The following is a 57,474-nucleotide window of genomic DNA, read 5'->3' as shown; positions in this document are numbered from 1 at the left end:
CGTAGGTCATCCGGGTGTCATCCAGGATGATCACGGGACGGTCCGGATATCGGTCGGCGGAATCGGTGAGCAGGGTTGCCACATTGGACATGAGTCATCTCCCAGGAATCTGTAGTGATCTGTGACACATGAGACTGCCAGTATCGGATATCGGAGTCAACGCGACGCTCCGTGATGCCCGCTGCCAAACCACCCTGCGTCCGACTCGTTTTCGTGAGGTGTGTCGGGAGTGCACTACTGTCGGCATGATCATGTCGGAGTGCCGTGGGAAACTGTCCTGGTGGTTCCCCGACTCGGGTGAAACCGCGCCTTGCCAGCTCTTACAGGAGGAACCGTCCGTGTCCGCACCGGAGAACAATGCCCAGCAGCCGCAGTTGACCGACGAAGAAATCGCCTACGTCAACTCACTCTTCGACGCCGCACGTGAGGGTAGGTACGATTTCTTGCGGGAAGCTCTCCAGGCCGGGGTTCCGGCCAACCTGACGAACGGCAAAGGCGACACCCTGCTGAACCTGGCGGCCTACCAGGAGCAGGAAGAGACCGTGTTCATGCTGCTCGAATTTGGTGCGGACACCGAGCGGGTGAGTGACGTGGGGTTCACCGCACTGATCTGCGCGGTGTTCCGGGGCAATGAACCCATCACTCGCAGGCTCTTGGAAGCGGGCGCGGGTCAGGCCACGGGCAATCAGCACGCACAGGACGTGGCCAAGGTCTTCGGACAGGAGCACTTGCTGCCCGTTCTGCAGGAGTTCGAACCCCGCGGGTCCTGACTGCCCCGCGACGCAACGCGCCGCCGAACGAGCCGGTCAGCGAACGTGGATGGCTCAGCCAACGAGACAAGATCGCCAAAGGGCAGTGAACCCTTATTGGTGGGCCCATCAGCGGGCCGGAGACCCGTGGGCCAGGGGTCAGTGAGCCAGGTCCAAGAACTTCTGGGCCACCGCGTCCCCACCCTGCGGGTCGCGGCACACCACCATGATGGTGTCATCGCCGGCAATCGTTCCCAAGATGTCCGAAAGCACGGAATGGTCGATCGCCGAGGCGAAATACTGGGCGGCTCCGGGAGGGGTCCGCAGAATCACGAGGTTCGCGCTCGCCTCCGCAGTGACGAGCAAGTCTTTACACAGACCGGCCAACCGTGCGTCCAAGGTCTCGCGCGTGATTCCGCTCGCCGGTGAGCGATCCGCTCCGGCTTGCGGCACCGCGTACACGAGCCCACCTTCCGGCGAGCGCACGCGCACGGCTTCGAGCTCGACCAGGTCCCGGGACAGCGTGGCCTGGGTGACCTGCACGCCGTCTGCGGCGAGCAGTTCGGCCAGCTCGGCCTGCGAATGAATGTCTCCGCCGGTCACCAACTCCATGATGCGAGCCTGCCGGGCGGTCTTGGTGGTGGGAATGCTCACTGCTGTCCCCCGGCACGGCGCAGGGCATCCGGCCGATCCGAGGACAGCCCGGAAGAATCCAGCAGCCACGTGAGCAGCGCTTTCTGAGCGTGCACGCGGTTCTCGGCCTCGTCCCAGACCAGCGATGCCGGTCCGTCGATGACCTCGGCCGTGACCTCGTTGCCCCGGTAGGCGGGGAGGCAATGCAGGAAGACGGCGTTCTCGGCTGCCTGCGCCATGGCCTCGGATGTCACCGAATACGGCCGGAAGATCTCGGCGCGATCACCCTTCTGATCCTCCTGGCCCATAGAAACCCAGGTATCAGTGACCACCGCGTGGGCACCCGCAAGGGCCTCAGCCATGTCGGTCGTGACCAGCACGGAACCGCCGGTTTCGGCGGCGCGTTCCCGAGCGGCGTCGATCACCTCCTGGCCGGGCAGGTGCGAGGCGGGACCGGCAATCCGCACGTGCATACCGGCAGTGACACAGCCGAGCATGTACGAGTTGGCCATGTTGTTGGCGGCGTCTCCCACGTAGGTCAGGGTGAGGCCCTTGACGTCGCCGAAGCGTTCCCGGAGCGTAAGAAGGTCCGCGAGGATCTGGCACGGGTGATAGTCGTCGGAGAGCGCGTTGATCACGGGCACGGAACTGTACTCGGCCATTTCCTCCAGGCCCGACTGCTCGAACGTGCGCCATACGACCGCGGCGAGCATGCGGGAGAACACGCGCGAGCTGTCCGCGATGCTTTCCTTGTGACCCAGCTGCGACTCGCCCGGGTTGATGATGAGCGGGTTGCCGCCCAAATCGGCCACGCCGGTCGCGAAGGAAACACGGGTGCGGGTGGAGGTCTTGTCGAAAATAACGCCCACGGTTTGTGGGCCGGCCAGGGGACGGCGGCTGAACCGATCGGCCTTGAGCGCGGCGGCCAGATCCAGGACTTGCTCCTGTTCCTCGGGGCTCAGATCGGTATCGACCAGAAAATGACGCAACACGGGGATTCCTCCTGCGGGTGAATGAAGTCTGTTAAGAGCCGGCGAGCGCGGTGCGGGCGTCGCTGATGATGCCCGGTAGTGCGGCAACGAAACTGTCCGTTTCCTGCGCGGTGATGATCAGTGGCGGGGCCAGGCGCACGGTACCGGGACCGGTGGCGTTGATGATGAATCCGGCTTCGCGGGCGGCGGTCACGACGGCGGGTGCCAGGGCCTGCTCGGGTGAGTCCTGGACCAGATCGATGCCGATCAGCAGGCCGTGCTGACGCACCTCGCGGACCTCTGTCAGGTCTTTCAATGCCGCGGCCAGGTGCGCGCCGACAACGTCCGCGTTGCCGAGCAGGCCCTCGTTCTTGATGACGTCCAGCGTGGCCGACGCCGCCGCGGTCGCCAACGGGTTGCCTCCGAACGTGGTGCCGTGTTGTCCCGCGGTCAACAGCGAGGACACGTCGGAGCCAACGGTGATCATGGCGCCAATGGGGAAACCGCCACCCAGGCCCTTGGCCAAAGTGATGGCATCCGGGAATTCACCCTCGGGCAGCTGCGCGGTGGTCGCGAGCCACTGTCCGGTGCGTCCGATGCCGGACTGCACCTCGTCCACGATCAACAGTGCACCGTGTTCGCGGGTGAGTTCGCGGGCGAGAGCCAGGAACCCCTCGGGGAGTGCATGCACACCGGATTCACCCTGCACCGGTTCCACGATGAGCGCCGAGACTGTACCGTCCAGCTCCTTCTCAAGCGCCTCAATCGTTGCGGGGATGTGGGTCACTCCCCCGGGCAACGGCTCGAAGGGTGCCCGGTAGGCGTCCTTGGCGGTGAGGGCGAGCGAGCCCATGGTGCGACCGTGGAACGCGTTCTCCAGGGCGAGCACCCGGGTGCGCGGAGCGCCGTCGGGACCGGGGTGGGCCGCGCCGTGACGGCGCGCCAGCTTGAAGGCGGCCTCGTTGGCTTCCGAACCCGAGTTGGCGAAGAACACGTGTGAGCCCTCGGGCGCGTCGGTCAGCTCGAGCAACTGGTGCGCGAGCGAAATGCCCTGCGGTGAGGTGAACAGGTTGGAGATGTGCGCGAGCTTGCCCGCCTGCTCACTGACCGCCGCAACCCAATCCGGGTGCGCGTAGCCGATCGAGTTCACCGCGATACCGCCGAGCAGGTCCAGGTACTTCTTGCCGTTGGCGTCCGTGACGTACACACCTTGGCCCTCGGTCAGGACGAGGGCGGGGTCACCGAACACCCCCAGCAGGTTGTCCTTGTAGTCCTGCAGCAGCTCGTTCTGCGATTCGCTCATGGGGTGTCTCCGTCCGGGGTGACCTCGGTGCCGATACCGGTGTCGGTGAAAATTTCCAACAGGGATGAATGCGCGGACCGGCCGTCCACAATGGACGCCCGCGGCACACCGTTGTCCACGGCGCGCAGGGCAGCCTGCATTTTGGGGATCATCCCGGATTCCAGGGAGGGCAGCATCTCGCGCAGCTCCGTGATGGTCAGCGACGAGATGAGGGAGGACTTGTCCGGCCAGTTGGCGTACAGGCCTTCCACGTCCGTGAGGGCCACGAACTTCTCCGCACCCAGCGCAACGGCAACCTCGGCCGCCGCGGTGTCCGCATTGACGTTGAGCACCTCACCGGTCAGGTCACCGGAGCCGTCCGACGCGGAAGGATCGTCCGCGAGTTCGGGTGCGATCGAGGCGATCACCGGGATCTTGCCGATCTCGATGAGCTGTTCCACGGCCGCGGTGTTGACCTTCTCCACGGTCCCCACCAAGCCCAGGTCCAGCGGTTGTCCGTCCGAACCCGTGCGAATCCTGCGCGCCTGCAATAGACCGGCGTCCTCACCGGACATGCCCACCGCGTACGGGCCGTGCGCGTTGATCAGACCCACGAGCTCCCGCCCCACCTGGCCGGTGAGCACCATACGGATCACACCCATGGCCTCGCGGGAGGTCACACGGAGCCCGTCCCTGAACTCGGACGGAATGTTCAACGTGGACAACATGGCGCTGATCTGCGGGCCGCCACCGTGGACGACCACGGGTTTAATGCCCATGTGACTCAGGAAGACCATGTCCTCCGCGAAGGCGCGGCGCAGGTCGTCGTTGATCATGGCGTTACCGCCGTACTTGAAGACCATGACGGAACCGGCGTAGCGCTGGATCCAGGGCAGGGCCTCCATGAGGGTTTCCGCCTTGGATTGGGCGGTCTCGTACCTGGTGTTATCGCTCAAACGTGACATGACGGGCGCGCGTCAGCTGGAGTACGCGCTGTTCTCCTCAACGTAATCGTGGGTGAGGTCGTTGCTCCACACCGTGGCCTGGTGATTGCCGGCCTTCAGGTCGATGACGATATCCACGGCGCGAGCTGCGGCCATGTCCACGTTGTCGCGGGAATCGCCGATGGCGCCGTTCCGGCACACCATGACGCCGTTGATGGTCACGTCAATCTGGTCCGGGTCGAACTGAGCGGACGTGGTGCCCACGGCCGAGAGCACACGGCCCCAGTTGGGATCGTTGCCGAACACTGCGGCCTTGAGCAGGTTGGACCGGGATACCGTGCGGGAGACGTCCTCGGCCTCGGTTTCGGTCGCGGCTCCCACGGTGGTGATCGCGATGTCGTGGGAGGCACCCTCCGCGTCCGTGATGAGCTGCTGCGCCAGGCTGTGGCACACAGCGGTAAGTGCGCGGGTGAATTCCAGCTCGTCTGCGGTGTTCCCGGAGGCACCGGAGGCCATGAGGGCCACGGTGTCATTCGTGGACATGCAGCCGTCCGAATCCGTGCGATTGAACGTCACCCGACAGGCCTCGCGCAGCGCGCGGTCCAGGGCGTCGGCCGGCAGCTTGGCGTCGGTCGTGATGACCACGAGCATCGTGGCCAGTCCGGGCGCCAGCATCCCCGCGCCCTTAGCGATACCGCCCACGGTCCATCCGTCCCGCGCGGCACACGCCTGCTTGGAGACGGAGTCGGTGGTCATGATGGCCTCGGCCGCCGCCTTACCCGCCTCGGGGCCAGCTTCGAGGGCCTCGGTCAACGGCGGGATTCCGGCCCGCATCACGTCCATCGGCAGTTGCTCGCCAATCAGTCCGGTCGAACAAACGACGACGTCGCCGGCGCCCACTCCCAGCTTCTCGGCCACGAGTTCTGCCGTTTCGTGGGTGTTCTGGAACCCCTGGGCACCGGTGCAGGCGTTGGCGCCGCCTGAGTTGAGGATCACCGCGCGGGAACTTCCTTGTCGGATCACCTCGCGCGACCAGTGCACCGGTGCTGCGGCTACACGGTTGGAGGTGAAGACGGCCGCCGCATTGAACTCCGGGCCGTCGTTGACCACCAGGGCGAGGTCCTTGCCACCGGAGGCCTTGAAGCCTGCTTCCACACCGGCGGCGCGAAAACCGGCTGCCGCGCACACGCCGTAGGTTGTGTCCACGGTGATATCGGGAACGGGGTTGTGGGATGCCATGAGAACTCCTGGTGCGTGAATCGTGAGCGGCGTGAGCGAAGGTGAGCGAGCGGCGTCGTACGTGCCGGTGTCAGTAATTAATCAGGGAGCAAGACCCTGGTGCTGGAGACCCGCTGTCTCGGGCAAGCCAAGGGCAATGTTGACGGACTGCACGGCGCCGCCCGCGGTCCCCTTGGTGAGATTGTCCAGCACCAGGCTGACGATCAGACGGTTGGCGTGCGGGTCGACCGCGAGCTGGAGCGCCACGTGATTGGACCCGACCACGGACTTGGTGGTCGGCCACTGCCCCTGGGGCAGAACGTGAATGAACAGCTCGTCCGCATAGGCATCCTGGTAGGCCTTCAGCGCAGTTTCGAGGGTGGTGCCCTCGGTCAGCGGCGCGGTGGCCGTGGTCAGGATGCCGCGGGGCATGGGGGCGAGCGTGGGTGTGAACGAGATGCTGACGTCCTGGCCGGAGGCCCAGCCGAGACCCTGCTCGATTTCGGGAGTGTGCCGATGGCCGCCGCCCACTCCGTACGGGGACATGCTGCCCATGACCTCGGCGCCGAGCAGGTGCGGCTTGGACGCCTTGCCCGCTCCAGAGGTGCCGGAAGCAGAAACGATCACGATGTCGCGGGTTGAGACGAGACCCGCCGCAACGGCCGGAGCCAGGGCCAGCAGGGACCCCGTGGGATAGCACCCGGGGACGGCAATGCGCGTGGCACTGCCGAGCTTCTCCCGCTGCTTGGCCCCGCTGGGATCGATGATCAGTTCGGGCAGACCGTAGGGCCAGTGTCCGGCGTGGTCGCCGCCGTAGAACGCGTCCCACGCTTCGGAGGATTCCAGCCGATGGTCCGCACCGGCATCCACGACCACAGTGTTCTCGGGCAGCTGTGCGGCGATCTCCGCAGACTGGCCGTGCGGTAGCGCCAGGAACACGATGTCGTGACCGGACAGGTTCTCGGGAGTGGTCTCCACCACCTCCATGTCCGCGAGCGCGTGCAGGTGCGGTTGCAGGCTGCCCAGTCGCTGGCCCGCGGTCGAGTGACCGGTCACGGTGGACACGGTGATCTCCGGGTGTCCGGCGAGCAGGCGCAAGACCTCTCCGCCCGCGTAGCCGGTGGCTCCTGAAACAGCTGCGGTGTACGTCATACTCGTCAGCATACCGCATGGATATACATAACTATCAATATTTATACATCCATGGCGTTGGACCATTACGCGCGTAGGCGAGTGAGCGCGACGAACCTTGAACCGATCGGTGTGGCGCGCAAGACTGACCATGACCGTTGACGACCGGCGCGCCCGCGCCCAGAGGAGGCATCGTGACCGACACCATGAAAGCCATAGCCACGCAGGAAAGCGGTGGCCCGGACGTCCTACAGCTGGCGAATGTGGGCATCCCCCAGCCCGGACCGGATCAGGTGCTGGTGCGCACCGCCGCGACCGGTGTGAACTTCATTGAGACCTACCAGCGCGAGGGTGTGTACCCCGTGGACCACCCGTTCACGCCCGGTTCCGAAGCCGCAGGCGTGGTCACCGCCGTCGGTGAAAACGTCACCTCGGTGTCCGTGGGTCAGCGCGTGGCCACCTCCGAGGCCACCCGCACCTACGCCGAATACTTCGTGGTTGACGCGGCCAAGGCCATGCCGGTTCCTGACGAGATGTCCGATCACGACGCCGCCGCCCTCCCCCTACAGGGACTCACCGCCCATTACCTGGTGCGGTCCACATTCGAACTCAGGCCCGAGCACACCGCGGTCATCACCGCGGCCTCCGGCGGCGTGGGCGGACTGGCCATCCAGCTCATGAAGCGTATCGGTGCCACGGTCATCGCGTTGACCTCCACCGAGGAAAAGGCCGCCACCGCACGTCAGCTGGGTGCCGATCATGTCCTGGGATACGAGAACTTCTCGGACAAGGTCCGTGAACTCACGGGCGGCCGCGGCGCGGATGTCGTGTACGACTCCGTGGGCAAGACAACGTTCGACGAATCGCTGAAGGCCACGCGCGTGCGCGGCACCGTGGTGCTCTTCGGAGGATCGTCAGGTCAGGTCCCGCCGTTCGACATCCAGCGCCTCAACGGCTCCGGTGCGCTGTTCCTGACCCGTCCCTCCCTGGTCTACTACCTCCGAGATGCTGAGGAGCGTGCGTGGCGGTGGAACGAATTGACCGAGGCCGTAGTCGCAGGTGATCTCACGGTCCGCGTGGGTGGTACCTATCCCCTGGCCGATGCGGCACAGGCCCACACCGATCTGGAATCCCGTAAGACGCAGGGCAAACTGCTGCTGCTGCCATAAGTCGTCCAGCACGCGGACTCTTGCATCATGTGAGTCCGCGCATGACGAAGGGCCCGGTGAGAACCGGGCCCTTCGTCATGTTCTTTGTCGCGCATCTGCACTCCATGCGCTCACGAGCGGTGGTCAGTGTGCGTGGCGGTTGACCGCGCGTACTCCCCAGACCGTCCCCGCCAGGGACAACAGTGTCAGACCGGCCAGCCCAATGGCCTTCACGCGTTGACCCGTCACGGTGGATTCGGTGATGCCCTCGCCGTAGCTACCGGGCTCACCAGTTTCCATGACGCGCAGTCGGCCGTCTTCAACGGCCAGCAGCGCATCCACGGCCTCCGGGAAGTCCGAGTCCTGCTGCCCGGTCTCGGACCCGCGGAACGTGATCTGATCCCCTACCGCGGCCTTGACCGGGTCGTTCAACCCGTTGTCGAACGGGTGGTCCTTCAGCAGCTCGTTGTCGGGCATGATACCCGCGTAAATGCCGTTGAAATCCTTGGTGACCAGATCGTGGGTCATGGTCTGATAGGAACCGGACACCACCATGGAGTTCCCGGCCCAGTCCGCCAGTCGGCCGGCCTTGTCGAAGGCCAGCAGCGACGCGACGGCGAAAATCAGTGACACCACGACGCCCACGAGCACGACCAGGACGATCCGCCAACCACCGGCTCTGCTGCGCTGAGGAGGCTCCTGCTCGTCAAAATCAAAGAACTCCTGGGCGTCGTGTGACAACGATTCTCCTTCTGGTGTGTCAGCCGCGCAGTTGCGCGCCGTGAGCGGCTTCAGCAGCGGCCACGGCCGCGGTGCGGGCCTCTGATGCTTCGTCGGCGGTCAGGGTACGGTCCGAAGCTCGGAATCGCATGGCAATGGCCACGGACTTCTTCCCGTCCTCCACACCGGTACCCGAGTACACGTCGAACACGTTGGCCGATTCCAGCAGCTCCCCGGCACCGCTTTCCACGGTCGCCAAGAGTTCGGCCGCCGGGAGATCCTGATCGACGACGAGCGCCACGTCCTGCGTTGCTGCGGGGTATCCCGAGATCGACTCGGCCACCACGGACGGGATCTCACGTTCGATCAACGCCGAAAGGTCCAGTTCCATGACGCACGTGCGTTCCGGCAGGTTCTGTGCCGCCACGAGCTTGGGGTGCAGTTCGCCGGCTACCCCAATTACCGCACCGTCGGAGGTGCTCAGGGTGGCGGTGCGACCCGGGTGGAAGGCCTGGTGCTGGCCCTGCGTGACCGTGAGTTCCACACCCAGCACATCCGCGGCGAGCATGGCGGAGTCCAAGGCGTCCTGCCAATCCAGGCGACGCGGCGCGACCCAGGGTCCCGCGGCGGCGTCGTTGCCCGTGAACACCGCGGCGAGCTTGCGTGGCTGATCGGGAATGGCCGCGTTGAGGCGCGCCAGGTCCTCTTCCGAGGGGCGTTCGCCCAATGGCGGGATGGGCTGGGGGTCCGGGGTGTAGCCCTCGGGCAGGAACACGTGACCGGATTCGAACAACGCGAGGTCACGGAAACCGCGGGAGTGGTTGCGCTTGAGCACCTCGAGCAGGCCCGGCAGGATGCTGACCCGCAGCAACGGCTTGGCCTCGCTGATCGGGTTGGCGAGCTTGACCGACTCGACGGTCGTGCCTTCCGACGCCGAGCCCCACAGGTCGTTCTCGTCCTGGGAGACGAACGGGTAGCTGAGCACCTCGGTCAGGCCGGCTGCGGCCAGAGAGTTGGCCACGCGGCGTCGTGCGGCCTGCCAGCGGGTGAACCCGCGACCGGGAGGCGCAACCGGAAGCCGATCGGGGATCTTGTCGTACCCGTCCAGGCGGGCGATCTCCTCGACCAGGTCTTCCTTGTCGCTCAGGTCCGGGCGCCATGTGGGCGGGGTGACCGTCCAGCCGTCCGCGGTCTCGAGGACCTCGGCACCGATCTCGCCCAGCGAGTGCTCGATGGTTTCGGGCGAGTAGTCCACGCCCACGCGGGCCTCGGCGTATCCCGCGGGCAGGTCGATGGACTCGGGAGCCACGGTCTGATCGACGTCGGTCACCGCACCGGTGTCGGTGCCGCCGGCAAGTTCGACCAATAGATCGACCACGCGCTGAGCGGCCACCGGGGCGACCTGCGGGTCCACACCGCGTTCGAAGCGCTTGGACGCCTCCGACGGCAGCTTGTGGCGACGCGCGGTACGGGCGATCGAGATCTCATCGAAGCGCGCGGCCTCCACAAGAATGCGCGTGGTGGAGTCCGAGACCTCGGTCGTGGCACCACCCATGACACCGGCGATGCCGACGGGACCGGACTCGTCCGTGATGAGCAGATCCTCGGAGTCGAGTTTGCGGGTCTTGTCATCCAGCGTGGTGAGTTTCTCGCCCTGCTGGGCCCGACGCACGGTGATGCCGCCCTGGAGTTTGTCCAGGTCGTAGTTGTGGATCGGGTTGCCGTATTCGAGCATCACGTAGTTGGAGATATCCACGGGAAGGCTCAGGGAACGAATCCCGGCCAAGCGCAAGCGGGACGACATCCACGGCGGGGTGGGCGCGGTCGCATCCACGCCCTCGACCACGCGGGTCACGAACCGGGTGCAGCCCTCGCGTCCGTTGATCGGGGCGTCGTCGGCCAGTGTGACCGAGAAGCCCGAGTCGTTCGCGGCGGGCACTTTTGCGGCCAGCTCGGCCACGGGGTCTGTGAACGGTGAGCGCGTGGCGTGGCAGTACTCGCGGGCCACACCGCGCAGCGAGAAGCCGTACCCGCGATCCGGGGTCACGTTGATCTCGGCGGCGGAGTCGTAGAGGCCCAACAGTTCCATGGCGTCCGAACCCAGTTCCGGGTCCAGGCCCAGGGTGGAGAGCACCAGGATGCCGTCGTGATCATCACCGATGCCCAGTTCACGCACCGAGGCGATCATGCCGGCGGAGGTGTGACCGTAGGTCTTGCGCGCGGAGATCTTGAAGTCGCCGGGCAGCACGGCACCGGGCAGGGTCACCACGACCTTGTCGCCCACGGTGAAGTTATGGGCACCGCAAATCACGCCCTGCACACCGGACGGGTCGATGCCCTTGCCGGTCAGCGTCTGCTCCTGGCCTTCCGGAACCACGCGCACAGTGCACCAGTTCACGGTCTTGCCGTTGGAGTGGGTTTCCGGCTCCATAGTGAGCACCTGGCCCACCACGATGGGCCCGGAGAGCTCGTCAGTGGGGCGGTGAATGTCTTCTTCTTCGAGGCCCACCTTGACCAGCGTGGCCAGGACGTCCTCGGCGGTTGCGTTCTCGGGTACGGGCGCGTACTCGCGCAGCCATGACAAAGGAACTCGCATGATTAGATCTCCATCCCGAAGTGCTCGCTGAAACGGATGTCGCCCTCGACCATGTCGTGCATGTCCGGGACGTTGTTGCGGAACATCAGGGTCCGCTCGATACCCATGCCGAACGCGAAGCCCGAGTACCGCTCGGGGTCGATACCGGCCGCACGCAACACGTTGGGGTGCACCATGCCGCAGCCGCCCCACTCGATCCAACGGGGGCCACCCTTGGCGGTGGGGTGCCACACGTCCAGCTCGGCGGAGGGTTCGGTGAACGGGAAGTAATTGGGGCGCAATCGGATCTGGGCTTCTTCACCGAACATCACTCGCGCGAAGTGCGTGAGCGTGCCCTTGAGGTCGGCCATGGACAGACCCTCGTCCACGGCGAGGCCCTCCACCTGGTGGAACACCGGGGTGTGGGTCGCGTCCAGCTCGTCCGTGCGGTAGGTCTTGCCCGGGCACACCACGTACACCGGCAGCTCGCGCTCCAGCAGCGAGCGCATTTGCACGGGTGAGGTGTGGGTGCGCATGACCAGGTGCGAGGACGGCGGGTCCACAAAGAACGTGTCCTGCAGTTGGCGTGCCGGGTGGTCCGGCTTGAAGTTCAGGGAGTCGAAGTTGAACCATTCATGTTCGAGCTCGGGGCCGTCCGCGATCTCCCAGCCCATGCCCACAAAGACGTCGCCAATGCGGTCCATCAGGTTGGTGAGCGGGTGGCGCCCGCCCAGCCGACGACGCCGCGTGGCCGCGGTGACATCCACGGCCTCGTCCACAAGGATGCGGGCGTCGCGCTCTTCCTCGAGCACGGAGGTGCGCGCGGCCACAGCCTTGTTCACGCGGCCGCGGGCCTGGCCGACGAGCTTGCCTGCAACAGCCTTCTGGGCCTTGTCCAGGCCACCGATCTTGCGGTTGGCCAACGCGAGTGGTGACTTCTCACCGGTGTGGGCCAGTCGCACGACCTTCAGCTCGTCGAGGTCGGAAGCTGTCTCGATCTCGGCGAGCGCGCGTTCTACGGCTGAGGTGACCCCGGCTTCGTCAGTGGGGTCCACCTCGATGGACGATGTGGGTTCGGACATGGTTTCTCGCGTTCCTGCTCGCGGACGGGTTCAGCGGGAGGCCCGGCGTCAGCGACGGCGCCGCGGTCCCCGTGTAAATGCCCGCAGCGATCACGGTGCGGGCAGATCCAGTCTAGTGGATCGACTAGCGGCTCTCCGTCTCGGGCTCGCCCCACCAGCGCGGCGGGGTGAAGAACGCGGCGGCGATCGCGCCCAGCAGCAGAACGGCGGCCGGGAGCAGCAGGGTCTGGGTCACCGCGGCGGCAAAGCCTTCCTGGAGCGCCTCGGGTAGCCCACCCGCGCTCGACGACGCCGCGAGCGACGTCGTCCCCGCACCTTCCGGCAGATTCGCGGCCAGTCGCGCTTGCAGCAGGACGGCGACCATGGCTGCGCCGAGGACGGCGGCTACCTGGCGCGTGGTGTTGAACACCCCGGAGCCGGCGCCCACGCGGTCGGGACGGAGATTGGAGGTGGCCGCGATCGAAACCGGGGACCAGACCATGGCGCTGCCCAGTCCGATACCCAGGGTCATGACGGCCAACAACCAAATGGGCGTATCCACGCGCAGTGCAAAAGCGTAGGCCGCCAGCGAGAGCGACATGATGATGAGTCCCGGGAGCGCAAGGGATCGCGGAGTGCGCTTGGTCAGCGACCGTCCCACGAGCGGAGCCAGGATCGCGGACAGCAGCGACATGGGGGCATAACTGAGCGCCGCCACCGTGGGATCGAGATTCCGGACGAGCTGCAAGTAGAGCATCGCGGGAATGATCATGGAGTTCACGGTGAAGCTGACCGCGCCGATCGCCACGTTGGCCAGCGAGAAATTACGGTCGCGGAACAGCGCGAGCGGGACCAACGGCTCACCTCGGTTCTTCGCCTGCCACGCGACGAACGCGATCATCACGGCCACACCGGTTCCGATGACCACGGGGATCGTAATGGGACCGACCACGGTGGACCACCCGTAGTTCTGACCCTCCTGCACGCCGAACACGATGAGGAACAGGCCCACACCGGAGAGCACAACACCGGGGATGTCGAGGGAATGGCTGCGACGTTCGAAACGCGGGAGGTACTTGGCCGCGCGCCACAGAGCGTAGATTCCGACCGGAACGTTGACCCAGAAGATCCACTGCCAACCGGCCAGGTCCACGAGTACGCCCCCCAGGAGCGGTCCTACCAGCGTGGCGATACCGGCCGTGGCGCCCCAGATGCCCATGGCGGTGCCGCGGGTTTCGCTCGGGAACATCCGGGTGATCACGGACATGGTCTGCGGCGTGAGGATGGCCGCGCCGAGCCCTTGGACCACGCGGGCGGCCACGAGACTTTCGAGACTCCCGGCGAACCCGCACCACAGGGACGCCAGGGTGAAGATCGACAGCCCCAGCAGGTACATGGTGCGCGGACCGAAACGATCGCCCAGTCGCCCGGTAATCAACAGCGGTACCGCATAGGCCAGGAGGTAGGCGCTGGTCACCCACAATACTCCCCCAATGGGAGCGTTGAGCCCCGCCATGATGGCTGGGACCGCGGTAGAGACGATGGTGGCGTCCACCAGGATCATGAAGAACCCCAGGACCATGGCCCACAGGGCGCTCCACGCGGCGGGGTCGCGGCGCGTCTCGGTGTGCTGCGCCATGATCAGCGTCCGCTGTGGGAGGTTCTGGAGCGGGGGACGCCGGTGTCTGCGGTGCCGGTGACTGGGGCACCGGTGTGGGCGGCGTCGGCGATCAATGGGCCCGACAGCGCTGTGCCCACACCTGAGTTCTCGGGTCCGGCGGTGGTCGTTCCGACCACCGCGAGTTGCTCGAGCAGTGCCCGGACTATGGGCAGGTCCGCGGGGATCCAGTCGAGATCGAGAATCGCTGCGGGGTTATCCAGGGCTACCCAGCGCAGTTGCAGATGGTCCTCCCCCGCGGCGGGCTCACGGTCATCGGTGACCACCGCGGTGAAGACACGCATCACGGCGGTTCCCTTGAGGGGCCAGCCCTCCGGGTTCGGAGCGGGGACTTCGTCCAACAGGCGGACGGTCACGCCGAGTTCCTCGCCGCATTCCCGAACGAGCGCTTCCTCAGCGCCTTCGCCGGGGTCTTGTTTCCCGCCCGGGAACTCCCACAGACCACGCAACTTCTCTGGGTAGGCGCGTTGGGCCACCAGCAATCGCGTGGGCGCTGCAGAGCTGTCGAGGATGGCCGCGCCGGTGACCCGCGTGAGCGGATCCTGCGCGGACGCGGTGGTCATGAGTGGGCGCGGCGCTGCGCACGCGCCGACGAATACAGGCACACCGTTGCTGCGGTGCCTACGTTGAGTGATTCTGCGGCCCCGTAGAGCGGGACGGCCACGGCCAGATCGGCGTGGTCTTTTTCGTCCTCGGTCAGGCCTTGCGCCTCATTGCCGAACAGCCATGCGGTGGGCCGGGACAGGTCGTAAGCGGCATCGTCGGAAGGTGAGACGCCCGCGGAACGCAACAGAGCGGCGTCGGCAAGATCATCGACCGACACGGACGCGTAACCGTCCGCGGCAAGAATCCCCAGGCCGGCCAACTGGGCGGTGTCGGCAATCTCGGCCATCTCTGCGCCCGTGACAACCGGGACGTGGAACAGCGAACCGGCCGAGGATCGCACGGCCTTGGGGTTGAACGGATCAACATTGCCGGAGGTGAACACGGCAGCCTGGGCGCCGGCGGCATCCGCGGCGCGCACGACCGTTCCGGCATTACCGGGGTCCTGGACGCGCACGAGCACGCAGGCCAGCTCGGCCCGCGCCAGCGCGGCATCAAGTGTGAGGGAGGGGAGGGAGCACACGGCCAGCATTCCCTGCGGCGTGACGGCGTCGGTCATGGCCGCGAGCACCTCGGGGCTGACCGCGCGGATGAACACTCCCCCGCGTTCGGACACCGCTTCCAGATCAGCGGCGATGTCCAGGTGTCGCTCCAGCTCCGCCTCGGTGACATAGACAGCCTCAAGTCCCGGCAATCCGGGCGGTGGCATGTCAGAGAGGGCCAGCCGCAGTGCTTCGCGCACGTTCTGGGGGCCTTCGGCGCGGAACACTCCGCGCTTGGAACGAACCGAGCGCCTGGTCAACGCGGCTACGTCACGAACCCGATCAGAACGGGTGTTGGACAGCAGCCGGTCTCCCAGGCGCTCGGTGAAGTTCACGAACCTGATCAGGCAGCGTTGCGCGGTGCGGAGGTGTCCTCCGGCAGTGCGTCCTTGGCAACCTTGACCAGAGCGGCGAAAGCGTTGGCGTCGTTGACAGCCAGCTCAGCCAGCATGCGACGGTCCACCTCAACCTCAGCGGCCTTCAGGCCCTGGATGAAACGGTTGTAGGTCAGGCCGTTGGCGCGGGAAGCAGCGTTGATGCGCTGGATCCACAGGCGACGGAAATCGCCCTTCTTCTTGCGACGGTCGTTGTAGGAGTAGGTGTACGAGTGCAGCACCTGTTCCTTGGCCTTGCGGTACAGGCGCGAACGCTGTCCGCGGTAACCGGAGGCCATCTCCAAAATTTCACGACGCTTCTTGTGGGCGTTGACCGCCCGCTTCACACGTGCCACGTGTGTACTCCTTACGGTTCGGTTCCGATCGCGATCGGAACAATCTCAAACTTCACAGTGCCGTTCTCACGGCACAAAACTTGGTTAGCGCTGGCTTACTTGCCCAGCATCCGCTTGATGGCCTTGGCCTCGCCCGGGGTGCTCACGATCTGATCGCTCGCGAGGCGGCGGGTCAGTCGCGAAGACTTGTGCTCCAAGTAGTGGCGGCGGTTGGCCTGCTGACGCTTGACCTTGCCCGAACCGGTGAGCTTGAAACGCTTCTTAGCTCCACTGTGGGTCTTCATCTTCGGCATGGTGGCCGTCTCCTTTGGTTCAACCGGTGACGCACACCGGTGGGCCGCCGCTCGCAAGCGACGGCCACGCTTGTGTTGAGCGTGTTGCACGCCCAACGATGTCAATTCACTGTGTGCTGCGCGCCTCAGCGCTTAGCGGGACCCGGCTTGGGAGCTCCGGGCTTGGGGGCACCGGGCTTCGGGGCCGCGACGGGCTTGGGAGCAGCCTTGGGCTTCTCCTTGGCCGCCTTGGGCTTGGTCGACGACGCCGCCGCCTTGGGCTTCTCGGTGGAAGCCTCCTCGGTGCGCTTCTCCGCCTGTTCCTCCGTCTCGGTCACTGCCGGAGCAGCCTGACCGATCTTGGGATCAACGGCCGGAGCATCCACAACCTTGGGTTCAGCCTTGGGTGCCTCGACCTCGGTGGACTCGGGCTTGGTATCAGCCTGGTCCGAAACTTTGGCCTGCTCGGTGTTCTGAGCCGGTGCTTCTTCCGTGGTCTCCGGAGCGGTTGCCTTGCTCCGCAGTTCCTCCGGGAACGCATCCCCGATGGACTGGGTCACGGGGGCAGCCTTGGAGGTGTCCACCCGCTGCTTCCGCTCGTTGTCCGCCTTGGACTCGTCGCGCTGCTTCTGACGACGGGCCTCGGCGCGAGCCTCAGCCTTGTTCTTCAGCGGACCGATGACCATGACCATGTTGCGACCGTCGACGCGGGGGTTGGTTTCCACCACACCCACCTCGGCGACATCTTCCGCGAGACGCTCGAGCAAACGGACGCCCATTTCGGGGCGCTGCTGCTCACGGCCACGGAACTGGATCATGGCCTTGACCTTGTCGCCAGCACCCAAGAAGCGCTTGGCGTGACCGACCTTGGTCTCGTAGTCGTGAGTGTCGATCTTCAGGCGGAACCGAACTTCCTTGAGCACGGTATTCGCCTGGTTCTTGCGAGCCTCACGAGCCTTGACCGCGGCCTCGTACTTGTACTTGCCGAAGTCCATGAGCTTGGCCACCGGAGGCTTGGCGTTGGGTGCGACCTCGACCAGATCGAGATCCGATTCGCGTGCTAGCCGCAGTGCGTCCTGGACGCGTACGATGCCAACCTGCTCGCCGCCGGGTCCGACAAGGCGGACCTCCGGGACACGGATTCTGTCATTGATACGTGGATCGCTAATGCCAATCTCCTGATGTTCGTGGGTTTCCCCGTTGCTATGAACTACCGCAACAAAAAACCTCCGCTGCGATAGGCGCGAGCGGAGGTTGAAACCACACTGTCATCAGAAATACGAATGGATCACACACCTCACGGCGTGGATCTCGGATTTCCGGTCACTGACCCGGAGTCCTACAACCCGGTTTGACGCGGGCGGACACGGGTGGGAGTTACCTCCACTTGCACACTGCCAAATAGTTTAGCGCATGGGCGGCCGTGAGCGCGAACCGTGGAGGTGATGATCGCCTCACCACCCGCACATATTGCTCGGCGCCGCCGCGTTGCCAGACTGATTTAGAGTAGATCCATGACCGATGCACCGCGCAACGAGCGCTTCGAATTCGACGACAACACCCAGGGCCACGGCGCACACGGCGCCCCCGACGAGACCGTCGAGGCGGTCAACGAGCAGATGCGCGACATCGCGGAAGTTCCCGCCGTCGAGGTCATTACTACGGCCGCCGTTCACCTCATGAGTGCCGCGGCCGTGAAGTGCGGCCTGGCCGCTGGTGACGACGCCGAGGAACTCAAGGACCTCGATGAGGCCCGCAAACTCATTACCGCACTGGCGGGTTATGTCACCGCCGCCGCCCCGGAGATCGGCTCGCAGCACGCGGCTCCCCTGCGTGACGGTTTGAAGTCCCTGCAGTTAGCTTTCCGTGAGGCATCCCCGTTCCCGGACGCCCCCGGCGCCGGCCCCGGTGAAAAGTTCACCGGCCCGGTGTTCGGCTAAGCGGTCAGGCGAAGCCCCAAGGAATCCACGTTCTCGGCCATGATCGGCTCGGTGACCAGCTTCTGCTGGTACTGGCCGATCGTGGCCTGAACCATTTCTTGGGTCAGTCCTGGAGTCAGTTGCAACACGATCACGAGTTCGGGACCCGTGGCGCCGCCGTTCAGCAGTGCCCCGTCCGATCGCTTCCCATTGATTCCGGGGCCCGGCTCGGTGCGTGCGGAGACAATGTGCTCCATGTCCAGGGCGGCACGCAGAACGGCGTCGTCCACGGAGAAATCCAGGTACGACGGCGTCCAGGCCGTAGCTTTCGCCACGCACCACATCGCCGGACGACGCACCACGAAGGCCGGGTCAGAACCCGGATTCACGACCAGTAGATCTGATCCGTCCTGAACCGCGGACAGCGCTGCCTTGCGGATATCCACCGCAACGGGTCGCGCCTCGGAGTTCCACGCGGACAGCTCATTCACAGCGGTGAACACCGGCAGGGCCTTGCGGCCGTCGGCGGTGCGCAGACTCACCAGGGCCATGTCAGCTTCCTTATCGGACACCAAACCGTGTTCAGTGATCTCAGAATGGGTGACCTCGGCCACGATCGGCACGAAGACCCTGATACCGGGCAGTGCCGCAACGACATCCGTTTCGGAGGCGCGCCCTTCTCGCCACGCCGCCAAGGCGGCGGAAATCCCGGGTGCCGCGGCGCCGTCGTCGTCGGGGAAGAGGTGCGTGTGACTGGTGCCCTCCCCCAGGTTGCGACCCTCCCACGCCTGGCCGCCGGTGTCCTCGCTACCGCCGGCCGAGCGTAGTTGCGCCGCGATGTGCGCGGGCAACGATCGAGAGTCGGAGCTATCAGGCATTCGGGCGACCGGCCACGTCGAGGGCCTCGGGCAGCGTGAACTTACCCGCGTAGAGGGCCTTTCCCACGATGGCGCCCTCGACGCCCACGGGCACGAGTTCGCGCAGCGCAGCGATGTCCTCAAGAGAGGACACGCCGCCGGAGGCCACCACGGGCTTGTCGGTGCGACGGGCCACCTCGGCCAGCAAGTCCACGTTGGGGCCCTTGAGCGTGCCGTCCTTGGTCACGTCCGTGACCACGTAACGGGAGCAGCCGTCGGCCTCGAGGCGATCCAGGACCTCCCAGAGATCGCCGCCTTCCTTGGTCCAGCCGCGCGCGGCCAGGGTGGTGCCGCGAACGTCCAGGCCCACGGCGATCACGTCACCGTGCTCGGCAATCACGCGCTGGGTCCACTCGGGATTCTCGAGGGCTGCGGTGCCCAAGTTGATGCGAGCGGGGTTGAGGGACAGAACCCGCTCGAGGGATTCGTTGTCACGGATACCGCCGGACATCTCGATCTTCATCTCGATCCGCTCGGCCACGCGACGCAGCACGTCGATGTTGTCACCGCGACCGAACGCCGCGTCCAGGTCCACCAGGTGCAGCCATTCCGCCCCGGCCTCCTGCCACATGAGTGCGGCGTCCACGGGATCGCCGTACCCGGTTTCGGAACCGGCCTCACCCTGAACGAGACGCACGGCCTGGCCGTCTTGCACGTCCACGGCGGGCAACAATTCCAAACGGGGGGTGGTGTCTTGAGACATGGTTCTCCTTACCGGCGGTGGATACCGCTCAATGACTGCACGAAAGATGCCGCGACCCACGCCGCGGCGGGAACTACACGGACGTGAACCAGGAATACGCGCCGTAAATGATCAGCGCCAAGGCAATGGCCGCCAAGAGCAACACCGACCACAGCGGTTTCTTCTGTTGCTTGAACGAAATGGCACCACCGGCGAAGAACGCCCCCAGCACCATGGTCAGCATGGAGAAGGTCACTTTTCGACCTCCGCGCCCCGCGCCGGCATACGGTCCGCCATGCGGCCGGTGCGCGGCAGCGTGCTGAGCCAATTGCGCAACAGGGCAATGCCTGCGGCCGAGGACTTCTCCGGGTGGAACTGCGTCGCACTCAGCGCGCCGTTCTCCACCGCCGCAACGAACGGGCCACCGTGCTCGGACCACGTGACGCCCGGTGCCTTCATGCGCTCAATGGTCTGATCGAAATTCCAGTCCTGCACACCGTAGGAGTGCACGAAGTAGAAGCGCTCGTTCTCAATGCCCTTGAAGAGGATCGAATCCTGCGGCGGTTCCACAGTGTTCCAACCCATGTGGGGTACCACGGGTGCGTTCAGGCGCTCCACGGTTCCGGGCCACTGGGCCAAGCCTTCCGAACGTTCACCGTGTTCGACACCCTCATCGAACATGACCTGCAGGCCCACGCAGATGCCCAGAACGGGTCGGCCGCCGCTGAGGCGACGGTCGATGAGTCGGGGAGCCTGAACGGAGCGCAGTCCATCCATGACCGCTGCGAAGGCACCCACGCCGGGGACGACGAGCCCGTCGGCATCCATCACGTCCTGCGGATCGGCGCTGAGCTTCACGCGTGCTCCTGCGGCCTCCAGTGCGCGCACGGCCGAGTGCACATTGCCTGCGCCGTAATCGAGAACGACGACGCACGGGGCCTGTTCGGTCTCGGACACCTGTTCGTTACCGGGGTTCACAAAGCTCCCTTGGTGGACGGGATGGCGTCAGCCATGCGGGCATCGCGTTCCACGGCCTCGCGCAGTGCGCGGGCCAGTGCCTTGAACTGCGCTTCCACGATGTGGTGCGGGTCCCGACCGCGAATGACATCGATGTGCAGGCACAGCTGGGCGTGGTAGGCGAAGGACTCGAACACGTGGCGAGTCATCGAGCCGGTGAAGTGACCGCCGATCAAGTGGTACTGCTGGCCTTCGGGTTCGCCTGTGTGCACCACGTACGGTCGGCCGGACACGTCCACGACCGCCGAGGCCAACGCCTCGTCCAACGGGACGGTGGCCTGACCGAAGCGACGGATGCCTCGCTTGTCACCGAGCGCCTTCAGGAACGCGTCACCGAGCACGATGGCGGTGTCCTCGACCGTGTGGTGCACGTCGATGTCGGTGTCCCCGTGGGCCTGAACGTTGAGGTCGATCAGGGAGTGCTTGGACAGCGCCGTCAACATGTGGTTGTAGAAGGGCACGGTGGTCTCGATGTTGGACTGACCGGTGCCGTCCAGGTTCAGTTCCACGCGGACAGTGGATTCACTGGTTACGCGTTCCACCACGGCCGTACGAGGTGAGTTGGTTGGGGACATCACGGGGTGTAACTCCTCGAATTCTGCGTGCGCCTGCCGGAAACAGCGGCGCTCTTCAGTCTAATGCGCGGGCCTGCCGGGCCCGCTGGATGACGGGTGGATGACTCCACCCGCGGATTACTTCTGCTGCAGGTAGTTCTCCACTGCGGCCAGGAATGCGGTGGTTTCGTCCTCGGTGCCTGCGGTCACGCGCAGGTGGCCGGCGATTCCGACGTCGCGCACCAGAACGCCCTGATCCAACAGGTTCTGCCACATCTGCTGGGCGTTCTCCATGCCCCCGTAGAACACGAAGTTGGAATCAGATTCGGCCGGTTCCAGACCCAGGCGCTTGAGGTCGTCGACAATTCGGTCGCGCTGCATCTTGATGTCTTCTACGGTGCTCAACAGGACATCGCTGTGTTCGAGCGCCGCAAGGGCGGTCGCCTGGCTGACGGCGGAGAGGTGATAGGGCAACCGGACCAAACGGATGGCATCCGTGACCTCGGGGGCCGCGGCGAAATAGCCCAAACGGGCACCGGCCAGCGCAAAGGCCTTGCTCATGGTGCGGGTGACGATCAAGCGAGGGCGACCCTCGAGCAGTGTGAGCGCTGAAGGAGTGCCGAATCGGGCGAACTCCGCGTAGGCCTCATCCACGATGACCATGGAGTTGGATTCTTCCGCGGCCTCGTACACGGCTTCGACCACGTCCAGGCCAAGCGCAGTGCCGGTTGGATTATTCGGCGAGCACAGAATGACCACATCGGGCTTGTGCTCACGTACTTGCTTCGCGGCGGACTCAGCCGTCAAAGTGAAATCTTCCGCGCGCTGACCCGCGATGAACTTGGTTCCCGTCCCGGAGGCCAGCAAGGGGTACATCGAATAGGTCGGCACGAAGCTGAGGACCGAACGTCCGGGGCCACCAAATGTCTGCAGAATCTGCTGCAGGATCTCGTTGGAACCGTTGGCTGCCCAGAGGTTGTCGGCGGTCAGTCCGTGGTCCAGGTATGCGGCCAATGCCGTGCGAAGTTCCGTGAATTCCCGATCCGGATAGCGATTGAGCTGACCCGCGGCCCGCGAAACACGCTCGGTGATGGCGTCCACCACGGGCTGGGGAACGGGGTGTGTGTTCTCGTTCGTGTTCAAGGCAACCGCAACATCTAGTTGGGGTGCGCCGTACGGGGACATGCCCCGCAGGTTCTCACGGAGGGGCAGGGCTTCTAGGCGATCGAGATTTTGGCTCACTCCCCTAGCTTAAGCGCCGAGCAGGCCTTCACACGATTCAGCGTGCGGGGATCTCCAGCAGCTGACCGGCGGACAGTTCCGAGGATGCCAGTCCGTTGAGCTCCACAATGTCGTCCATGACCTCACGGGTGTCGCGCTGCGGGTCCGCCGCGTAAGCGATCTCCCACAGGGACTGATCGGACTGGACGGTCACGGAGTGGGTTACCGGTTCACCCACGGGATCGGTATTGGCCTGAACGGTGGAGGGAAGCAGGAAGATGACCGCAACCACCAGCAGTGCGGCGGCACCCGTAATGAGCGGCAGCCCGATGAAGACGAACCGTCCGCGACGGGTCAGGTTGAGCTTGGGCGCGCGAGTGAAGCTCTGGGCGCTGGTGGGCAAGATATGTGTGGTCATGGCAACCTCCTGGTGAACTTTCCGGTGACCGCGGGATGAAGCGGCAGGGTGTTCGAACCCTTTCCCCGGCGTTAGAACACGTTTTCGAATATCTGCGTTAAGTTCTAGCACGGGTGTACGAACCTTGTCGAGAGAAAAATCGAACATGTGTTTGAGTCCTCACTCTTGGCGCACTAGTCTTGAAGCAACGTCCGTACTAGTTGACCGAACGTCACTGACACGCATAAGCGGCAGGATTGAACTCGACGGGTACGGAGTACGTCGCGGTTGACCCCGCGGTCGGAAAACGGTGAAAGGACCCCAACTCGTGAGCACACCTTCCCCCTCCGGTTCGGAGTCCCCGCGACCCCAGCGGCCATTGACCGCGCGTCAGCGAACCATCCTGGGGGCGGTGCAGCAAGCCATCGGTGAGCGCGGTTATCCCCCGTCGATGCGTGAAATCGGCGATATTGTGGGCCTCGCCTCGCTATCGAGCGTGACCCACCAATTGGGCCAGCTCGAGAAGCTTGGCTATATCCGCCGAGACCCTCGGCGCCCTCGGGCCATGGAAGTTCTGCGCCCGCTCTCGGAGGCCGAACTGGCTCGGGAACTGGGCGAGCCAGAACCGGCCGAGCAGTCTCCGAAGGCTTCGGACGGCACACTGCACAACGTCACGCAGTTGCCCACCACCAGCCCGGATGACTCCATGGCTTCGGTGCCCCTGGTCGGACGAATCGCGGCCGGTGGCCCCATTACGGCAGAGCAGTCGGTCGAAGACGTGTTCTCACTTCCGCGCGAGTTCGTCGGTCACGGTGACCTGTTCATGCTCAAGGTGTCCGGTGATTCGATGATCGACGCCGCTATCTGTGACGGTGACTGGGTCGTGGTGCGCCAGCAGAACACCGCGCTCAACGGTGACATCGTGGCGGCCCTGCTCGATGACGAGGCTACGGTCAAGACCTTCCGCCAGCGTGACGGTCACACCTGGCTACTGCCGCAGAACACCCAGTACGAGCCCATCCTGGGCGATCACGCCACGGTGATGGGCAAGGTTGTATCGGTTTTCCGGTCCCTCTGACGGATCCTCCATTAGCCACTCACCATGAAAGAACCGGCCCGTAGGTGAATTCACCTACCGGGCCGGTTTCCGTTCGGGGGTTCACCAAAAGGAAACGGCTCCCAGCGACTGCAGGATCACGTTCCGCCCGTGTCTGAACGTCATCTCCCCATGCTGCTGCGGAACTACTGCGAGCTGCTGAGCCGTTTCAGTGCGCCCAGCACCTTGGACTTGTCCGCGGTGGGCCACAACGGCGGCAGTGACTTGGTCAGGAAGGTTCCGTATCGCGCCGTCGCCAATCGCGAATCGAGCACGGCAACCACACCGCGGTCGTTGCTGGAACGGATCAGGCGTCCCGCACCCTGGGCAAGCTTCACCGCGGCGTGAGTCGCGGACACGGCCATGAAGCCGTTACCACCGGCACGTTCGATGGCCCTGGTCCGGGCGGTCCCCAGTGGATCATCAGGCCGCGGGAACGGAATGCGGTCGATGACCACCAAGCGACACGAATTCCCGGGCACGTCCACGCCCTGCCACAGGCTCATGGTCCCGAAAAGACTGGCGGTGGGGTCGTCCGTGAAGTCCTTCACCAGCGACGGCAGGGACGCCTCCCCCTGGCAGAGGATCTCAGTGTCGATCAGTTCGCGCAGTTTCTCGGTTGCCTCTTCCGCTGCGCGGCGGGACGAGAACAGCCCCAGGGCACCACCGTTGGAGGCCTTGAGCAGTTCGGCCAATTCAGCCAACTGCTCCGAGGACACGCCCCGGCCCGGCTTGGGTAGGTGCCTGGCCACGTACAGGATTCCCTGCTTGGGGTAGTTGAACGGGCTTCCCACGTCCACGCCGCGCCACGGCGGAGCGCCCGCACCCTGCAGACCGAGGGCACCGGCCACGGACGAGAACGATGACCCCACGGCCAACGTGGCAGAAGTCAGCACCACCGTGCGGCCGTCGAAGAGTCCTTCTCGCAGCGCGCCCGCCACGCTGAGCGGAGCGATATTGAGGGTTGCCGGTTCACCGGCATCCGGTGACACGTAGCCGGAGGACTGCCCCCAACGCCCCACACGGGAGATCCACAGGACATCGTGATCCGTGTTGGCCGTGAGCAGGCGATCAGCGGTGTCGAGAATCTCGGACAACCGTGACCGCGCCGCATGACGGCCCGCGTCCTCCGCGTTGGAGTCACCCTTGGTCGCGCTCAATCCGGCACGTGCGGCGTCCTGCACTCCCCGCACGGCGTAGACCTGCTCTTCGGTGAATCCTCGCGGCAGCAGTCCGTTCGGATCGCCGTTGAAAGCTCGGTCGAAGGCATCCGCAGCCTTGTCCAGGTCCTCGTGCGGGGCCGCGGTGTGTTTACGCACGCCGCTCGCCGCCGCGCGTACCGCGGCACCGGACAACGCACCGGTGACGGCCCCCGTGACCCGGTCCTGCAGTTCGTGAGCCTCGTCCACGACCACCACGTCGTGTTCGGGCAGCACGGCCAACCCCTCGAAGGCGTTGATGGCCAGCAGCGCGTGGTTGGTGATCACCACGTCCGCTTCGCCCGCGGCCAACCGTGCTTTCTCGGCAAAGCATTCCTCGATCAGCGGGCATTTGCGCCCGATGCACTCACGAGCGGTCACGGAGACCTGACGCCAGGCTGCATCGGAAACGCCGGGCTGCACGTCGTCCCGGTCCCCGGTCTCTGTGGACTCGACCCATTCGCGCAACCGCTTGACCTGCTGGCCCAACTTACCCACGGCCGTCTCCCCGCCACGAGCGGAACCGGCCGGTTCAGCGAGATTGAACAGAGCGGCGTCGTCATCGGTGGGGTACCCACCGCCGATCTTGTGCAGGCACGCGTAATTGGAGCGGCCCTTGAGCAGGGCCACGTTGGGCCGGTGCTCCAGGTGCTCCTCGACCGCATCCAATACCCGCGGCACGTCGCGACCGGTCACCTGCGACTGCAACGCCAAAGTCGCGGTCGAAATGATCACGGGTTTATCTGCGGTTTGGGCGTGCTCGAACACCGGAACCAGGTAGGCCAGGGATTTACCCGTGCCCGTACCCGCCTGAACCAAGAGGTGTTTGCGGGTGTCCAGGGCCTCGGCTACCTTGGCCGCCATGAACCGCTGCCCGTCGCGCCTCTGCCCGCCCATGGCGGTCACGGCGGCGTCGAGGAGCTCGAGCGAATCCTTGGCTCCGGGCAGGGTTTCGGGCCGAAGGTCCGAAATGTCGCGCCCGGTCTCGTCAATGAACGGGTCTGCCATACCTATGCGGTGTCCGCGCCGTTTTCGTCCGGCTGCGCATCTTCCGCCGACGCCGCTCCAAGCCGGTACTCCTCGAGTTCCGCCACGAGGCTTCCCCGGACGCGCACGCGCAAGCGCGTGCCGTCCTCGGTGTGCTCCGTGCTCAGAATCTCGGCGTCCTGGGCATGCAATCGCGAGACGACTTCACCGTGGACATAGGGAATCAGCAGGTCCAGCTCGTGATCCGGGCGCGGGATCGCCCGAGAGATCAGCTGCTTGAGTTCTTCGATGCCCTCACCCGTGCGAGCCGAGACGGCAACCGAAGGGCTCTCGTGGTTGAGTAGGCGGCCGAGCACCACGGGATCCGCGACGTCCGACTTGTTGAGCGCCACGATCTCCGGAATGTCGGTTGCGCCCACGTCCGTGAGGACATCGCGGACGGCCTTGAGCTGGCCCTCGGGATCCGGGTGCGAGGCATCGACCACGTGCACGATGACATCGGCATCGGCAACTTCTTCGAGCGTCGAGCGGAAGGCCTCGACGAGCTGGGTGGGCAGCGAACGCACGAAACCCACGGTGTCCGAGAGCGTGTAGCCGATCCCGTCCGGGGTTTCCGCCTTGCGCACTGTGGGGTCCAACGTGGCGAACAGCGCGTTCTCCACGAGCACGCCCGCGTCGGTGAGCCGGTTGAGCAGTGAGGACTTACCGGCGTTGGTGTATCCGGCAATGGCCACCGACGGCACCGAGAACCGCTTGCGGTTGAGCCGCTTGGTTTCGCGGGCGGGCTTCATTGCTTCGATCTCGCGGCGCAGTTTAGCCATGCGCTGGCGGATCCTGCGTCGGTCGAGTTCGATCTTGGTTTCACCGGGGCCACGCGAGCCAATGCCTTCACCGGCAGCGGCACGGCCACCGGCCTGGCGGGACAGCGACTCACCCCAACCACGGAGGCGAGGGAGCATGTATTCCAGCTGTGCCAGTTCGACCTGCGCCTTGCCCTCTTTGGACTTGGCGTGTTGGGCGAAGATATCCAGGATCAGACCGGTGCGGTCGATGACCTTGACCTTGACCACGTCTTCCAGGGCACGACGCTGGGACGGCGCGAGTTCGGCATCGACGACCACGGTGTCCGCCCCGGTTGCCGCGACCACGTCCCGGAGTTCCATGGCCTTGCCCGAGCCCAGGTAGGTTCCAGGATCCGGGTTCACACGGCGCTGGAGCATTCCGTCCATGACCTCGGAACCGGCGGTCTCTGCGAGCGCGGCGAGTTCCCGGAGTGAATTCTCCGCGTCAGCCAGGGTTCCGGCGGACCACAGGCCGGCGAGCACCACGCGTTCCAGGCGGAGCTGACGGTATTCGACCTCGGTGACGTCTTCGAGTTCGGTGGAGAGACCGGCGACACGGCGCAGTGCATGACGTTCGGCAAGGTCTTGTTGCTCGCCGTCGGCGTCGGAGAACTGCGGATCCTCGTCGAGAAGTTCGCGCGCGCGGCCCAGGGGGTCGCGGCGCTGTTCGGTGGCATCCTGAGCGCCGTCGCGGAAAATGGTGGGTTCCTTCTGCGCGTGGGCGCGAGCCAGAACCCTGGCGACGACGTCTTCGAGATCGGCGCCCGAGGGTTCCCCCGGTGTCACCGACGCGCGGTGCTGGGAGTCTTCGGGGCGGTGAGATTCAGTCATAATTCCTTGATCTGCAAGCTGCTGGTAATTCGTTCAGTCTATCGCTGCACCCCGACACGGAGCGCTGAGCGATAGCATGTGGAGCCATGGCCCCAGAACCGCACAGTGCGCATTACTTTGTGACCGATCCGTCCCTGCCGGAGAAGCCCCGGCAGATTTCAGTGGACCTGCGTGGTCGCGAAGTGCGAGTTCAGACCGCCGCCGGAGTGTTCTCCCCCGGTGATCTGGACAAGGGAACCGCCGCACTCTTGCGCAACGTTCCCGATCCGACCGGCCGTCATTTCTTGGATATTGGTTGTGGCTGGGGTCCGTTGACCCTGGCCATGGGATTGGCCGATCCGGAGGCCACGGTAACGGCGGTCGATGTCAATGACCGCAGTCTTGACCTCACCCGCCGAAACGCCGAGGCTCACGGACTGTCCCACGTGGAGACCTTCCGCCCCGAGGACGTTCCCCAGGATCGCCAGTTCGACACCGTGTGGTCCAACCCGCCCATTCGCGTGGGCAAGGAAGCACTGCACGAGATTCTGCTGACGTGGCTGCCCCGACTGGCACCGGGCGGCACCGCCTGGTTGGTGGTTCAGAAGAACCTGGGCGGAGATTCACTGCAGCGCTGGCTCGGCACGGTCCTGGACGCCGAGGAGTTCACGATCGAACGCGCTGCCACGGACAAGGGCTTCCGGATCCTCACGGTAGAACGCGCGCGATAGCGCGGGCATTCCCGGCCATAGTCCCGCAGCTCGGGACCGGCCTCGAGAGCCGGCACAGATCTTTGCGACCTAGGACCGACGCGGTGAGCCGGGCCCAGTCCGACATCCCGGGGCCTCCGGATGGTGGAGCCCGTTATGCAAGGACGGCTCGGGCCACCACGCGAGTCGGTCCAGCCAGCACCACGTGCTCGGTGCCGTCGGTTGCGGGCACGAAGGTCACGGACAGCACTCCGCCCGGGACTTCCACCAACCAGCGGTCCGGTGCATCCGCGCCGCCCCAGAAGCGGGTTGCCGCCGCGGCCGCGCACGCGCCGGTGCCGCACGAATAGGTCTCCCCCACACCGCGCTCGAACACGCGCATGTGAATGCGGCCGACCTCGGTGTCGTCGTGATCAACGGGCACCACGAACTCGACGTTCGTGCCGTCCTCGGGTTCCGGCGAGACCGATGGCGCTCGGCGAAGGTCCAACTGATCCAGCTTGTCTTCCTCGGACAGGGCCACCACGGTGTGCGGGTTGCCCATGCTGATGGATAACCCCGGGCGGGGGACGCTCAAACCGTCGGTCGTGACCACGGCATCCGAGCCCTTTTCACGGGCGTCCTCACCGGCGATGAAGCTCCACGGCCCCATGTCCACGGCGTAACCGCCTTCGGTGCGGGCCACGGATCGCACACCCGCGCGGGTGCCGATGCGCAGCTGCGATCCCTGGGGAAGCTCCACGAGACCTTCCCGAACCATGTGGTCCACGAAAACGCGCACACCGTTGCCGCACATTTGCGCGATGGAACCATCAGCGTTGCGGTAATCCATGAACCACTCGACCGAGGGATCCTGCTCCGTGAGTTTCCGGCCCTCGGGCAGCTCACTCGCACGAACCACGCGAATCACGCCGTCCGCGCCAAGACCCATATGACGATCGCACACGGCCACCACGGTGTCCGCGGACAGCGGGATCTCACCGTGTTCATCCGTGAACACCACAAAGTCGTTGCCGGTTCCGTGGGCCTTTACCACTTCATGGTTCACCAATTCACGCCAGTCCACGGTCTTCACTCCCCGATCCACAGTTTCAGTCACGGCCGCCAGTTTACGCGGCCTCAATCATCCTCACGGCATCACATGCAAGTGCGTCCACGCCGCCGGGATGTCCCGCGTCGAGCCAGTGCACCCGCGGGTCCGCGTGGAACCACGTGCGTTGCCTCTTGGTGAAGCGACGGGTGGCCACCACGGTGTCCTCCCGGGCATCTTCCAAGGTCCGCTCCCCGGCCAGCACATCCAGGAGTTGGGGATAGCCCAGGGCCTTACCCGCCGTGGGGCTCTCGCGCAGACCCCGCTTCTCGAGCGAGCGCACCTCATCCAGCCATCCCGCGTCCAACATCCCGTCGATGCGTTGAGCGAGGCGTTCGTTGAGAACTTCACGGTCCATGTCCAGACCGAATTGCACCGTGGGGCGCACGTACTCGCGCTGCGGCATGAACGAGGTGAACGGTCGCCCGGTGACTTCGTAGACCTCCAGCGCCCGTACCAGCCGCCGGTCATCTTTGACGCGCGCTGCGGATTGGGGGTCGACGTCGCTCAGTCGCCTTAGGAGCGCGCCGCGCCCTTGTTCAGCCAATTCGTTCTCCAGGCGGGCCCGAACTGCGGGGTCCGTTCCGGGGAACTCGATGGCGTCCACGGCGGCGCGGACGTAGAGCCCCGAACCGCCGGCGAGGATCGGCACTTTGCCGCGCGCGGCGACGTCGTCGATTGCGGTCCGAGCGTCCGTCTGGAACCGGGCGACCGAGGCTTCCTCGGAAATATCCATGATGTCGAGCAGGTGGTGCGGGATACCGCGCTGCTCGGCGACTGACATCTTGGCGGTACCGATGTCCATGCCCCGATAGAACTGGAGGGCATCACCGTTGATGACCTCGCCATCGAGAGCTTCGGCGAGGGCCAGCGCGAGATCCGATTTACCGCTTCCGGTGGGACCAACCACGGCGATCAGTGGTGGGCCTTCGGGCGGCCATGAGATGGCAGCCACCTAATTGGTGCGCAGGGCAGGCATACCGAGCCCGACGGTGCCGGGCTTACCAGAACCGTCGGTGCCACAGGATTCCGCCTGGGCAGCTTCCCACGCGTCCCCGCCGCGGGAACGGCGCAGTGAATATTCGGTGGAGTCCTTGGGGTCGGCCAGCAAGTGGTAGGCCGCGGCCGCGGTGACCGGAACTGTCACGAAGTCACCCGGGCGCGGGGACTCAGCGCCCTCAGGCACGGAGAAGTGCACGAGCCGCTGGTCCTGCGACCGACCACTCAGGCGGTGGGTGCTCTCCGATTTACGGCCCTGGTGCGCGCTGACCAGGACCTCCACGGTGGAGCCGACCAACTGCTGGTTCAACCGCGCACTGATTCGGTCCTGCAGAGCTGTTAGCCGTTCGAAACGCTCTTGGACGATGTGGTGCGGAACCTGATTCGCCATCTCGCCAGCAGGGGTGCCGGGGCGAATCGAGTACTGGAACGTGAAGGCGGAGGAGAACTCGGAGGCCTCGACCACGTCCATCGTGGCCTGGAAGTCTTCTTCGGTCTCACCGGGGAATCCCACGATGATGTCGGTGGTGATCGCCGCGTTGGGAATCTGTTCACGGACCCGTTCGAGAATCCCCAGAAACTTCTTGGAGCGGTATGAGCGACGCATGTCCTTGAGGATCTGGTCAGAGCCCGACTGCAGCGGCATGTGCAACTGCGGCATCACGTTGGGGGTCTCGGCCATCGCGTCGATCACGTCGTCTGTAAAAGCCGCCGGGTGCGGACTGGTGAAGCGGACACGCTCCAGCCCTTCGATCTCGCCGCAGGCGCGCAGGAGCTTGGCGAACGCACCGCGGTCACCGAACTCCACACCGTAAGAGTTGACGTTCTGACCCAGCAGGGTGACTTCCACAGCGCCGGAATCCACGAGCGCCTGCACCTCGGCCAGGATGTCCCCGGGGCGGCGGTCTTTCTCCTTACCGCGCAGCTGCGGGACGATGCAGAACGTACAGGTGTTGTTGCAGCCCACCGAAATGGAGACCCATCCGGCGTACGCCTGCTCGCGTTTGGTGGGCAGAGTCGAGGGGAAAGTTTCGAGCGACTCGAGGATCTCGACCTCGGCCTGGTGATTATGACGGGCGCGCTCCAGCAACACTGGAAGGGAACCAATGTTGTGGGTACCGAACACGACATCCACCCAGGGGGCCTTTTCCACGATGGTGGAACGGTCTTTCTGAGCAAGGCAGCCGCCCACGGCGATCTGCATGCGCTCATTGCGCTTCTTGGCCGGTGCCAACTGACCGAGCTGGCCGTACAACTTGTTGTCCGCGTTTTCGCGCACCGCGCAGGTATTGAACACCACGAGATCAGGGTCTCGATCCACGGCGGGCACGTAGCCCGCTTCTTCGAGCAGACCGGTGATGCGCTCCGAATCGTGGGCGTTCATCTGGCAGCCCAGAGTGCGCACCTCATAAGCGGGCGCGGGCAGATCAGAGGCGGCGGGGGCGGCATTCACCAGTGTGTCGGTCAGTTGAGTCACCCCACTATGTTAAGGACCAGGTCAAATTAACCGAGTCATGCGCTACACGCTGGGCCAGGGATCCGGTTCCGAGAAGTCATTCTCGGTGCCGAACGCCGATAGCTCCTCTTTCACCACCCCGAACGCGAGTCCGGGCGGGTACCCCTTGCGACCGAGCATGCTGACGAGACGCCGGGTGACCTTGTCGACTTCTTTTCGATCCGAGAAATCGATGCTCTTGGGCATCTTCTTGCGTACGAGCTCGTGGGCATCCTCGGTCTCGTCCTCGTCGGTGCGTTGCTCAAGGGCTTCCTCCGCAAGTTCCCCCGTAATGCCCCGTTGTTGCAGTTCGCGGCGCAGCGCGTTGCGGGAAAGCTTGCGCGTTTCGGCTCGGGACCGCACGAACATCGCGGCGAAGGAGCGGTCGTCCACCAGGTTGACCTCTTCGAAGCGGTCCAGAACTTCCTGGGCGACTTCTTCGGGAACATCGCGGTCCGCGAGCTTGTCTTCGAGCTGCTTACGAGACTTGGCGGAGGCAGTGAGCTGGCGCAGCACGATGGCCCGAGCAACTTCACGCTGATCGGGCTCGACGTCCTGGCCAGCTGAGCCTTCCGCGGGTGGCTCCGCAGGACCTCGGTACCGTTCCGAGGCCCTGCGTCGCCGGGAGTTGTAGCTGGAGGACTGGCTCATCGCTCAGTCACCTCGATCAGAACGCGGGAAGTTCCGGCTTGGTCGAATCCGGAGCCTCAAGGATGTCGTCCTCGGGGGCTTCCACCACGGTGTCCTCCTCGGGCTCCTCGGTGCCCTCAGTGATGCCGAGCTTGACGAGGATCTTCCGCTCGATTTCCGCGGCCAACTCTGGGTTGTCCTTGAGGAACCGGCGGGAGTTCTCCTTACCCTGACCGAGCTGGTCACCTTCATAGGTGAACCAGGCACCGGACTTCTTGACGATTCCGTGCTCCACACCCATGTCGATCAGGCCACCCTCGATGGAGATGCCCTGGCCGTAGAGGATGTCGAACTCGGCCTGCTTGAAGGGCGGCGCCATCTTGTTCTTGACGATCTTGGCGCGGGTGCGGTTACCCACGGGGTTGGCGCCGTCCTTGAGAGTTTCAATACGACGGACGTCCACACGCACCGAGGCGTAGAACTTCAGAGCCTTACCACCGGTAGTGGTTTCCGGCGAGCCGAAGAACACACCGATCTTCTCGCGCAGCTGGTTGATGAAGATGGCGGTGGTGTTCGTGTGCGACAGACGACCGGTGATCTTACGCAGCGCCTGAGACATCAAACGCGCCTGCAGACCCACGTGGCTGTCGCCCATTTCGCCTTCGATTTCCGCCTTGGGGACCAGCGCTGCCACGGAGTCGATCACGACAATGTCGATGGAGCCGGAGCCCACCAGCATGTCCATGATCTCCAGTGCCTGCTCACCGGTGTCCGGCTGGGACACGAGTAGGTTGTCCGTGTCCACGCCCAACTTCTCGGCGTACACGGGATCCAGGGCGTGCTCTGCGTCGATGAACGCGGCGATACCGCCGGCGCGCTGAACGCTCGCCACTGCGTGGAGTGCCACGGTGGTCTTACCGGAAGATTCCGGACCGTAGATCTCGACCACGCGACCGCGCGGGAATCCTCCGATACCCAGGGCCACGTCCAAAGCGATGGAGCCAGTGGGAATGGTCTCGATGCGAGTGGCCGGGCGGTCACCCAGTCGCATGACCGAACCCTTGCCGTAGTTCTTGTCGATCTGTGCCAGGACAGTATCCAGAGCCTTCTCGCGATCGGAGCCGACCACCTGAGAGGGAACGGAAGTGGTTCCCTTTGACTTGGCTGCCATGATTCACCTCGGTTCTTAGGGGCCTGTGTTCCGGGCCCTGTTGTTTGGTTCGTGTCTCAACCTACTGAGGGGGTCCGACACGCATAAGGGCTCACGAAGGATGTGGAGCCCGGATGATCTGATTCGAATATACATTCGATTGGCGTTCGACGCCATTGCGCAGACTAGGACTTGGGTTCCCTGTCCGGGCCCCACCAACGCTCCTGCGGGATCTCCTGCGCTTTACAGATCGCGAACCACACGTGCTTGGGGTCGATGCCTGCGTCGAGGGCTTCGACGGCGGTCCGGTCCCCCACTTCTGCCATGACGAGATCTCGAGCGAGAACCTTGGAGTATCCGGACCCGAACTCGTGGGCCATGAACTCCCAGAACGTACTGATGCGCATGCGGCCTTTCCTAGCGGACTACAACGGTGGGGTGACATAACAAGGGCCCGCCGACAATGCCGACGGGCCCTGGAAACTCTAACGCTGGTGAGCGGATGGGATTAGTGCGCCGAAGTGGCTGCGCCCCCGCGCAACTGGCGGACCTCACGAGTGAACTCTTCGGTCATCTCGGAAGGCACGGTATCCGGAATGTAGTTGCCCTCGGCGTATGCGAGGCGATCTGCAACTTCACGCAGCATCTGTGACAGGGGAATTTCGAGAGCGGTGCAGATGGATGCCAGCAGCTCGGAGGATGCTTCCTTCTGGCCTCGCTCCACCTCGCTCAGGTAGCCCAGCGACACACGAGCACTGTGCGAAACTTCTCGCAGAGTGCGTCCCTGACGCTGGCGGACGCTACGGAGCACTTCGCCAATTTCTTGTCGCAAAACGCCCACTTTGACGTCCTTCGTCTCGGCATGTTCTTCGTCGGACAGTCCCACGTCCTTCCAACGGACGACACCATTGACGGACACGGGTTGCTTCGTCATGTGAATTGCCTACTCCTCGTACGAACGGTCAAACCGTTTAACCAGGTGCTTTCAGTCGGGCGGTAGCCACAACCTTGACCCTGGGCGACTCAAGTTGAGCCTCTGGTAGTAGTAACCTGCTTGCCCGTTCAATTGTTCCTTGTTGGCGAAAGAATTTCACTGGAAGTTGTCTGTGAGCTCGATTTGTGACGCAAGAAAGTCAATGGCCCGGGAAACCGACTCCCGACGGATAGCGGCGCGTCCGCCATCCAGGCGCAGCTCGAGGTGGTCCTCTCCCCTGGGTCCGCTGACACCGAGGTACACGGTGCCGACCTCCTGACCATCGTGCGGTTCGGGGCCGGCCACGCCGGTCGTGGCCACGGCCCAGTCGACACCCAGAGCGGCACGGGCGCCGCGTGCCATGGCCTCCGCCACCTCGGGATCGACGGCACCCTGACGCTCCAATAACTCATGGGAGACGCCCAGAGTCTTTTCCTTCACGGCATGCGAGTAACTCACCACACCGCCCTCCAGAGAGTCGGAGGCGCCCGGAACATCGACAATGGCCGCTGCCACCGCTCCACCGGTCAACGATTCCGCGGTTCCGATGGTCACCCCGTGCGTTACGGCCAACTGAATCAGATCCACGGCGGTATGAAGTTGAGAATCTGCCACTATTCGTCCTCGTTCTCAGCGGCCTTGTTCACGGCAGCGTTACGCAGTTGCACGGCCTTGATCACGTAGTCAATACCGGTGACGACCGTGACGATCAACGCCAGCGCGGTCAACACCCATGCGAACCACAGCCACCAAGCACCCACGAATGGTGCCAGCGGCAGCAGCAGAGCGATCAGAGCCGCCGTCTGCAGCACGGTCTTGGTCTTGCCTCCCTTGGAAGCTGCCATGACGCCGTAGCGGATCACCACGAAACGCATGATCGTGATGCCCCACTCACGCACCAGAATCACGATGGTCACCCACCACCACAGCTCGCCCAACATGGAGAGCACCACGAACGCAGCACCGGTCAGCAATTTGTCCGCGATGGGATCGGCGATCTTGCCGAAACTGGTGATCAGGTTACGTGCGCGGGCGATGTCGCCGTCGAGTTTGTCCGTGTACATGGCCACGCCGAAGACCACCACGGCAGCCCAGCGCATGGGCATGGAATCCTCACCGTGCGTTCCACCGGCCCACAGGAACCACACGAAGAACGGCACCATGACAATGCGCAGTGCCGTCAGCGCATTGGGCAGATTCCAGTTGGATGAGTTGGGCGGCGGGTCTGCGACCGCCCGGGGTGCGGGGGTTCCGCCTTTTCGAGCCATCATCGTCCGGTCAACTCCCAAGCATCGTTCGAATCATCGTCGTCGTTTCCGTCGTGGTAGTCCTTGGCCACGTCGGACAGGCTTGCTTCCACGGGGTCGTCACCGTAGTCGACGGAACCACCGGTCCCCGCCGACGCCGCTGCGGAACCTGCCCCGGCGGCGTCGTCGCCGGGGGTCGAAGGCGGTTCCTCGCCGCGAATGAGCGCCAGGGTGGCCGCGAGATCGTCGGGCTTGACCAGAACATCACGGGCCTTGGAACCCTCCGAGGCGCCCACCACGCCGCGGGACTCGAGCAGGTCCATGAGGCGACCTGCCTTGGCGAAGCCCACGCGGAGCTTGCGCTGCAGCATGGACGTGGAACCGAACTGGGTGGTGATGATGAGTTCGGCTGCCTGCAGCAGCACGTCCAGATCGTCCCCGATGTCCTCGTCGATCTGCTTCTTGGGCGCTTCCTGGATCACGTCTTCGCGGTAGTTGGTCTGCATCTGGGTCTTGACGTGTTCCACGACCTTGTGGATCTCGGACTCCGAGACCCACGCGCCCTGCACACGCATGGGCTTGGAAGCGCCCATGGGCAGGAACAGCGCGTCACCCTGGCCGATGAGCTTCTCGGCACCGGGCTGATCCAGGACCACTCGGGAGTCGGTCACGGATGACGTGGCGAACGCCATGCGCGAGGGCACGTTGGCCTTGATCAGGCCCGTAACCACGTCAACGGACGGGCGCTGGGTGGCCAGCACCAGGTGGATACCGGCGGCGCGGGCGAGCTGGGTGATGCGCACGATCGCGTCCTCGACGTCGCGCGGGGCGACCATCATGAGGTCCGCGAGCTCGTCCACGATGACGAGCAAATACGGGTACGGGCGGATGACGCGCTTGGAACCGGGCTCCGGCTGCACCTTGCCATTGCGCACGGCCTTGTTGAAGTCGTCGATGTGCTTGTACCCGTAGTGCGACAGATCGTCGTAGCGGGCGTCCATTTCGCGCACCACCCACTGCAGGGCCTCGGCGGCCTTCTTGGGGTTGGTGATGATGGGCGTGATCAGGTGGGGAACGCCCTCGTACGCGGTGAGTTCCACGCGCTTGGGGTCCACCATGACCAGGCGCACCTCGTCCGGGGTGGAGCGCATCAGGATCGACACGATCATCGAGTTCACGAACGAAGACTTACCGGCACCGGTCGCACCGGCCACCAGCATGTGCGGCATCTTGGCCAGGTTGGCCACCACGAAGCCTCCCTCGACGTCCTTGCCCACGCCCATGACCATGGGGTGTTCGGACTTCCGAGCCCGTTGTGAGCGCAGCACATCACCCAGGGCCACGGTCTCTCGGTCCGTGTTCGGGATCTCGATGCCAATCGCGGACTTGCCCGGGATGGGTGAGAGGATGCGGACATCGGCGGAGGCCACCGCATAGGCAATGTTCTTGGACAGCGCTGTCACGCGCTCCACCTTGGTGCCCGAGCCGAGTTCGATCTCGTAGCGGGTCACGGTGGGGCCGCGGGAGAAACCGGTGACCTCGGCATCCACGTTGAACTGCTGCAACACGTTGGTCAGTGAACCCACCACGCGGTCGTTGGCCTCGGAGCGTTCCTTGGCCGGCGGGCCCTGCACCAGGCTCCCGGGGTCCGGCAAGTTGTACGCCATGTCACCGGCAAGCTGCAGCTGCTCGGAGCGGGCCGGGATCGGCGCCGACGGCGTGTGGGTCCGTGAACTCTCGGGGGCATCCACCTCTGCGAGCGCCGGTGCGTCCGAGGCTTCTGCCGTGTCTGCGGCCGGTTCCAGACCCTGTTCGCGCCGCAACTTGTCCGCGGCGATCTGGGACTTGGTCGGGCGCTTCACACCCGGTCGCACGCTCGGGATGTCCTCGGTGTCCTGGACCTGGGCGCTCGCGGCACCCGCGGCGGTCGAGGACGTGGAACCGGACGGAGCGCCGTCGTTGGAAAGATCGAACACGCGGGTACTCGAGGAGCCGTCCGCGGCCTCGCGGCGCTTGGCCTCGTCCACGACGGCACGTTCGAAGGCCTCGTCCCCGTTGTAGGCGTCCAACTGGGCCTTTTCACGACGCCGCTCGGCGCGGGTCTGGCGCTTGCCCCGCTTCTTCTGCGGGCTGGCCGGGTCCAGGTACGAGCGGTCGTGTTCAGGGTCCGACACGTCGGTGGTCCGGTGCTCGCCCTGTCCCATGAGTTTGTCGTAACCGTCCCGCAGTCGCGGCCCGATCTGGCCGACAGGGGTCGCGGTCATGACGAGTACGGCGAGGAAAGCTAGAACGGCAAGTACCACCAGGGCACCCCAGTGGGTCACGAGCGCCGAGAGCGGATCGGCGGCCAGGAAACCGACGAACCCGCCGGCGCGCCAGATCGCTTCGAACCCCTGGTTGAGTTGGGGCTGTCCACCGGCGATGTGCGCGATACCGGATCCAGCCACGGTCAGTGCCATGAGCCCGATGGCGATGCGGTTGTTGGCTTGTGTCTCGGTGGGGTGCCGGAATGCCCGCCATGCGAAGAACAGGCAGAACACGGGCAACACGAGCGCCATGAAGCCGAACGTGCCGCCGACCACGGCGTGCACCCAGGAGGCGGGCATGGAAATGAAGGTGGCATCCACTCCGCGAAGGTTCCACCACTCAACCGCCGCGATCAGGACGGCCAGCACGAGCCATACGAGTGCGCCGCCGTCGCGGCGCTCCTCCGGAGCCATGTCCGTGCGCACGGTGCCGATCCGCCGCACACCGGCACCCACCACGTGGCCGAGACCGGCCCACGCGTTGACCACGGCATGAAGGAGACGACTACCAGCAGACGGTCCCTGTGGTGTGGACTTGGCCGGGGCCTTGGACGTGCTCTTGGTAGTGCCCTTGGAGAAGCGGGATGCGGTCGAGGTTCGAGATGTTGACTTCGACGATCGCGGAGGGGAAGTTCGTGACGCCATATGTTCCAGAATACCCGCCGAGCGCAAAGCCCGCCCCGACATCGCGTCGGGGCGGGCTCGGCTCGCTCGGATCAGCCTTAATTAAGCTTCGACCACCACGGGTACGATCATGGGTTTGCGGCGCAGCTTGCGCGAAACCCACGAGCCGATGGTGCGGCGCACGACCTGCTGCAGCTGGTGCGCTGTGTGATTCTTGCCGGACTCCCCCATCGCGTCTTCGAGGGCCGCAATGATCTTGGGGCGGATTTCATTGAAGACAGTGTCCTCCTCGGCCACGCCGCGCGCGTGGATGTCCGGGCCGGAAACGATCTTGCCGGTGTCGCGATTGACCACGGTAACCACGGAGATGAAGCCTTCTTCACCCAGGGTCATGCGGTCCTTGAGGTCCGCGTCCGTGATCTCACCCACGGAGGAGCCGTCCACGTAGATGAACCCGCATTCGACCTGACCGGTGATCTTGGACTTACCGTTGTGCATGTCCACCACGGTGCCGTTCTCGGCGAGCAGCACGTGATCGCTGGGAACACCGGTCTCCTGGGCCAGGGCACCGTTGGCGATCAGGTGGCGCACCTCGCCGTGGACCGGCATGACGTACTCGGGCTCCACGATGTTGTAGCAGTACAGCAGTTCGCCGGCGGCTGCGTGACCGGACACGTGCACCTTGGCGTTGCCCTTGTGCACCACGTCAGCACCCAAACGCATCAGACCGTTGATCACGCGGAACACCGAGTTCTCGTTACCGGGGATCAACGACGACGCCAGGATCACCGTGTCACCGGCGTTCACCTGAACCTTGTGGTCGCCGTTGGCCATGCGGGACAGCGCGGCCATGGGCTCACCCTGAGAACCGGTGCACATGATCACGAGCTTGTCGTCCGGGTAGTCCGCGGCCTTCTTCTGGTCGATCAGCACGTTGGGCGGAACGTCCAGATAACCGAGCTTGTCGGCGATCTCCATGTTGCGGATCATCGAGCGACCCATCAGGGCAACCTTGCGACCGCTGGCCACGGCGGCGTCGAGCACCTGCTGCACGCGGTGAACGTGCGAGGAGAACGAGGCCACGATCACGCGCTGGCGTGCCTTGGCGATCACGTCTGCGAGCACGGGGCCAATGGCCTTCTCGGTGGGTACGAAGCCCGGCACCTCGGCGTTGGTGGAGTCAGTCAGGAACAGATCCACACCCTCTTCACCCAGGCGGGCGAAGTGGCGGAGGTCGGTGATGCGACCGTCCATGGGCAACTGATCCATCTTGAAGTCACCGGTGTGCAGGACGGTGCCGGCCTTGGTCCGCAGGAACACGGCCAGGGCGTCAGGGATGGAGTGGTTGACGGCCACGAACTCGCACTCGAACTCGCCGAGGCGCTCGACCTGGCCCTCGCGCACGGCCAGGGTGAAGGGCTTGATGCGGTGCTCCTTCAGCTTGGCTTCGATCAGTGCGAGGGTGAGCTGGGAACCGATGATGGGGATGTCCGGACGGCGCTTGAGCAGGTACGGAACGGCACCGATGTGGTCCTCGTGACCGTGCGTCAGGACGACCGCCACGATATCGTCCAGGCGGTCCTTGATGTTGTTGATGTCCGGCAGGATCAGGTCCACACCGGGCTGGGTTTCTTCGGGGAACAGCACACCGCAGTCGACCACGAGCAACTGCCCATTGATCTCGAACACGGTCATGTTCCGACCGACCTCGCCCAAACCTCCCAGCGGGATGACGCGCAGAGTGTCTGCGGCCAACGCGGGGGGTTCGGAGAGGTCAGTGTTGGTCCATCGGGTCATGAGACCCCTTTCGTCTTAATTGTTCAAAGTGTCTGCCAGGACCGAGGAACTCAGATCCGCGCGGATCTGCTCGATTTCGGCCTGAGTGGGCGCCACATGCGGCAAGCGCACGGTGTTGTTCGGCAGGCGCCCCTGCCAATTCAAAATCGTTTTCGCGGCCACGGCACCGGGCACACGAGTCATGGCGGCGCGAACCACCGGGATCAGCTCATTGTTGACCTTGCGCGCGGTGACGAGGTCACCGGCGAGGGCGGCGTCGACGAGCGTGCGGAACCGCGGAGTGTCCAGGTGGGACGTGACGCCCACGAGACCTGCCGCGCCCAGCGCGATCCAGGGCAGGGTCAGTCCGTCGTCACCGGAGTAGTACACGAGATCGGTTTCGGCCATCACGTGTGCGGCGGCATTGAAGTCTGCCTTGGCATCCTTGACGGCCACGAGGTTCTCGTGGGACGCCAGCGAGATGAGCGTTTCCGGGGCAATCGGGACGCCCGAACGACCCGGAATGTCGTACATCATGATCGGCGTGTCGACGGAATCCGCCAGTGAGCGGAAGTGCGCCTCGATACCGGCCTGTGTGGGCTTGCTGTAGTACGGCGTGACGATCAGCAGGCCGTCCATGCCGATTTTCTGGGCTTCCAGGGAGAGGTACCGGGAGTGCTCGGTGTCGTTGGAACCCGTGCCCGCGAGCAAGGGCACGCGCCCGCCCACGGCATCCTTGACGGCCCGGAAGACCGCGAGGTTTTCTTCGTCGGTCATGGTCGAGTACTCGCCGGTGGTGCCACACACCACCAGTCCGTCACAACCATCGTTGACCAGTTCTTCCGCCAGATGCCCCGTGGTTTCGAGGTCCACGGACCCGTCGTCCTTGAACGCGGTCACCATGGCGGTGAGCAGAGTTCCGAACATGGGGGCGGGGCGGTCGGGCTGAGTGGCTACGCTGCGATCGGTCATACGCTCAAGGTTACCGCGATCACCGCGCCAGTGCCGCCCCCGGGTCCGCGCCGCGGTACAAGGCAATAGCGGTGCGCATGGCACCGCGGGCGCGCCGACCGTCCGAGCTCGCCGAGTAGGCCAGGCTCAAGCGGTACCAACCGCGCCAATCCTCCGGGTTCGCCTCGACCTCTTCGCGAACGGTGTGGAAGTGCTCGTCCGCGGCCTCTCGTACATAGCGGCCCGACGGCGTTTTGGGCAGGTTGTCCTCGGGGAGCCCGCCTTCCGCGGCGAGGGTGCGGCCGAGTTTTTCGGTACGGGCACCGAAAATGATCTCTCGCACCATGGCCCACGTGCCCACCGCCGGGATGACCAGCATGGCGATCCCGAAGCCCTTCACGATCAAACCCTCCGAGCTCAGCAGCAGCACCGCTCGTTGGAACGACAGGCCAAGATAGAGCGCGAGCAAAGCGACCATGAGGGCGGCCAGGATGCGCCCCTTGGAACCGATTTCGAGCACGGTAAAGACCGCAGCGAAGGCCAACATGGCGATGATCCACACTTTGGAGCCCACGGAGATGGGCAGGATCACCACGGTCAGCAGCGCCAGCACGATGACCGCGGCCACCCACCACCGCAGAGAACTGGGTTTCCCGGAGTCGGACGTTACGGAAACGTGTTCTCGGGAGTCGGATTCGCGATGACTCACAGGCCCAGATCCATGTAGCCGTCCAGCCCGTGAGTCAGTCCCGGGTGCTTGGCCACTTCACGCACGCCCAGCACCACACCGGTCATGAACGAGATCCGGTCAAAGGAATCGTGACGAATGGTCAACTGCTCCCCCGTGTTGCCCAGCAGAGTCTCCTGGTGGGCGACCAGGCCGCGTAGTCGTACGGAGTGCACGTGCACACCGTCGACCACGGCGCCGCGTGCGCCGTCCGGATCGGTCTGTGTCGCGTCCGGCGAGTCAACCACACCGGCCGCGCGGCGGGCCTTCCCGATCAACGACGCCGTACGGGCTGCGGTTCCGGACGGCGCATCCAGCTTGTCGGGGTGGTGCAGTTCGACGACCTCCACGGATTCGAAGAACGCGGCTGCCGCCTCCGAGAACTTCATGGCCAGCACCGCACCCACTGCGAAGTTGGGGGCGATCAGCACACCTACCTCGGGGTGCTTGGCCAGCTGAGATTCGAGGTCCGCCAGGGCCTGATCGTCCCAGCCCGTGGTGCCCACGACCGAATGGATACCATGGTCGATGGCGAAGCGGACGTTGTCCCGCGTGGACTCCGGAACGGTCAGGTCGATCATGACCTGCGCACCCGAGTCGACGATGGTTTGGAAATCATCGCCACGACCCAGCGCGGCGACCAGTTCCAACCCGGCAGCACGCTCAACGGCAGCCACGGCCTCGGAACCCATGCGTCCGTGGTGACCGAGCACGGCCACCTTGATGGTGTTGTTCGATTCGGTCATCTCAACCACTCCTTAGTTCTGGCTCGGCAGCTTCTCGGCCGGAGCTTGCGGCCCCACCACGGTCTGCACGGACGACGCCGCGGACAGTTCCGCCGCCAGCGTCTGAACGTCCTGCGAGGTCACGGCGCGGATCCGGTCCAGGGACTCGTCCACGTCCATGTACACGCCGGTCTTCAATTCTGCCGATCCCAAACGGGACATCCGTGAACCGGTATCCTCCAGGGCCAGCACAGTGGCGCCGCTGAGCTGGCCCTCGATCTTAGCCAATTCTTTGGCGGTCATTCCGTCCTGCGCGAGCCGGTCCAGCTCGGTGCGCATGAGTTGCGCGACCTGGTCCACCCGATCCATGGTGCAGCCCGCATACATGCCGAAATACCCGGCATCCGAATACGCACCCGAGAACGAGAACGTGGAGTACGCCAGGCCCTTCTGCTCGCGGATCGTGTGAAACAACCGTGAGGACATCCCCCCGCCCAGTGCGGCATTGAGCACGGTCATGGTGAAACGCCGGTCATCACCCACGCGCAGTGCAGGACCGCCCAGCACCACGTGCGCCTGTTCCACGGGGCGGTGAAACACCTGGGTGCCCGTCAGGGGTGTGAGCACAGCCGATGTATTGGCGCGCCGCGCCCCCACCGCACCGGGTGCATCCGGATCCCAGCCCGCGCGGGTCAAGGACTCCCGAACCAGCTCGACCACGCGTTCGTGTTCGAGCCCGCCGGCGGCCGTGACCACGAGATGTTCCGGACGATAGGCCGCACGGTAATGCTCCCACACGGCGTCACGAGCCACGGACCGGATCTCCTCCGGGGTGCCCGCAATCGGACGCGCCAGGGGTGAGCCGTCCAGGACCGCTGCGGTGAACTGTTCGAACGCGAAATCGGTGGGGTCGTCACGGTCCATCGCGATTTCCTCGAGGATGACTCCCCGTTCGCGATCGAACTCGTCCGGGTCCAGTACCGCGCTCGAGAACATGTCCGCGAGAACGTCAATGGCCATGGGCAGATCGTCCGAAAGCACCCGCGCGTAGTAGCACGTGTTCTCCTTGGCGGTGAACGCGTTGGACTCGCCACCCACAGCGTCGAACGCTTCGGCGATGTCGAGCGATGTGCGCCGCGCCGTGCCCTTGAACAGCAAGTGCTCCAGGAAGTGCGTGGAACCGAGCATCCCGGGTGCCTCGTCACGAGAACCCAGGCTGACCCAGAAGCCCACGGAGGCCGAGCGTTGACCGGGCATTTTTTCCGTGAGCACGCGTGTACCGCACGGCAGTACGCTGCGGGTGATCACGGCGCCGTCGGCGTCGTCGTGGACCACGTGGGTGAAGCCGGTGGTGTCCGGCAAAGAAGCTGAGTACGCCCGAAGGCGGGCGTCCGCGGGGAAGATTTTCTCCCCGGGATCGCCCGCCTCCAGCGGAAGGTGAACTACCGTCATGAACCTCGAGTTACCCCTCGATCAGCTCTCGTTGACGGGTTCGGACTCGAGCTCTTCGGCCTTGTCCTCGTCGGCAACGACCGGTGCCAGCGACAGCTTGCCGCGGTCGTCGACCTTGGTGATCTCGACCTGGACCTTCTGGCCGACACTTACGACGTCGTCAACCTCGTTGACGCGCTTGTTGTCGTTGAGCTTGCGCATTTCGGAGATGTGCAGCAGGCCGTCCTTGCCCGGGGTCAGGGAGATGAACGCACCGAAGGTGGTGGTCTTGACCACGGTACCCAGGTAACGCTCGCCCACCTCGGGGACCTGCGGGTTGGCGATCGCGTTGATCGCCGAACGAGCGGCCTCTGCCGACGGTCCGTCGGTGGCACCGATGTACACGGTGCCGTCGTCCTCGATGGAGATGTCGGTTCCGGTGTCTTCCTGGATCTGGTTGATCATCTTGCCCTTGGGGCCGATGACCTCACCGATCTTGGAGACGGGAACGTTCACGCTGATCACGCGAGGCGCGAATTCGCTCATCTCGTCCGGAGCGTCGATCGCGGAGGTCAGCACATCCAGGATGTACAGGCGGGCTTCGCGAGCCTGGCTCAGGGCGGCGGTCAGCACGGAGGCCGGGATACCGTCGAGCTTGGTGTCCAGCTGGATGGCGGTCACGAACTCGGAGGTACCTGCAACCTTGAAGTCCATGTCACCCAGGGCGTCTTCGGCGCCGAGAATGTCGGTCAGCGCCGCGTAGCGGGTTTCGCCGTCCACGGTGTCCGAGACGAGACCCATGGCGATACCGGCAACGGGTGCGCGCAGCGGCACACCGGCGTTGAGCAGCGACAGGGTCGCGGCGCACACGGAGCCCATGGAGGTGGAGCCGTTGGAACCGAGGGCCTCGGAGACCTGACGGATCGCGTACGGGAATTCCTCACGCGAGGGCAGCACGGGCGTGATCGCACGCTCTGCCAACGCACCGTGACCGATTTCGCGGCGCTTGGGCGAACCCACGCGGCCGGTCTCACCGGTGGAGTACGGCGGGAAGTTGTAGTGGTGGATGTAGCGCTTGTGCTTGACCGGGGACAGCGAGTCGATCTGCTGTTCCAGCTTGAGCATGTTCAAGGTGGTGACACCCATGATCTGGGTCTCGCCGCGCTCGAAGATCGCCGAACCGTGCACGCGGGGCAGCACCTCGACCTCGGCGGTCAGTTCACGGATGTCCGTGAGGCCGCGGCCGTCGATGCGGACCTGGTCCTTGAGGATGCGCTGACGCACGGTCTGCTTGGTGAGTGCCTGGTAGGCACCGTTGATCTCGTCCTTGCGGTCGGCGAAGGGCTTGCCCTCACCGGTGAGCTCGGCCAGACCGCTCTGGTGCAGCTCGTCGGTGGCGGCTTCGCGCTCCTGCTTACCGGCGATGGAGTACACCTCGGCCAGACGGTTACCCACGAAGTCCTCGACGGCCTGGGTGGCGTCGTCGCCGTAGCCGCCGAAGCGAGGCAGTTCCATGGGGGACTTGCCCGCACGGGCGACCAGGTCGGCCTGAGCGTCGCACAGTGCCTTGATGTAGGACTTGGACGCCTCGATGCCCTCGGAGACGAGCTCCTCGGTCGGGGCGACAGCGCCCTGGCCCTTGACGAGCTCCCAGGCGTTGTCGGTGGCTTCGGCCTCGACCATCATGATCGCGACGTCTTCGGAACCGTCAGCGGTGGTGACCACGCGGCCGGCCACGGCCATGTCGAACACGGCGTTCTCGATCTGGGAGTGCTTGGGGAAGGCGATCCACTGGTGCTTGCCGTTCTCCTCGGGCATGAGTGCCATGCGCACGCCGCCCACGGGGCCCTGGAAGGGCATGCCGGACAGCGAGGTGGACATGGACGCGGCGTTGATGGCCACGGTGTTGTAGATCTCGTCCGGTGCGATGGACAGCACCGTCACGACAACCTGGACCTCGTTGCGGATGCCCTTGCCGAAAGCGGGGCGCAACGGACGGTCTATCAGGCGGCAGGTCAGGATCGCGTCGGTGGACGGACGGCCTTCACGACGGAAGAACGAGCCCGGGATGCGACCGGCGGCGTACATCCGCTCTTCCACGTCCACGGTCAGCGGGAAGAAGTCGAAGCCTTCGCGGGGGTTCTTGCCCACGGCGGTGGCCGAGAGCATGGAGGTCTCTTCGTCGATGGAGACCAGGGCGGAACCGGCGGCCTGCTTGGCCAACCGGCCGGTTTCGAAGCGCACTACGCGCTTGCCGTACGAACCGTTGTCGATGATTGCTTCTGCACTCTGAATTTCGGGACCCTCCAAGGGTCACCTCCGTTTCTTCTGTGGCGAAAAGCGCGACATACCGGTCTTCGATCGAGGCGCTCGCACTGCGCATGCATTGCGAAGGCCACTGTCGAGGACCGCGATATGGTGCGCGAATCCGCTACTAGCTTTTTCTATTTCATGTGTTGGCCCGGTGGGCCGGTGGTTCCGTGTGGAACCTGGCGGTGTTCGTCACGAACAGCGCCGGTTACGGCGGTTCCCCGCGCCTTCACGGGTGAAAACACGGGGAACACCGAGAACTTAGATCACTTACGCAGGCCGAGGCGCTCAATGAGCGCACGGTAGCGAGCGATGTCAGTACGACGCAGGTAGTCAAGCATGCGACGACGGCGACCCACCAGGGCCATCAGGCCGCGACGGGTGTGGTGGTCGTGCTTGTGCTGCTTCAGGTGCTCGGTCAAGTCGGAAATACGACGGGACAGCACGGCAATCTGCACCTCGGGGGAACCAGTGTCACCCTCGTGAGTTGCGTACTCCTTGATGATTTCCTGCTTGATAGCGGCATCCAGTGCCATAAGTAACTCCTTGAGTTAGTACCGTGACCGCCCGGTGCGCAGGTTTCGCGCCCGGGTTTCGGGTGTCTCACCCGAGATCTGACCGCCACGGACTGCAGTCAGGCCGTTGACCAGTCTAACGGACGTCAACCAATACGTCGTATCAGGCGGGTCACCGTTATGGATGTCCCCGTCAACTGGGACAATGAGGACCATGAAGAAAATGAATGTGGAGTCTTTCAACCTCGACCACCGTTCGGTCGCGGCCCCTTACGTTCGGATTGCCGATCGCAAGGAGTTGCCCGGAGGAGACACGCTCATCAAGTACGACGTGCGGTTCTCCCAGCCCAACGAATCGCACCTGGAGATGCCGGCTATCCACTCGATCGAGCACCTCACCGCGGAGCACATGCGCAATCACACCGAAGCGCTCATCGACTTCTCCCCCATGGGCTGCCAGACCGGCTTCTACGCGCTCATGTTGGGCGTGGAGGACGCTGAGTTCAAGGATCTGTTGGAGGCCACGTTCAAGGACATCCTCGCGGCGGACGAGGTTCCGGCCGCCAACGAGGTGCAGTGCGGTTGGGGCGCCAACCACAGCCTTGAGGCCGCCAAGTCTGCCGTGCAGGACTTCTTGGACGAACGCGCCGCCTGGGACGTGGTCACCAAGTGAGCGCAGGCGCCTCCCAGGAGACGTTGAATCACGACGCCGCCCTGTTCGGTCGCTGCGTGGGCGCACCCGCCGTGGTGGTCGCCATGGACGAAGAGGCAGCACCTTTTCTGACGCGCGCCGAGGAACAAGCGGCGCAGCCGCTCACCGTGGGTCAGGCACTGGTCTACGCGGTGGTCCTGGAAGGTGCCCCCGTGCTGCTCGTGCGCATGGGTATCGGGCTGGTCAATGCGGCGTCGGCGGTGACGGCGGTGATCGAACGTTTCGAGCCCTCCATGGTGCTCGCGGCCGGTTCGGCAGGGGGCCTACGAGCGGACGTGAACGTGGGTGACCTGGTGATCGGCACCGGCTATCGATACACGGATGCAGATGCCACGGCGTTTGGATATGTTCCCGGACAAGTACCCGGCATGCCGGAAAGCTACTCCCCCGCTGAGAGTTTGCTGAATGCCACGGAAACTCTGGTCGGGAGCGATGAGCAGACCGTTCTCCGTGGCACCATGCTTTCGGGTGGCTCGTTCGTCACGGAAGCCAATGTGGGTGCCACCCGCGAGATCTTCCCCGAGGCGCTCAGCACGGACATGGAAACGGTCGCGCTGGCGCAGGTGTGCGCCACCCGCGGATACCCCTTCCTGGCGGTGCGCAGCGTGTCGGATCTGTGCGGTCCCGCCGCCGGACAACAGTTCCACCTGGAGATCGACCTTGTGGCGGAGATCAGCGCGAGTGCCGTGTGCCAGGTATTGAACACCCTCCGCCAAAGTACTGCCGAGTGAATTGAGGAACGCATGAGCGACAAGAAACTTGAGGACGCCGTCCCGGACGCCCCGCCCCACGTGCTGCGCGACGGCAACAAGATTCCGCAGTTGGGCCTGGGGACCTACCCCATGGACGACGCCGAGGCTGAGGCGCTGATCCCTGAAGCGCTGTGGCGCGGCTACCGCCTGATCGACACCGCCGTGAACTACGGCAACGAACTGGGTGTGGGTCGCGGCGTCAAGGCATCCGGGATCAACCGCGATGACATCTTCCTGACCACCAAGCTCCCGGGTCGCCATCACGGAACGGATTCCGTTCGGCGCTCGCTCGAAGGCTCCCTGGAACGGCTGGGAACCGATTACGTGGATCTGTACCTGATCCACTGGCCCAATCCCTCCGTGGACCGCTATGTGGAGTCCTGGCGGACCATGATCGAGCTGCGGGATCAGGGCCTGATCAAGTCGATCGGCGTGTCCAATTTCCTGCCGGAGCACCTGCTGCGGCTCGAGAAGGAAACGGACGAGATGCCGGTGATCAACCAGGTGGAACTGAACCCGCAGTACCAGCAGGAACTGCTGCGCGAGTTCCACGCAGAACACAAGATCGTGACCGAGGCGTGGTCACCGTTGGGCCGCAAGACGGACATCCTGCAGCACGAGTGGCTTTCGGAAATTGCCCGCAGCATCGGCCGCACGCCCGCCCAGGTCATCCTGAGGTGGCACATCCAGTCCAACATCCTGCCCATCCCCAAGAGCTCGGACGTCACCCGCATGGCCGAGAACCTGGACGTGTTCGACTGGGATCTCTCGGACGATCAGATGCGACGCATCAAGATGTTGCACACCGGATTGAGCGGCTCCGGTTTCGATCCCCTTGAGCACGAGGAGATGTAGCAACTACCCGGCCGGATGTATCAGGCGGTCTCGTGAGGTTCCTTGGCCAGGATCTCGCGGGACCGTTTGACGTCGTCGTTCATCTGGGCCACCAGCGCATCGATGCCGCGGTAGGCAACCATGCCGCGCAGTCGTTCCACGAATTCCACCACGACCTGTTGACCGTAGAGGTCGAAGTCCTCAATGTTCTCTTCCGGCCGATCGATCACGTGCGCCTCGACCTGACGGGAGACCCCTTCGAACGTCGGATTCGAGCCTACGGAAATGGCCGTGGGCCAGCGCTTGCCGTTCTGATCTACGAGCCATCCCGCGTAGACACCGTCCGCGGGGATGAATCCGGACGCGTCCGGCGAAAGGTTCGCGGTGGGGAATCCCAGTTCGCGACCGCGAGCAGCTCCGTGCACTACTTCCCCGCGCATCCGGTGGTTGCGGCTGAGCAAACCCGTGGCGCCGCGCATGTCACCGGCTTCCAGGCACGAGCGGATCCACGTGGAGGAGCAGCGGCGTTCCGTAGCCGCGGCCGCGGGTGTGCCGTTCTTGAGGGGAGTCGAAGGATCGGTGCCCACGACGTCCTCGACGACCACGACGTCGAAACCGTGCTTGTCGCCCAGCGCCCTGATGGCATGCAGATCGCCGGTGTTGTCCTTACCCAGACGCACGTCCTCACCGATCACCAGGCACACCGCTTCGAGCGGCTTGACCAGGTAGTCGACCACGAACTCTTCGGGGGTCAATTGAGCGAAATCGAGGGAATAGGGCTGCACGAGCACGGCATCGATCTCGGTGTGTTCCAGTGCGTCGAGTTTGTCCTCGAGCCCCATGATCACGCCGGGGTGAGACTCGGGCCGGTGCACCAGCGCCGGGTGGGGATCAAAGGTGACCACCACCGATTTCGCGGTGCGTTCCCCGGCCACCTCCAACAACGTGTCGAAGACGTGTTGGTGACCGCGGTGGACTCCGTCGAAGTTTCCAATCGTCACCACGGACGGTCCGAAACCCGGGGTGATGTCGTCGCGGGATCTCCAGCGAATCACTGTTCTCCTCGATGTCGAGTGTGCGGGCGGGACGAAACGAGCCTACCCGTTGGCGCGGGTGGGACGGGTGCGCCACAACCAGATAAGACCGATCATGGGCAAGACCAAGGGCACAAAACCGTAACCCGCGCCGAAGTGCGACCAGACACTGGCCTTGGGGAAGAGTTCGGGCGAGAGCACGCTGAGCAGGCCGACTGCGAGCACGCCGATCATCTCGATCCATACGGCGATCCACGCGATCCGGTGCCAACCGGGGCCGGTCTTGGTCAGTGCCACGGTCGCAATCACGTAGATGACGGCGGAAATCGTGGACAGGATGATCGCCAGCGGTGCCTCGGAAAACTCCGTACCCAGCTGGTACAGGGAACGCACACCTGCCGAGAGCGAGAACACCCCGTAAATCACGATGATGAGCCTCCCGAATCCGCTGGATTTGGCATCCGTGCGCTTTGTCTTCACGCGGTTGCCGAAACGCTGCTGCAACGCGTTGTGCTCGGTGGACTTGGTCACCGTGATCCCGTTCCTTTCCGCGGAGTGGTCAATGCTGCCGGCCTCAGACGTTCTGGTAGTACCAGATGTAGTTCATGCGGTAGACCATGATGATGACCACGGGTCCGGCCGCAGCCAGGATGAGCGTGGACCAGCGTGAGCGTTCCACGAGAGACCAAATGAACGTTCCGGCCGGGATGAGCAGCGCCGTCAGCAGGTAACCCCAGTACTCGAGAACACTGCCCGAGGCTTCCGACCCGAAGATAGGGAGGAAGATCGAACCCACCACGTACACGAGCAGGAACAGTTCCAGAATCAGCACGGAGCCTTGTGAGAAGTCGTCGGGTTCGCGTCCGCGCATCGCCTGCACCAGGCAGATCAAACACGACAGCGTTCCAATCACCACCGAGGCCCAGAACCATCCGTCGTAACCCCACAGCATCAGTGATTCTCCTGTTCGGACGGTTCGGACGTGCCGGTCGAGTCGGCAGAAAACGTCTCGCCCGCGGCAATGCCCAGAACGGATGCCGCGTAGCGCTTGGAAGCGGAGCCGCGGTTCTCGGCCAGGGCCACCAGAGTCCCGTTAGGTGCGAAGCACGCAACGGGCAAGTCTGTTCCGCTGACCAGATCGGCCGGGTGCGCGGAGATCCGGCGACCGTGCGACAGGTCCGTGGCCTCCCCCGCGTCCAAACGGCGCACGGGAAACAGCAGTTCCGCGGCACGGTTGATCTCCAGGGTGTCCACGGTCCCGCCGTCGCTCACCGATTGCGTCAGGTCGTCCAGCGTGTGCGCCTGGTCGAGAGTGAAGGACCCCACGCGCGTGCGGCGCAGCGCCGTCAGGTGTCCGCCCACGCCCAGGCCACGGCCCATGTCACGGGCCAGCGCACGGATGTAGGTGCCTGAGGAACACGAGACCGTGGCCGTCACATCGATGCCGGTCTCGTCGCGCGAGATGTCGTGCACCGTGAATTCGTGGATCGTGACGGGTCGCGCGGCCAGTTCGACGTCCTCGCCGCCGCGAACTCGGGCGTAAGAGCGTTTTCCGTTCACCTTGATGGCGCTCACCGCTGACGGTACCTGCTGGATCTCGCCGGTAAGTGCGGAAACTTCACGCTGAATGTCGCTGTCACTTACTCCCGCGAGGGTCGAGGCATCCGCGCGCTCGGTCACGTCGCCCTCGGCGTCGTCGGTCACGGTCGCTGCGCCCAATCGAATGGTCGCCTCGTACGTCTTGGACGTTCCGGTGACCCAGGTCAGCAACTTGGTGGCCTTCTCGACACCCAGCACCAGGACTCCCGACGCCGCCGGGTCCAGCGTGCCGGCGTGACCTACCTTGCGGGTCCCGGCCAGGCGCCGCATTCGTGCCACGACGTCATGCGAGGTCCAGCCCAGGGGCTTGTCGACGATGACGAACCCGGCCGTCCTCGGAAGCGAGGGGGCCGGGCTCGGAACGTGGGGACGTTCACTCACGCGCGTCAGCTCCGGGGCGAGTCGTCGTCGGTATCGTCATCCGCGGCTTCGTCCTCGGGGGTGCGGTACGCGTCCTCACCCGCGGCGTAGGAGGCGCCGACGGCCTGAGCCGCGACCTGCTCGTCCTTTTCGCGTGCGGCGCGCAAGAGCTCTTCGAGCCGGGCGGCGTCGGCGGGGATTTCGTCCGCGACAAAGGTGAGCGTGGGCGTGAGGCGGGCGGTGATGTTCTTGCCGACCTCGGAACGCAGCACGCCCTTGGCGGACTCCAGTGCCTGCGCGGTCTCCGCGCGCTGCGTCTCATCGCCGTAGACGGTGTAGTACAGCGTCGCGTGCTGAAGGTCGTTGGTGACCCGGGCATCGGTGATGGTCACGAAACCGACGCGGGGATCCTTGATCCGGCGCTCGAGGGCCTGGGCAACGATCACCTTGATGCGGTCGGCCAGCCGTGCGGCGCGTGCGGCGTCAACCATGGTGACTCTCCTTCGCTGGGGAACGCGGTGCGTTCCGTATCTAAAAAATCTGGGGTGCGGCGCCGCCATCACGACGACGCCGCGGGCCCGCCGCCGTGGGCGACGGGCCGGTGCGGCGGGTACCTACCGGAAACCGGGGTACCCGCCGCTTGAACGTGACGTGACTCAGGCGCGCGGCTTTTCGCGCATCTCCCACGTCTCGATCATGTCGCCCTCTTGGATGTCGTTGAAGGAACCGAGGCCGATACCGCACTCGAAACCTTCGCGAACTTCCGTGGCGTCATCCTTGAAGCGACGCAGCGAATCGATGGTGAGGCTGTCCTTCACCACGTTGCCGTCGCGGACCAGGCGCGCCTTGGCGTTGCGCTTGACCACGCCCTTGGTGATGTACGCACCGGCGATGTTGCCCCACTTGGAGGAGCGGAACACCTCGCGGATCTCGGCGGTACCGAGCTCCACTTCCTCGTACTCCGGCTTGAGCATGCCCTTCAAGGCGCTCTCGACATCGTCGATGGCGTTGTAGATCACCGAGTAGAACTTCATGTCCACGCCCTCGCGGTCCGCGAGTTCGGTGACACGTTCCGCCGGGCGGACGTTGAAGCCAATGATGACCGCGTTGTCCACGGTGGCCAGGTTGACGTCGTTCTGCGTAATGGCACCCACACCGCGGTGGATGACGCGCAGCTGAACTTCGTCTCCGCCCACATCGATCTTGAGCAGCGAATCTTCCAGCGCCTCCACGGCACCGGACACGTCACCCTTGATGATGAGGTTGAGGGTGTCCATCTTGCCCTCTGCCACGGCCTCGTCGAAGGACTCGAGCGTGATGCGCTTGCGACGCTTGGCCAGCTGAGCGTTGCGGTCAGCGGCCTGACGCTTCTCGGAGATCTGGCGAGCCGTACGCTCCTCCTGGGTGGCCAGGAAGGTGTCACCGGCGCGGGGCACTGCGGACAGACCCAACACCTGGACCGGTCGGGACGGGGTGGCAGTCTCGACTGCCTGACCGTTCTCGTCGAACATGGCGCGCACGCGGCCGTGAGCCGCACCCGCGACAATGGCGTCGCCGACCTTCAGCGTGCCGGACTGGACCAGCACGGTACACACTGCGCCGCGGCCCTTGTCCAGGTTGGCTTCAATCGCCACGCCACGAGCTTCCTTGTCCGGGTTGGCCTGCAGTTCCAGGGCACCGTCAGCGGTCAGGACGACCGCGTCGAGCAGGTCTTCGATGTTCTGACCGGCACGCGCGGAGACATCCACGAACATGGTGTCGCCACCGTATTCTTCGGGGATCAATCCGTACTCGGTGAGCTGACCGCGGATCTTCTCCGGGTTGGCTTCCGGCTTGTCGATCTTGTTCACCGCGACCACGATCGGCACACCGGCCGCCTGGGCGTGGTTCAACGCCTCGACGGTCTGGGGCATCACGCCGTCATCAGCGGCGACCACCAGCACGGCGATGTCCGTGACCTTGGCACCACGGGCACGCATGGCGGTGAACGCCTCGTGACCGGGGGTGTCGATGAAGGTGATCAGACGCTCTTCACCGTCCACCTCGGTGGAGATCTGGTACGCACCGATGTGCTGGGTGATGCCGCCGGCCTCGCCCTCGATCACCGTGGTGTTACGGATCGCGTCGAGCAGACGGGTCTTACCGTGGTCGACGTGACCCATGACGGTGACAACCGGAGGACGGGATTCGAGAACCTCGTCGCCCTCGGCCTCGGCTTCGGCCTCGAGGTCGATGTCGAAGGATTCGAGCAGCTCGCGCTCCTCGTCCTCCGGCGAGACGACCTGGATCTTGAAGCCCAGCTCGGCACCCAACAGCTCGAACGTTTCTTCGTCCAGCGACTGGGTCTGCGTGGCCATCTCACCCAGGTGGATGAGAACGGTCACGAGCGATGCCGGGTTGGCGTTGATCTTCTCAGCGAAGTCCATGAGCGAGGCACCGCGACGCAGGCGGACCACCGTGTTGCCATCACCGTGCGGAACGGAGACGCCACCCACGGCGGGTGCTGACATCTGCTCAAGCTCTTGACGCTTCGCGCGCTTCGACTTGCGCTGACGTCCACGGCCACCGCCGCCTCGACCGAACGCACCCTGGGTACCACCACGACCACCGCGGCCGCGGAAACCGCCGCCGCCACCGGGGCCACCGGGACCGCCACCACCGCGGCGGGGTCCACCGCCACCGGCGTTACCGGGACGGCTTCCGATGGGAGCCACACCCGTGGTGTGCCCCGGCATCATGTTGGGCGAAGGGCGAGGACCACCGGGACGGGGAGCACCCTGACCCTGACCCTGGCCCTGGCGTGCGCCACCCGGACGCGGAGCACCCGAACGGGGTCCACCCTGGCCGCCCTGACCGCCGTGCGCGGGACGGGGACCGCCCGGACGAGGGCCTGCGGGGCGGGGTCCACCGGGACGGGGACCGCCCTGGCCGGAACCGCTGGTACGCATACCCTGCTGCGGGGCGAACGGGTTGTTACCGGGGCGAGGTGCGCCCGGCTTGCCGGAACGTTGCTGACCCGGACGAGCACCACTCGGCTTGGGACCGCCGGACTCGGAACCGCGACCCATACCCTGCTGCGATGCGTACGGGTTGTTACCCGGACGCGCACCGCCCGGCTTGGGGGCCGAGGACTTGGGTGACTGCGGCTTGGACTCGGGCCCCTTGGGTGCCTGTTCCTTGGGAGCCTCCGCCTTGGGTGCCGGAGCGGGCGTGGACTCCGCCTTGGGAGCGGCAGCCGGAGCCGTCTCTTCCTTGGCCTGAGCGGGCTTGGGAGCAGCCTGACCCGGCTTGGGGCCGGGGGCTGCTGCGGGGCGCTCGGCAGCGGGCTTGGTCTCGGCCTTGGGCTGGGACTTCTGCGCCGGCTTGGTGCTCTGATTCTTCTGGGGAGCCTTCTCCGCTGCAGCGTCGCCGGAACCGGCGGGGAATGCAGAACGAAGTTTCTTGGCTACGGGGGGCTCCACCGTGGAGGATGCTCCACGGACGAATTCCCCTAATTCTTGAAGCTTGGAAATCGCTTCTTTAGACGTGATACCGAGCTCTTTGGCGAGCTCGTGGACACGGGGCTTGGCCACATTTCTCCTGTCTCGGTTCGCACCGAAACAGGCACGAACCATTATCTTCCGTTGATGCGGCCTTGGGGCGCGTCGATGATCGACATGTCACCCTGCTGGCCGTGGGCGGAGTACGAAAAAGTACTCATCGCTTGGCACTCATCGGTTTTCCATGGTCTTCTGACTCGCTTTCCTTCTGTCCGTTCCACCGTGTGGACAGTAAAACGTTGAGGTGGTGACCGAGGTTCTCGGCACTGACGGCGGTGCGAAACGCGCGATTGAACGCGCGGCGTCGCACTGCTGTCCTGACGCATTCCTGGGTGGGATGCACCCAGGCACCTCGGCCGCCGATACGGCGGTGCACGTCGAACACGGCTTCCAGGCCCTGCTCCGTCTGCTCCACCGCTACGCGGACGAGTTGGTCAGGGGAAACAATTTTCTTGCATCCCACACAGGTTCGAAGGCTGTTCTGGCTCACCCTCGCTCCTGTACTTGCTCACGTGAGTACTCGGCACTCGCCAGGTGCGATGCCGGTGAGTACGCACAATTCACGAACTGACCGTAGACCAGTCTAACGCGCCGGGGTTGATTCCCTCGAATTGCGGGTTTTCTCAGTGATTCGCCACTCGGGACTCGGGCACGATGTCGATGCGCCAGCCGGTCAGGCGCGCGGCCAGTCGAGCGTTCTGCCCTTCCTTGCCGATGGCCAGTGACAGTTGGCTGTCGGGTACCACGGCTCGGGCCGAGCGAGTTCGCTCGTCAACGACCTCCACGCGGGTGGTCTTGGCCGGGGACAGGGCATTGGCGATGAACACGTCGGGTTCTTCGGTGAAGTCGATGATGTCGATCTTCTCCTCCCCCAGTTCGTTCATGACGGCGCGCACACGCGAACCCATTTCACCGATGCACGCGCCCTTGGCGTTGGCCCCGGGACGAGTCGCGACCACGGCCATCTTGGTGCGGTGACCGGCCTCGCGGGCCAGGGCGACGATCTCCACGGAGCCGTCCGCGATCTCGGGAACTTCCATCTCGAACAGGCGACGCACCAGGTCCGGGTGCGAACGGGACAGCGTGA

Annotated in this window: 58 protein-coding genes (2 of these 58 running past the window's edge); 8 read left to right on the top strand and 50 right to left on the bottom strand. The window is 64.9% G+C overall.

What is annotated here, in order from left to right:
* Nucleotides 1–91 carry the start of a long-chain-fatty-acid--CoA ligase gene (locus EWV37_RS11030; RefSeq protein ID WP_129701584.1) on the bottom strand. Its footprint begins 1,427 nt before the window's first position, so the window shows 91 of its 1,518 coding nt (coding positions 1–91); the start codon lies at nt 89–91; its stop codon lies off the left edge, out of view.
* 247 nt (nt 92–338) lie between these two features.
* On the opposite strand from EWV37_RS11030, the gene EWV37_RS11025 reads away from it, so the two are divergent.
* A complete protein-coding gene (locus tag EWV37_RS11025) occupies nt 339–770 on the top strand; it encodes an ankyrin repeat domain-containing protein (protein ID WP_129701582.1) in 432 nt (143 codons plus the stop codon).
* A gap of 138 nt (nt 771–908) precedes the next feature.
* Here EWV37_RS11025 and EWV37_RS11020 read toward each other — a convergent pair whose 3' ends face one another.
* The 6 genes from EWV37_RS11020 to argC form a co-directional block, all read right to left on the bottom strand.
* On the bottom strand, nt 909–1,403 hold the full coding sequence (locus tag EWV37_RS11020) for an arginine repressor (RefSeq protein ID WP_095796675.1): 495 nt from the start codon (nt 1,401–1,403) through the stop codon (nt 909–911).
* Entirely contained in the window at nt 1,400–2,374 is a 975-nt protein-coding gene (gene argF, locus EWV37_RS11015) for an ornithine carbamoyltransferase (RefSeq protein WP_129701580.1), read from the bottom strand. Before argF ends, EWV37_RS11020 begins: the two co-directional genes overlap by 4 nt.
* A 31-nt stretch (nt 2,375–2,405) precedes the next feature.
* Nucleotides 2,406–3,656 (bottom strand): acetylornithine transaminase, encoded by a 1,251-nt coding sequence (locus tag EWV37_RS11010; protein WP_129701578.1) that lies wholly within the window; start codon nt 3,654–3,656, stop codon nt 2,406–2,408.
* Nucleotides 3,653–4,600 (bottom strand): acetylglutamate kinase, encoded by a 948-nt coding sequence (gene argB / locus EWV37_RS11005; RefSeq protein ID WP_095796678.1) that lies wholly within the window; start codon nt 4,598–4,600, stop codon nt 3,653–3,655. The genes EWV37_RS11010 and argB overlap by 4 nt, the downstream gene beginning before the upstream one ends.
* 12 nt (nt 4,601–4,612) lie before the next feature.
* On the bottom strand, nt 4,613–5,818 hold the full coding sequence (gene argJ, locus EWV37_RS11000) for a bifunctional glutamate N-acetyltransferase/amino-acid acetyltransferase ArgJ (protein WP_095796679.1): 1,206 nt from the start codon (nt 5,816–5,818) through the stop codon (nt 4,613–4,615).
* Between the two features lie 81 nt (nt 5,819–5,899).
* Nucleotides 5,900–6,949: an N-acetyl-gamma-glutamyl-phosphate reductase gene (gene argC, locus EWV37_RS10995; RefSeq protein ID WP_095796680.1), complete on the bottom strand. Its 1,050-nt coding sequence runs from the start codon at nt 6,947–6,949 to the stop codon at nt 5,900–5,902.
* A gap of 185 nt (nt 6,950–7,134) precedes the next feature.
* Between argC and EWV37_RS10990 the strand changes: the two genes are divergently transcribed.
* Nucleotides 7,135–8,097: a quinone oxidoreductase family protein gene (locus EWV37_RS10990; RefSeq protein ID WP_129701613.1), complete on the top strand. Its 963-nt coding sequence runs from the start codon at nt 7,135–7,137 to the stop codon at nt 8,095–8,097.
* 123 nt (nt 8,098–8,220) lie between these two features.
* On the opposite strand, the gene EWV37_RS10985 is transcribed toward EWV37_RS10990, so the two are convergent.
* From EWV37_RS10985 to infC, 9 genes are all read right to left on the bottom strand, one after another.
* Nucleotides 8,221–8,817, bottom strand: a complete 597-nt coding sequence (locus EWV37_RS10985; protein WP_129701576.1) for a hypothetical protein — start codon at nt 8,815–8,817, stop codon at nt 8,221–8,223.
* Between the two features lie 19 nt (nt 8,818–8,836).
* Complete coding sequence (pheT, locus tag EWV37_RS10980) at nt 8,837–11,392, bottom strand: phenylalanine--tRNA ligase subunit beta (RefSeq protein ID WP_129701574.1); 2,556 nt, start codon at nt 11,390–11,392, stop codon at nt 8,837–8,839.
* A 2-nt stretch (nt 11,393–11,394) separates the two neighbouring features.
* Nucleotides 11,395–12,453 (bottom strand): phenylalanine--tRNA ligase subunit alpha, encoded by a 1,059-nt coding sequence (pheS, locus tag EWV37_RS10975; RefSeq protein WP_129701572.1) that lies wholly within the window; start codon nt 12,451–12,453, stop codon nt 11,395–11,397.
* A 124-nt stretch (nt 12,454–12,577) separates the two neighbouring features.
* The gene (locus EWV37_RS10970) at nt 12,578–14,071 is read right to left on the bottom strand and encodes a DHA2 family efflux MFS transporter permease subunit (protein WP_129701570.1); all 1,494 of its coding nucleotides are present in this window, start codon (nt 14,069–14,071) and stop codon (nt 12,578–12,580) included.
* 2 nt (nt 14,072–14,073) lie between these two features.
* A complete protein-coding gene (locus EWV37_RS10965) occupies nt 14,074–14,673 on the bottom strand; it encodes a (deoxy)nucleoside triphosphate pyrophosphohydrolase (protein WP_129701568.1) in 600 nt (199 codons plus the stop codon).
* Nucleotides 14,670–15,590, bottom strand: coding sequence for a TrmH family RNA methyltransferase (locus EWV37_RS10960; protein WP_095796686.1), 921 nt, complete (start codon nt 15,588–15,590; stop codon nt 14,670–14,672). The genes EWV37_RS10965 and EWV37_RS10960 overlap by 4 nt, the downstream gene beginning before the upstream one ends.
* 8 nt (nt 15,591–15,598) lie before the next feature.
* Nucleotides 15,599–15,985 carry a 50S ribosomal protein L20 gene (rplT, locus tag EWV37_RS10955; RefSeq protein WP_016998297.1) on the bottom strand — a complete coding sequence of 129 codons (387 nt, stop codon included), beginning with the start codon at nt 15,983–15,985 and terminating at the stop codon, nt 15,599–15,601.
* A 95-nt stretch (nt 15,986–16,080) separates the two neighbouring features.
* Entirely contained in the window at nt 16,081–16,278 is a 198-nt protein-coding gene (rpmI, locus tag EWV37_RS10950; RefSeq protein WP_016998296.1) for a 50S ribosomal protein L35, read from the bottom strand.
* A 125-nt stretch (nt 16,279–16,403) separates the two neighbouring features.
* Nucleotides 16,404–17,399, bottom strand: a complete 996-nt coding sequence (gene infC, locus EWV37_RS10945; RefSeq protein WP_238663220.1) for a translation initiation factor IF-3 — start codon at nt 17,397–17,399, stop codon at nt 16,404–16,406.
* Nucleotides 17,400–17,876: 477 nt separating this feature from the next.
* Between infC and EWV37_RS10940 the strand changes: the two genes are divergently transcribed.
* Nucleotides 17,877–18,197, top strand: coding sequence for a DUF1844 domain-containing protein (locus tag EWV37_RS10940; RefSeq protein WP_371514557.1), 321 nt, complete (start codon nt 17,877–17,879; stop codon nt 18,195–18,197).
* Here EWV37_RS10940 and EWV37_RS10935 read toward each other — a convergent pair.
* The 7 genes from EWV37_RS10935 to EWV37_RS10910 form a co-directional block, all read right to left on the bottom strand.
* Nucleotides 18,194–19,054 carry an SseB family protein gene (locus EWV37_RS10935; protein ID WP_095796689.1) on the bottom strand — a complete coding sequence of 287 codons (861 nt, stop codon included), beginning with the start codon at nt 19,052–19,054 and terminating at the stop codon, nt 18,194–18,196. The two genes, EWV37_RS10940 and EWV37_RS10935, sit on opposite strands and share 4 nt — an antisense overlap.
* On the bottom strand, nt 19,047–19,796 hold the full coding sequence (priA, locus tag EWV37_RS10930) for a bifunctional 1-(5-phosphoribosyl)-5-((5-phosphoribosylamino)methylideneamino)imidazole-4-carboxamide isomerase/phosphoribosylanthranilate isomerase PriA (RefSeq protein ID WP_095796690.1): 750 nt from the start codon (nt 19,794–19,796) through the stop codon (nt 19,047–19,049). The genes EWV37_RS10935 and priA overlap by 8 nt, the downstream gene beginning before the upstream one ends.
* Nucleotides 19,797–19,869: 73 nt before the next feature.
* Nucleotides 19,870–20,031: a hypothetical protein gene (locus EWV37_RS15500; RefSeq protein WP_165189398.1), complete on the bottom strand. Its 162-nt coding sequence runs from the start codon at nt 20,029–20,031 to the stop codon at nt 19,870–19,872.
* Nucleotides 20,028–20,753: an imidazole glycerol phosphate synthase subunit HisH gene (gene hisH, locus EWV37_RS10925; RefSeq protein WP_238663217.1), complete on the bottom strand. Its 726-nt coding sequence runs from the start codon at nt 20,751–20,753 to the stop codon at nt 20,028–20,030. Before hisH ends, EWV37_RS15500 begins: the two co-directional genes overlap by 4 nt.
* On the bottom strand, nt 20,750–21,367 hold the full coding sequence (gene hisB, locus EWV37_RS10920) for an imidazoleglycerol-phosphate dehydratase HisB (RefSeq protein WP_095796691.1): 618 nt from the start codon (nt 21,365–21,367) through the stop codon (nt 20,750–20,752). The genes hisH and hisB overlap by 4 nt, the downstream gene beginning before the upstream one ends.
* 117 nt (nt 21,368–21,484) lie before the next feature.
* Nucleotides 21,485–22,588 carry a histidinol-phosphate transaminase gene (locus tag EWV37_RS10915; protein ID WP_095796692.1) on the bottom strand — a complete coding sequence of 368 codons (1,104 nt, stop codon included), beginning with the start codon at nt 22,586–22,588 and terminating at the stop codon, nt 21,485–21,487.
* Nucleotides 22,589–22,625: 37 nt separating this feature from the next.
* Complete coding sequence (locus EWV37_RS10910; protein WP_095796693.1) at nt 22,626–22,985, bottom strand: LysM peptidoglycan-binding domain-containing protein; 360 nt, start codon at nt 22,983–22,985, stop codon at nt 22,626–22,628.
* 307 nt (nt 22,986–23,292) lie between these two features.
* On the opposite strand from EWV37_RS10910, the gene lexA reads away from it, so the two are divergent.
* Entirely contained in the window at nt 23,293–24,042 is a 750-nt protein-coding gene (lexA, locus tag EWV37_RS10905; RefSeq protein ID WP_129701564.1) for a transcriptional repressor LexA, read from the top strand.
* A gap of 164 nt (nt 24,043–24,206) precedes the next feature.
* Here the strand turns inward: lexA and EWV37_RS10900 are convergent, their stop codons facing one another.
* Nucleotides 24,207–26,267, bottom strand: coding sequence for an ATP-dependent DNA helicase (locus tag EWV37_RS10900; RefSeq protein WP_129701562.1), 2,061 nt, complete (start codon nt 26,265–26,267; stop codon nt 24,207–24,209).
* A gap of 2 nt (nt 26,268–26,269) precedes the next feature.
* Nucleotides 26,270–27,919, bottom strand: coding sequence for a GTPase HflX (hflX, locus tag EWV37_RS10895; protein ID WP_129701560.1), 1,650 nt, complete (start codon nt 27,917–27,919; stop codon nt 26,270–26,272).
* An 86-nt stretch (nt 27,920–28,005) separates the two neighbouring features.
* Here hflX and EWV37_RS10890 point away from each other — a divergent pair, with 86 nt between their 5' ends.
* Nucleotides 28,006–28,629, top strand: a complete 624-nt coding sequence (locus EWV37_RS10890; protein ID WP_095796697.1) for a class I SAM-dependent methyltransferase — start codon at nt 28,006–28,008, stop codon at nt 28,627–28,629.
* A gap of 133 nt (nt 28,630–28,762) precedes the next feature.
* Here EWV37_RS10890 and dapF read toward each other — a convergent pair whose 3' ends face one another.
* The 17 genes from dapF to rpsO form a co-directional block, all read right to left on the bottom strand.
* Complete coding sequence (gene dapF, locus EWV37_RS10885) at nt 28,763–29,695, bottom strand: diaminopimelate epimerase (protein WP_371514558.1); 933 nt, start codon at nt 29,693–29,695, stop codon at nt 28,763–28,765.
* A gap of 22 nt (nt 29,696–29,717) precedes the next feature.
* On the bottom strand, nt 29,718–30,653 hold the full coding sequence (gene miaA, locus EWV37_RS10880; RefSeq protein WP_129701558.1) for a tRNA (adenosine(37)-N6)-dimethylallyltransferase MiaA: 936 nt from the start codon (nt 30,651–30,653) through the stop codon (nt 29,718–29,720).
* Complete coding sequence (gene miaB, locus EWV37_RS10875) at nt 30,654–32,165, bottom strand: tRNA (N6-isopentenyl adenosine(37)-C2)-methylthiotransferase MiaB (protein ID WP_193554317.1); 1,512 nt, start codon at nt 32,163–32,165, stop codon at nt 30,654–30,656.
* Nucleotides 32,166–32,216: 51 nt separating this feature from the next.
* A complete protein-coding gene (locus EWV37_RS10870; protein WP_129701556.1) occupies nt 32,217–32,843 on the bottom strand; it encodes a regulatory protein RecX in 627 nt (208 codons plus the stop codon).
* 16 nt (nt 32,844–32,859) lie between these two features.
* A complete protein-coding gene (gene recA / locus EWV37_RS10865) occupies nt 32,860–33,993 on the bottom strand; it encodes a recombinase RecA (protein ID WP_095796700.1) in 1,134 nt (377 codons plus the stop codon).
* 164 nt (nt 33,994–34,157) lie between these two features.
* Entirely contained in the window at nt 34,158–34,379 is a 222-nt protein-coding gene (locus EWV37_RS10860) for a DUF3046 domain-containing protein (RefSeq protein WP_095796701.1), read from the bottom strand.
* A 101-nt stretch (nt 34,380–34,480) separates the two neighbouring features.
* Nucleotides 34,481–34,906 (bottom strand): helix-turn-helix domain-containing protein, encoded by a 426-nt coding sequence (locus EWV37_RS10855; RefSeq protein WP_016996785.1) that lies wholly within the window; start codon nt 34,904–34,906, stop codon nt 34,481–34,483.
* Nucleotides 34,907–35,062: 156 nt separating this feature from the next.
* On the bottom strand, nt 35,063–35,560 hold the full coding sequence (locus EWV37_RS10850; RefSeq protein ID WP_095796702.1) for a CinA family protein: 498 nt from the start codon (nt 35,558–35,560) through the stop codon (nt 35,063–35,065).
* Nucleotides 35,560–36,213, bottom strand: a complete 654-nt coding sequence (gene pgsA, locus EWV37_RS10845; protein ID WP_129701609.1) for a CDP-diacylglycerol--glycerol-3-phosphate 3-phosphatidyltransferase — start codon at nt 36,211–36,213, stop codon at nt 35,560–35,562. The genes EWV37_RS10850 and pgsA overlap by 1 nt, the downstream gene beginning before the upstream one ends.
* A complete protein-coding gene (locus tag EWV37_RS10840; protein WP_129701554.1) occupies nt 36,213–39,143 on the bottom strand; it encodes an FtsK/SpoIIIE family DNA translocase in 2,931 nt (976 codons plus the stop codon). The genes pgsA and EWV37_RS10840 overlap by 1 nt, the downstream gene beginning before the upstream one ends.
* Before the next feature lie 81 nt (nt 39,144–39,224).
* Complete coding sequence (locus tag EWV37_RS10835) at nt 39,225–40,919, bottom strand: ribonuclease J (RefSeq protein ID WP_095796704.1); 1,695 nt, start codon at nt 40,917–40,919, stop codon at nt 39,225–39,227.
* 15 nt (nt 40,920–40,934) lie between these two features.
* Complete coding sequence (gene dapA / locus EWV37_RS10830) at nt 40,935–41,870, bottom strand: 4-hydroxy-tetrahydrodipicolinate synthase (protein WP_129701552.1); 936 nt, start codon at nt 41,868–41,870, stop codon at nt 40,935–40,937.
* Nucleotides 41,871–41,889: 19 nt separating this feature from the next.
* On the bottom strand, nt 41,890–42,558 hold the full coding sequence (locus EWV37_RS10825; protein WP_095796706.1) for a tetratricopeptide repeat protein: 669 nt from the start codon (nt 42,556–42,558) through the stop codon (nt 41,890–41,892).
* Nucleotides 42,555–43,322: a 4-hydroxy-tetrahydrodipicolinate reductase gene (gene dapB, locus EWV37_RS10820; RefSeq protein WP_095796707.1), complete on the bottom strand. Its 768-nt coding sequence runs from the start codon at nt 43,320–43,322 to the stop codon at nt 42,555–42,557. The genes EWV37_RS10825 and dapB overlap by 4 nt, the downstream gene beginning before the upstream one ends.
* A gap of 12 nt (nt 43,323–43,334) precedes the next feature.
* Nucleotides 43,335–44,753: a M16 family metallopeptidase gene (locus tag EWV37_RS10815; RefSeq protein WP_095796708.1), complete on the bottom strand. Its 1,419-nt coding sequence runs from the start codon at nt 44,751–44,753 to the stop codon at nt 43,335–43,337.
* A gap of 21 nt (nt 44,754–44,774) precedes the next feature.
* Nucleotides 44,775–47,042, bottom strand: coding sequence for a polyribonucleotide nucleotidyltransferase (locus EWV37_RS10810; RefSeq protein WP_129701550.1), 2,268 nt, complete (start codon nt 47,040–47,042; stop codon nt 44,775–44,777).
* Nucleotides 47,043–47,308: 266 nt separating this feature from the next.
* The gene (gene rpsO, locus EWV37_RS10805; RefSeq protein WP_016996788.1) at nt 47,309–47,578 is read right to left on the bottom strand and encodes a 30S ribosomal protein S15; all 270 of its coding nucleotides are present in this window, start codon (nt 47,576–47,578) and stop codon (nt 47,309–47,311) included.
* Between the two features lie 193 nt (nt 47,579–47,771).
* Between rpsO and EWV37_RS10800 the strand changes: the two genes are divergently transcribed.
* The 3 genes from EWV37_RS10800 to EWV37_RS10790 are packed head-to-tail and all read left to right on the top strand — an operon-like array spanning nt 47,772 to nt 49,876.
* A complete protein-coding gene (locus tag EWV37_RS10800; RefSeq protein WP_129701548.1) occupies nt 47,772–48,230 on the top strand; it encodes an S-ribosylhomocysteine lyase in 459 nt (152 codons plus the stop codon).
* Nucleotides 48,227–49,000 (top strand): 5'-methylthioadenosine/S-adenosylhomocysteine nucleosidase, encoded by a 774-nt coding sequence (gene mtnN / locus EWV37_RS10795; protein ID WP_129701546.1) that lies wholly within the window; start codon nt 48,227–48,229, stop codon nt 48,998–49,000. Before EWV37_RS10800 ends, mtnN begins: the two co-directional genes overlap by 4 nt.
* Nucleotides 49,001–49,012: 12 nt before the next feature.
* Nucleotides 49,013–49,876 (top strand): aldo/keto reductase, encoded by an 864-nt coding sequence (locus EWV37_RS10790; protein WP_129701544.1) that lies wholly within the window; start codon nt 49,013–49,015, stop codon nt 49,874–49,876.
* Between the two features lie 20 nt (nt 49,877–49,896).
* On the opposite strand, the gene EWV37_RS10785 is transcribed toward EWV37_RS10790, so the two are convergent.
* The 8 genes from EWV37_RS10785 to nusA all read right to left on the bottom strand — a co-directional run.
* Nucleotides 49,897–50,910 (bottom strand): bifunctional riboflavin kinase/FAD synthetase, encoded by a 1,014-nt coding sequence (locus EWV37_RS10785; protein ID WP_095796713.1) that lies wholly within the window; start codon nt 50,908–50,910, stop codon nt 49,897–49,899.
* 42 nt (nt 50,911–50,952) lie between these two features.
* Nucleotides 50,953–51,420: a hypothetical protein gene (locus EWV37_RS10780; protein WP_095796714.1), complete on the bottom strand. Its 468-nt coding sequence runs from the start codon at nt 51,418–51,420 to the stop codon at nt 50,953–50,955.
* 43 nt (nt 51,421–51,463) lie between these two features.
* Nucleotides 51,464–51,841: a hypothetical protein gene (locus tag EWV37_RS10775; RefSeq protein ID WP_095796715.1), complete on the bottom strand. Its 378-nt coding sequence runs from the start codon at nt 51,839–51,841 to the stop codon at nt 51,464–51,466.
* On the bottom strand, nt 51,841–52,869 hold the full coding sequence (gene truB, locus EWV37_RS10770; RefSeq protein WP_095796716.1) for a tRNA pseudouridine(55) synthase TruB: 1,029 nt from the start codon (nt 52,867–52,869) through the stop codon (nt 51,841–51,843). Before truB ends, EWV37_RS10775 begins: the two co-directional genes overlap by 1 nt.
* A 5-nt stretch (nt 52,870–52,874) precedes the next feature.
* The gene (gene rbfA / locus EWV37_RS10765) at nt 52,875–53,339 is read right to left on the bottom strand and encodes a 30S ribosome-binding factor RbfA (RefSeq protein ID WP_129701542.1); all 465 of its coding nucleotides are present in this window, start codon (nt 53,337–53,339) and stop codon (nt 52,875–52,877) included.
* 165 nt (nt 53,340–53,504) lie between these two features.
* Complete coding sequence (infB, locus tag EWV37_RS10760) at nt 53,505–56,420, bottom strand: translation initiation factor IF-2 (protein ID WP_129701540.1); 2,916 nt, start codon at nt 56,418–56,420, stop codon at nt 53,505–53,507.
* Between the two features lie 124 nt (nt 56,421–56,544).
* Nucleotides 56,545–56,877, bottom strand: a complete 333-nt coding sequence (locus EWV37_RS10755; protein WP_129701538.1) for a YlxR family protein — start codon at nt 56,875–56,877, stop codon at nt 56,545–56,547.
* Between the two features lie 133 nt (nt 56,878–57,010).
* On the bottom strand, nt 57,011–57,474 hold the 3' portion of the coding sequence (gene nusA, locus EWV37_RS10750) for a transcription termination factor NusA (RefSeq protein ID WP_129701536.1). Its footprint extends 514 nt past the window's final position; 464 of the gene's 978 nt are visible here — the last part of the coding sequence; its start codon lies beyond the right edge, outside the window — the gene reads right to left on this strand; its stop codon occupies nt 57,011–57,013.

Origin of the sequence: Kocuria carniphila (assembly GCF_004136555.1) — a bacterium.
Taxonomy (GTDB): Bacteria; Actinomycetota; Actinomycetes; order Actinomycetales; family Micrococcaceae; genus Kocuria; species Kocuria carniphila.
Note: the sequence above shows the minus strand (reverse complement) of the source record. Positions and strands in the feature narration are given on the sequence as shown.

What these genes read in the sequence shown, in the direction of transcription:
- EWV37_RS11010 (WP_129701578.1), bottom strand. Translation starts at nt 3,656, where the DNA reads ATGAGCGAATCGCAGAACGAGCTGCTGCAGGACTACAAGGACAACCTG.
- argB (WP_095796678.1), bottom strand. Translation starts at nt 4,600, where the DNA reads ATGTCACGTTTGAGCGATAACACCAGGTACGAGACCGCCCAATCCAAG.
- argJ (WP_095796679.1), bottom strand. Translation starts at nt 5,818, where the DNA reads ATGGCATCCCACAACCCCGTTCCCGATATCACCGTGGACACAACCTAC.
- argC (WP_095796680.1), bottom strand. Translation starts at nt 6,949, where the DNA reads ATGACGTACACCGCAGCTGTTTCAGGAGCCACCGGCTACGCGGGCGGA.
- EWV37_RS10990 (WP_129701613.1), top strand. Translation starts at nt 7,135, where the DNA reads ATGAAAGCCATAGCCACGCAGGAAAGCGGTGGCCCGGACGTCCTACAG.
- pheT (WP_129701574.1), bottom strand. Translation starts at nt 11,392, where the DNA reads ATGCGAGTTCCTTTGTCATGGCTGCGCGAGTACGCGCCCGTACCCGAG.
- pheS (WP_129701572.1), bottom strand. Translation starts at nt 12,453, where the DNA reads ATGTCCGAACCCACATCGTCCATCGAGGTGGACCCCACTGACGAAGCC.
- EWV37_RS10970 (WP_129701570.1), bottom strand. Translation starts at nt 14,071, where the DNA reads ATGGCGCAGCACACCGAGACGCGCCGCGACCCCGCCGCGTGGAGCGCC.
- EWV37_RS10965 (WP_129701568.1), bottom strand. Translation starts at nt 14,673, where the DNA reads ATGACCACCGCGTCCGCGCAGGATCCGCTCACGCGGGTCACCGGCGCG.
- rpmI (WP_016998296.1), bottom strand. Translation starts at nt 16,278, where the DNA reads ATGCCGAAGATGAAGACCCACAGTGGAGCTAAGAAGCGTTTCAAGCTC.
- EWV37_RS10940 (WP_371514557.1), top strand. Translation starts at nt 17,877, where the DNA reads ATGCGCGACATCGCGGAAGTTCCCGCCGTCGAGGTCATTACTACGGCC.
- EWV37_RS10935 (WP_095796689.1), bottom strand. Translation starts at nt 19,054, where the DNA reads ATGCCTGATAGCTCCGACTCTCGATCGTTGCCCGCGCACATCGCGGCG.
- priA (WP_095796690.1), bottom strand. Translation starts at nt 19,796, where the DNA reads ATGTCTCAAGACACCACCCCCCGTTTGGAATTGTTGCCCGCCGTGGAC.
- hisB (WP_095796691.1), bottom strand. Translation starts at nt 21,367, where the DNA reads ATGTCCCCAACCAACTCACCTCGTACGGCCGTGGTGGAACGCGTAACC.
- EWV37_RS10910 (WP_095796693.1), bottom strand. Translation starts at nt 22,985, where the DNA reads ATGACCACACATATCTTGCCCACCAGCGCCCAGAGCTTCACTCGCGCG.
- EWV37_RS10900 (WP_129701562.1), bottom strand. Translation starts at nt 26,267, where the DNA reads ATGGCAGACCCGTTCATTGACGAGACCGGGCGCGACATTTCGGACCTT.
- hflX (WP_129701560.1), bottom strand. Translation starts at nt 27,919, where the DNA reads ATGACTGAATCTCACCGCCCCGAAGACTCCCAGCACCGCGCGTCGGTG.
- EWV37_RS10890 (WP_095796697.1), top strand. Translation starts at nt 28,006, where the DNA reads ATGGCCCCAGAACCGCACAGTGCGCATTACTTTGTGACCGATCCGTCC.
- EWV37_RS10870 (WP_129701556.1), bottom strand. Translation starts at nt 32,843, where the DNA reads ATGAGCCAGTCCTCCAGCTACAACTCCCGGCGACGCAGGGCCTCGGAA.
- recA (WP_095796700.1), bottom strand. Translation starts at nt 33,993, where the DNA reads ATGGCAGCCAAGTCAAAGGGAACCACTTCCGTTCCCTCTCAGGTGGTC.
- EWV37_RS10860 (WP_095796701.1), bottom strand. Translation starts at nt 34,379, where the DNA reads ATGCGCATCAGTACGTTCTGGGAGTTCATGGCCCACGAGTTCGGGTCC.
- EWV37_RS10855 (WP_016996785.1), bottom strand. Translation starts at nt 34,906, where the DNA reads ATGACGAAGCAACCCGTGTCCGTCAATGGTGTCGTCCGTTGGAAGGAC.
- pgsA (WP_129701609.1), bottom strand. Translation starts at nt 36,213, where the DNA reads ATGGCTCGAAAAGGCGGAACCCCCGCACCCCGGGCGGTCGCAGACCCG.
- EWV37_RS10840 (WP_129701554.1), bottom strand. Translation starts at nt 39,143, where the DNA reads ATGGCGTCACGAACTTCCCCTCCGCGATCGTCGAAGTCAACATCTCGA.
- EWV37_RS10835 (WP_095796704.1), bottom strand. Translation starts at nt 40,919, where the DNA reads ATGACCCGATGGACCAACACTGACCTCTCCGAACCCCCCGCGTTGGCC.
- dapA (WP_129701552.1), bottom strand. Translation starts at nt 41,870, where the DNA reads ATGACCGATCGCAGCGTAGCCACTCAGCCCGACCGCCCCGCCCCCATG.
- dapB (WP_095796707.1), bottom strand. Translation starts at nt 43,322, where the DNA reads ATGACCGAATCGAACAACACCATCAAGGTGGCCGTGCTCGGTCACCAC.
- EWV37_RS10815 (WP_095796708.1), bottom strand. Translation starts at nt 44,753, where the DNA reads ATGACGGTAGTTCACCTTCCGCTGGAGGCGGGCGATCCCGGGGAGAAA.
- rpsO (WP_016996788.1), bottom strand. Translation starts at nt 47,578, where the DNA reads ATGGCACTGGATGCCGCTATCAAGCAGGAAATCATCAAGGAGTACGCA.
- EWV37_RS10800 (WP_129701548.1), top strand. Translation starts at nt 47,772, where the DNA reads ATGAAGAAAATGAATGTGGAGTCTTTCAACCTCGACCACCGTTCGGTC.
- EWV37_RS10790 (WP_129701544.1), top strand. Translation starts at nt 49,013, where the DNA reads ATGAGCGACAAGAAACTTGAGGACGCCGTCCCGGACGCCCCGCCCCAC.
- EWV37_RS10775 (WP_095796715.1), bottom strand. Translation starts at nt 51,841, where the DNA reads ATGCTGTGGGGTTACGACGGATGGTTCTGGGCCTCGGTGGTGATTGGA.
- rbfA (WP_129701542.1), bottom strand. Translation starts at nt 53,339, where the DNA reads ATGGTTGACGCCGCACGCGCCGCACGGCTGGCCGACCGCATCAAGGTG.